We start from the raw sequence: 57,671 nt of genomic DNA, 5'->3' as shown, positions 1-57,671 counted from the left end.
CGGCGCCTCGAACAACCGCGCCCCGAGGCCCGGCGCCGCCGGCGCGAAGTTCAACGGCCGCAGGATGCGCGGCTCCGTATCGATGTGGCCCAGCATCTCCTTCTGGTCGAAGGCGTGATCGCCGAGCGTGACGCAATCGGCGCCAGCCTCGAAAAGATCGTTGGCGATCGCGGCGGTCATGCCGAAGCCGCCGGCGCTGTTCTCGCCGTTGATGACGACGAAATCCAGCTTCAGCCGCTCGCGGAGGCCGGGCAGGGCGCCGACCACCGCATCACGGCCGCACCGACCGACGATATCGCCAAGAAACAAGAGGTTCAAAGGTTTATCTCCACTATCTCATGTTCTGGCGATATCGCGTGGGCGGCTGAAAGTCCGGATTTCGGCGCTTCGATCAAACCAGCGCGCCGCAGAACCGCTGAATCCGCCGACAGGCTTCCTCCAGCGCCTCGTCCGACGTCGCGTAGGAGATGCGAAAGCAGGGCGAAACCCCGAAAGCGCCGCCGAACACCACCGCGACTCCCTCCGCCTCCAGAAGCTCGGTCGCGAAATCCTCGTCGGTGGCGATGACCTTGCCGCTCGGCGCGGTCTTGCCGATGCAGCCCTTGATCGACGGGTAGACGTAGAACGCGCCTTCCGGGGTCGGGCACTCGATCCCCCGCGTCTGGTTGAGCATCGAGACGACGAGATCGCGCCGCCGCTGGAAATGCTCGAGCGACCAGGGAATGTAATCCTGCGGTCCGTTCAGCGCCTCCACCGCCGCGCATTGGCTGACGGAGCAGGGGTTGGACGTGGATTGCGACTGCACCTTGCCCATGGCCTTGATCAGATGCTCCGGCCCACCGGCGTAACCGATCCGCCAGCCGGTCATCGCGTAGGCCTTGGAGACGCCGTTGACCGTCAGCGTCCGGTCGTAAAGCCGCGGCTCGACCTCGACGACGGTGGCGAACTTGAACGGCGGGTAGGCGAGGTGCTCATACATGTCGTCGGTCATCACCCAGACATGCTCATGGCGCATCAGAACGTCGGTCAGCCCCTTCAACTCCTTGGCCGAATAGCCGGCGCCGGTCGGGTTCGACGGCGAATTGAAGATCAACCACTTGGTTTTCGGGGTGATCGCGGCCTCGAGCTGTTCGGGCGTGATCTTGAAATTGGTTTCGATCCCGGCCTCGACCGCCACCGGCTCCCCGCCGGCGAGCAGGACCATATCCGGATAGCTGACCCAGTAGGGCGCCGGGATCACGACCTCGTCGCCGGGATTCAGCGTCGCGACCAGCGCGTTATACAGCACTTGTTTCCCGCCGGTGGAGACCGTGATCTGGGACGGCGTGTAGTCGAGCCCGTTCTCGCGCTTGAACTTCGCCGAAATCGCCGCCTTCAGCTCCGGCGTGCCGTCGGGCGCGGTGTAGCGGGTATGGCCTTCGTCGATGGCGCGCTTCGCGGCTTCGCGGATATTTTCCGGCGTGTCGAAATCCGGCTCGCCGGAGCCGAGGCCGATCACGTCTCGGCCGGCCGCCTTCAGTTCGCGCGCCTTTGTTGAAACGGCGATGGTGGGGGATGGTTTCACACGGGCGAGGCTATCGGCGAGAAATGCCATTCTGAGCTCCCTTTTGAATGTCGATACCGGTCTTACGCCGCGCGCAGCCGTGCGACAAGATCGAGCCGTCGCCGCAATCGCGCGCGCCGGATGCGACATTCTCTGAACAAATGGGGGACGGTGAGGGCGCGAGGTTTGATGGAGCCGGACGAGGATTGATCGCGCGGAGCGCAAAGGCCGCGCAGCCCGCTTCCGGTTCAGCCCCCTGCGGAGAATCCGTATTCTCCGCGGGGGGCGCGCGATCCTTCTCCGCGGCGCCGGTCGATAGCGGGCGCCGCGGGGTGGAGCGTCTTACATCATGCCGCCTGCGGCGGGTTTGTCTTCGCCAGCCTGCGCCGCGTAGATCGAGGTGTAGCCCTTCGCCCAATCCGGCGGGATCTGGCAGGGCCGGGGGTCGTGATGAGCCCATTTCACGGCCTCTCCCCGCACGATCTTGTAGGTGTTCGCGGTCGGCTGCGGGTGGGCGGTGTAGGGTTTGGCGTCGGCCGACGTGTAGCAGTTCAGCAGCAGCGGGCGCGGCACCGGATTCTTCGACGACGGCGAATAATGCAGGGTCCGCGCGTTATGGATCGTGATCGATCCGGCCTTGCCGGTCATGTACTCGATCCGGCTTTCGTCGACCCGGGCGGCGTCTTCGTCCGAGAGCATCCCGGTCCAGTTTCCGTCGGCGTCATACTGGTTGTAGAGCGGCTCGTCATGCGAGCCCTTGAGCGCGGCGAGCGGCCCGTTGCTCATGTCCGTGTCCGCGAGATAGCAGCCGATGGTCAGGACATTGTAGTTGGTGTGCGGGAAGAACTGGATGTCCTGATGCCATTTCACGGTGTCGGACGCGTCGAACCATTTGAAGTTCAGCTTGGAGTGATGGAACGTCACATTCGGCCCGACGAGATCGGCGGCGACGTCGGCCATCAGCCCGGTGGCGAACCGCCAATAGGCTTCGTGCCGAATGTCCGGAGACTTCAGGCGGCGGAGGATCGGCGCGTCCGCCGTATGGCCGGGGCCGATGTCGAACTTGTCGTCGGAGGCCGTGACCGACCGGCTCTCGTCCTGGAATTCGGCGGTGACGCGCTGCAATTCCGCGAGCACGTCCGCGGGGACGATCTCCGCGACCGAGACGAAGCCGTCGGTGAAGTATTTTTCCCGCTGCGCTTCGGTGAGCACGCGGGCGGGATGGCTGAGAATTTCTTCTGGAGTCATGGCGTCTTCCTTTCGTTGCGAGTGAAAAGCCTGGGCGCCGCTTTGGCGGGGGTCGGGTGTTTGCGCGCCGGCGCGAGCGCGCGGAGGCAGGGGCGCGGGAGGGAGGCGCCTTCGCTCATTCGGTCCTCCCTTCGGCGAGGGCGGCGGCGAGTTTTTCGGCTTCTTCGGACTTCATCTTGTAGCTGTGCTCTTCGTCGGGGAACGCGCCGGAGCGGACGTCTTCGGCGTAGGCCGCGAACGCCTTGGTCGCGACTTCGGCGATGTTGCCGTAGCGTTTCGCGAATTTCGGCTTGAAGCTGTCAAAGGCTCCGATGAGGTCGTATCCGTTCAGAAGCTGGCAGGTTCCGGCCGAGCCGGCGCCGATCGAGAAGGTGAAGATCGACACCGCCTCATCCACCGCCTTCCCGACCTCATAGGGCATCGCTTCGATCTCGATGCCGATGGCGCCGGCCTCCTCGATGGCCTTGGCGTTGTCGATGATCTTCAGCGCGTCTTCGGCGGTCTTGCCCTGCATCTTGAAGCCGCCGTGGATATGAACCCGGTGCGGCAGAAGGCCGACATGGCTCATCACCGGAACCCCGGCGTCCGCGACCGCCTTGATGATGGCGAACATCTCCCGGCCGCCCTGGAGCTTGACCGAATCGGCCCCGGATTCCTTCATCAGCCGCAGCGCGTTCGTAACCGCGATATCCGGCGTCGCGTAGGAGCCATAGGGCATCGCGACGGAGCACATCGTGTTCGGCGCCCCGCGCCTGACCGCCTTGCAGTGATCGATCATCTGATCGACGGTCATCGCCAGCGTGTTCTCATGCCCGTGGATGGTCATCCCGAGACTGTCGCCGACGCCGATGATGTCGACCCCCGCCCGCTCCGCCCATGCCGCGGTCAACGCCTCGCCGACGGCGACCATGACGAGCCGTTCGCCGGCGGCCTTCTTCTTGGCGAGATCGGGGTTCGTCAGCTTCGGGCGGGGGTGCGTCACCATGCGCTCCTGTGTGGGGTCAATACTCGTTCCATTTGGAACGACCCTGCCGAACTTGCTTCCGTTTGGCAAGAGGGAGAATCTGCACGCGCGCCACGAGGGGGAGAAGCCATGAGCGGATCGAAATCATCAGCGAGACCGCAGGACCTGACGCGGGTTTTCGAGACCGTGGAGTTTCGCGACGCCTACCGTATCTCCTATCTCGCCAACGCGATCGTCATCCCGACCTATGACGAGATCCGGCGCCGGTTCGGGATCATCCGCGGGGAGTATCTGCTGATTCTCTGCCTCGCCCATTTTCCGGTGCTGACGGCGCAGGACGTCGCGCGGATGTCTCGCCGCCCGCGGAGCTCGATCTCCCGCGCCGTGGCCCGGATGCTCGCCGAGAATTATATTGAACGGGTGCCGGACCCCGATGACGGGCGCCAGGCGCATCTCACGATCACCGCCGAGGGCCGCGCGCTGCATGAGAAGATCGTGTCCTTCTTCCTCGCGCGTCAGGAAGAGGTGCTCGCCGCGCTCGACCGGGACGAGCGCAGGACCCTCGATGCGCTTCTCGAGAAGCTGACGCGGCACGCCGCGACGCTGAAGACCTGAACGCGGCCGCGATGGACTCGGAAGGCGCCCGGGCTGCGGGCGCGTGGCCCGCCGGCCGGGGCGAGGGTCACGGCGCCGCGTCGACGTAGATCTGGGCGTAGGCGTTCCGCACCGCGATGGTGGTCTGTTCGCGCCGTCGCTCGATATGGGTGCGGAGCGCCGTCAGCGCCGCCGGCGCGTCCCGCGCGCGCAGCCCGTCGAGGATCCGCCGATGAGCCGTGAGCCGGACCGCCGCATCGGTTTCGGCGGCCGGCCTCTCGCGCATCGTCTTGAGGTCGATCATGCGGACATAGCGGATCCGCCCATTGACGTTGGCGAGCGTCCGGACGAACTCCGGATTGCCGGAAAGCGCCGCCAGGTCGAGATGGAACGTCTCGTCCATCTGCAAAAGAGCGAACGGATCCCGGCAGGTTTCATAAGCGGGCTCGATGGCGTCCAGATAGGCGGAAAGCGCCTCGATGCGGCTTTCGTCGGCGCGGAGCGCCGAATGACGGAGCGCCTCGCATTCGATCGCGACGCGCAGCTCATAGAGATGCAGGATGTCATCCGGCGCAAGCGTCCGGCAGGAAAAGCCCTTTCCCGGCTGAAACGTCAAGAACCCTTCCGCGACCAACCGGTTCAGGGCTTCGCGCAGAGGCGTCCTGCTGGAGCCGAGTCGCTGGGCGAGCTGGCTCTCATTCAGCTTTTCGCCGGGCTTGAACACGAAGTTCGCCGCCATCTTCCGCAACTCGGCATGGACCCGGTCGACGCTGCTTTTCTCCATGGTGCATCCCGATATGACAACGAGGCCGGCCGGCCGAGGACATCCGCATGGCGAACGCTATGTCGCCATTGACCCGCATACAATGTTGCATGATCGTCCGCATGCAATTGCGGGGCGGCCGTTCTTACCCTTACGGCGCGCATGTCCTCAAGCGAACACGAACATCGGAGCGCGCGCGAATGTCGAACAGCGAACTCAGGCGATTGACCGCCGTGCAGGCGGCGGATCTGGTCAAACGCCGGGAGGTCCGCCCGATGGAGCTTCTGGACGCGGCGCTGGAGCGCATCAGGAAGGTGGACGGCGAGGTGAACGCGCTGCCGACGCTTTGCGAGGAGCGGGCGAGGAAAAACGCGCGCGAGATCACTGCGCGTGTCGATCGCGCCGCGAAGACCGGCGACTGGCCTTCGGCGTTTCTTGGCGGCGTTCCGCTGGCGGTCAAGGATCTGACCGAGGTCTCCGGGGTGCGCACGACCTTCGGCTCCGAGATTTTCAAGGATCATATCCCGGCCGAATCCGCTCCCGTCGTGGAGCGGATCGAGGGCGCCGGCGGCGTTGTCCTCGCGAAGTCGAACACGCCGGAATTCGGATCGAGCGGCAACACCAACAACACCGTCTTCGGCCCGACGCGCAATCCGCACGATCTGACGAAATCCGCGGGCGGATCCTCCGGCGGATCCGCCGCCGCGCTCGCGTCCGGGTCGGTCTGGCTGGCGACCGGCACGGATTTGAGCGGCAGCCTCCGCCAGCCCGCGAGCTTTTGCGGAGTCGTCGGCATGCGGCCCAGCCTCGGGCGGACGCCGCGCGCCCGCAAGACGATCGGCTATATCGGGTTCGGGGTCGAGGGGCCGATGGCGCGGAATGTCGCCGATTGCGCGCTGCTGCTGGATGCGATGAGCGGCTTCGACCCTTTCGATCCGTTGTCGCGCCCGGCCGCGCCTGGCGCATGTCAGGCCGCCGCCGCGCGGCCGGAGGCGCCGCGGCGGGTCGGGTTCTCCGCGACGCTGAACCTGACGTCGATCGACCCGGAGGTGGAGGCTCTCTGCCGGGGCGCCATGGCGCGGCTCGAAGCGGCGGGCGTCGGGGTGGAGGAGGAGGGCGTGCCCGACTTCCGCTCGATAGACGCCTTTTATCCGGCCGTGCGCGGGTTGGACTTCGTCGCACGGTTCAGCGCGTTCGCCAAAGAGCATGAAGAGCGTCTCCGCGTCGAGGTGAACCAGAGCGTCGCCGCCGGGCGCCGGCTCACCGCGGATGACATCGGCGCCGCGGAGCGGCTTCGGATGAAGCTGCACCAGGCGCTGGCCGGGTTCTTCGAGGGGCGCGACCTTCTCGTGACGCCGACGGCGATCGTCGCCGCGCCCGATATCGGCGTCGACTATCTCGAGCGGTTGGGAGACCGGACATTCTCCAACCGCCTCGAATGGATGGCCCTGACCTATGCGGTGAGCGCGCTGCCGGCCTTTCCCGCGATCTCGCTGCCATGCGGGGTGACGGCGGGCGGTCTGCCGGTCGGCCTGCAACTGATCGGCAAGCCCTATGGAGACGCGGCGCTGCTGGCGGCGGCGAAATGGGTGGAGGACGCGCTGGGCGTCGCCAGCCCGGCGCGATTGTGATCGACGAAGGCGCGCGCCCGGCTCATCCTGCGATTCATGAATGGGCCGGGATGCGAGAGCGCCTGATCGCGGGCGCGGGCGTCTTTCGCGCTCCTTGCCGGATGGGCCGCTTGCTTGTATGCGGAGCTGTATACAGAGCCTCATGACCGCCCCCGGATGAAAACCCGCGCGGCGCCTGCGCCGCCATGAAGAAAGGGCCTCCCTTGGACAACAGGATGAACGGCGCCGAAGCGATGGTGCGCATGCTCGAAGCGCATGGCGTGAAGCATATCTTCGGCCTTTGCGGGGATACGACGCTTCCCTTCTACGACGCGATGCGCGGGCTCGACCACGATATCCGCCACGTGCTGACCCGGGATGAGCGCAGCGCCGGCTACATGGCGGACGGCTATTCCCGCGTGACCGGGCGCGTCGGCGTCTGCGAGGGGCCGTCCGGCGGCGGCGCGACCTATATCCTCCCCGGTCTGATAGAGGCGTCGGAAAGCTCCTACGCGGTGCTTGGGATCACGACGGACATCTCGGTCGCGTCCTATGGCAAATATCCGCTGACCGAGGTGGATCAGGACGCGCTGATGCGGCCTCTGACCAAGTGGAACACGGTGATCCGGCAGGCCTCGCACATCCCGCGGATGGTGCGGACCGCGTTTCGCGCGATGACGACGGGGCGCCCCGGCGCCGCGCATCTCGGCCTTCCCTACGACATCCAGTATGACGCGGTGGACCCCGCCGACATCTGGGCCGACCCGAAGCTCGCGACCTATCCCGCCTATCCCGGCGCGCCCGAGCCCGGCGCGGCCGAGGCGGCGGTCGACGCCATTCTCTCCGCGAAGGCGCCGCTTGTCGTCTGCGGCGGCGGGGTGGTCATCGCCGGCGCGATGGGTGAGCTTCAGCGCCTGGCGACACGGCTCGATCTTCCGGTTGCGACCTCGATCTCGGGGCAGGGGGCGCTCGCCGACACCCATCCGAACGCGCTCGGCGTCGTCGGCTCGAACGGCGGCACGGACCAGACCTGGGAGCTGATGCAGGCGGCCGATCTGGTGATCTTCATGGGCTGCCGCGCCGGCTCCACCACCACCGCGCGCTGGGAGGCGCCCAAGCCCGGCGCACGCATCGTCCATTTCGACAGCGACCCGATGGTGATCGGCGCGAACTACCCGACCGAGGTCGGCGTCGTCGGCGATCTCCGGCTCGCGCTCGCCGAGGTCAACGCGGTTCTGGACGAACGCGGGCAGGGGCTCGCCACCTTCGGCGGCGCCGCCGCCGTCGCCGACATCAAGCGGCGGAAGTTCGAGATTTTCGACAAGCTGGCCGCCAGCGACGAGACCCCGATCCGGCCGGAGCGGGTGATCGCGGCGCTGAACCGGACGCTGCCCAAGGACGCGACCGTGGTCTCGGACCCCGGCACGTCCTGCCCCTATTATTCGGCCTACTCGCAGAGCTCGATGATGGGGCGCCATTTCATCACCAACCGGGCCCATGGCGCGCTCGGCTATGCGCTTTCCGCCTCGCTCGGCGCCTGGTTCGGCCGAAGCTCCAGCAAGGTGGTCGCGCTGATGGGCGACGGCTCCTTCGGGTTCACCTGCGGCGAGCTCGAAACGGTGTGCCGCGCCGGCGCGCCGATCACCTTCATCGTCTTCTCCAACTCCAACTTCGGCTGGATCAAGGCCAGCCAGATGGCGGACAAGGGCGCGCGCTATTACAATGTGGACTTCAACCGCACCGATCAGGCCGCGGTGGCCGCGGCTTACGGCGTGAAGTCATGGCGGGTGGAGGATCCGGCGAAGCTCGATGGCGTGCTCCGCGAAGCGATCGCGCATGACGGGCCGACCCTCGTCGACATCATCTGCCAGCCGCTCGAGGAGGCCAACGCGCCGGTGCGCCGCTGGATGGGCTGAGCCCGCCGCCGGCGGCGGAGAACCGGCGCGGATGGGCGCCCGGGTTCATCCGCCGCCGGCCCGCGCCGCCCGCGCCTTTCGCGCGGGCCGCATCCTCAGGAAATAGATGAAGACGCCGGTCAGGATCAGCATGGAGAGGCTGAGCGGGCTGGTGACGAAGATCAGCGGATTCGAGTCATGGGTGATCAGCGCCCGCCGCAGATACTCCTCGAGATAGGGGCCGAGGATGATCCCCATGAGCACCGGCACCAGCGGATAGGACATGACCCGGAGCACATAGGCGAAAACGCCGATCGCCAGCGCCACCCACATCTGAAAGATCGAAAAGGTGGAGGCGTAGGTGCCCACCATCGCCACCATGGCGATGAAGGCGTAGAGAATCCCCCGGTTGAGCCGCGCGATCCAGATGAAATAGGGGCCGAAGAGAACGACCGAGACGAAGACGAAACCGGCCGCGACGAAAAGCGCGGCGAACATCGGCGAGACCAGGTCGATATTCTCCGCCAGCAACGCCGGTCCGGGCACGATTCCATGGATCAGCAGCACCCCGAAGACGATCGCGGTCACCGAGTCGCCGGGGATGCCGAGCGTGAGGAGGGGGATCACCGCGCCGCCGCACATGGCGTTGTTGGCGGCCTCCGAAGCGGAGAGCCCTTCGCGCGAGCCGTGGCCGTATTCCTCCGGCTTTTTCGAGACCCGCTTCGCCTCGGCGTAGGCGATGAAGGACGCCATCGCCGCGCCGCCCCCGGGCAGCATGCCGATGAGCACGCCGATGATCGAACTCTTGGCGTAGATGAAAAACCCGATATCGCGGATGTCGCGCCACGTCGGAATGAATTGCCGGTGAGTGACCTTGAACTCGATGGTGCGGGGCAGCCGGTCGCGCGGGACCCCTCCCTGGGCCAGAAGCTCGCAGACCGCGAAAAGCCCGATCACCGCGGGAAGAAGCCCGACCCCTTCGATCAGATTGGCGCTGCCGAAATCGAAACGCCCCTTCGCGACCATGTTGTCGAAGCCGACCGTCGAGATCATCAGACCGATGGTGACCGCGACCACGCTCTTCCAGATCGAGCCTTTCGCGACGATCACGACGGTGACGACGGCCATGAGCACGAGCGAGAACTTGTCCGGCGTCCGGAACAGGAGCGCGAACTGGCTCATTGGCGCGGCGATGAGCATCAGGATCGCCGCCCCCAGCATGCCGCCGAGGCTCGATGCGAGCGCGCTCAGCCCCAGCGCCCGCGCGCCTTCGCCCCGCTTCATCATCGCATAGCCTTCGAGGCTGGTGATGACGCCGGACGGCGCGCCCGGAATATTGACGATGATGCCGGTGATGCTGCCGGCGTAGATGCCCGACATGAAGATCGCCATCACCATCACCAGCGCGTTGGTGATCTCCATCGCGAAGGTGAAAGGCAGGAGCAGCGCGATCGCCAGCGTGGCCGTCAGCCCCGGAATCGCGCCGAACACCAGTCCCATCAGGTAACCGGCGATGAGGTAGAGGAGCGTCTCCGGATGGAGCAGCGCGGCGAAGCCCGAAAGCGCGTCGAAGGTCATGTCAGAAGCTCCCGGCCGGCAGCATGAGATCAAAGAGCGTGACGAAGAAGAGCCAGCCGCTGGCCGTGATCCCGAGCGCCATGACCGCGGAGAGCGCAAGCGCCCGGCCGGGCGCCGCCGTGCGCTCGCGCTCGAACAGGAAGGCGACGACGAATGTATAGGCGAGGGTGGCGATCCAGTATCCGGCCGGCTCGAACAGCAGAATGAATCCGCATGTGGCGATGACCAGCGCGGCCGCCCGCGGGCGAAACCCGTGCTCCGCCGCCTCGTCGACGTCGCCGTCGTCGGGGACGCCGCGCATCTCCTTGTAGAGAATCCGGCCGCAGGAGACGAACAGGATCAGCGAGAGGACAAGCGGAAGAAACGCCGGCCCCGGCTCGCCAAGATTGAACGGGCGGGGCAGCGTCAGCGCCTCGGCGAAATAGATCGCGTTGACGATGATGAGAAAGAGCGCGAAGGCCGCTTGCCGGTTCACGGCCGCCTCCGGCCCGACTCCCGCGCGCCAGCGGCGGCGCGCGCCGCGCCCCGAGCGCCACGGGTTGCAAGATGCGTCATCACTGTCCTTTCCGCGTTCCCTGGCGCGTCGGCCGCCTCACGACCATCCGCCGAACGCGCGAAGAGAGGGCCGGAGGCCGGCGCCCGACCCGCGCGTCGCGCGGGCCGGGCCGCCGCCTATTTCTCGATAACACCCTCTTCGACCAGTTTGTCGAGCAGCGCGGCGGCCCGCTTCTGCGTTTTCCTGACGTAGGCGTCGGCTTCCTCGCCCGCCATCCAGAACGCGCCCATGCCGGTCTCCTCGGCCTTCTTCTGGAATTCGGGGTCGTCAAAGGCGGCCCTGAAGCCCGCGATCAGGATATCCCGCCTCTCCTTCGGCGTGTCCGCCGGCACGGCGAGGACGCGCATTCCACCCCAGACCACGTCATAGCCGAGCTCCTTGAATGTGGGCGTGTCCGGCAACTCCGGGTCGCGCTCATCGGCCATGACGGCGAGAATTCGGACCTGCCCCGCGTCATGCGCCGTCGCGACGGTCGCGTAGCTCAGCGCGCCGGCCTCGTTCTCGCCGGAGATCAGCGCCTCGCGCTGCGCCGCCGAGCCGTTGGGGAACGGGATATGATTGAGTTCGATCCCGAGCTTGTCCGCCATATCCAGCCCGTGCAGATGCCAGATGCCCGCGGTCCCGGCGTTCGAGAGCCGGTATTTCCCGGGATTCGCCTTCGCATCGGCGACGAAATCCGCCAGCGTCTCCCACGGCGTGTCCGCGTTGACCGCAAGAACAGTCGGATAGAGCGTCACATTGGCCAGATAGGCGAGCTTCTCGGTGTCGTAGCCGGGGACGAGATTGAAATACGGCACGGTGATCATGCTGTCCCAGGTCAAGGAGCCGATGGTGTAGCCGTCCGGGCGGGCTTTCATCAGCCGAAGCACGCCCACCCCGCTTTGCGCGCCGGTTATGTTCTGGGTGCGGATCGCGACGCCGAGCGGCGCTTCCGCGTAATGAAGGAAGGTGCGCATGACGGTGTCGGTGCCGCCGCCGGCGCTCCAGGGCATGATGTGGACGATATCCTTGGTCGGAAAGTCCGCCGCTGTGGCTGGCTGCCCGCCGGTGGCGAGCAGCGCGAGCCCCGCGAGCGCGGCGAATGCGGATTTGTGAAACTTCATTTTCATGGTCCTTCCTGGCTTCCCGTCGTGTTGCGTGGAGATTGGCGGGCCGCCCGAAGCGCCCGTCTTTCTCTCTTCAGACCCCGGCGCCGGGCGCCGTGGCGACCGGAATGCTCATTCGCGCCGTTCGATGCGTTGAGCCCGGTGGAAATTGATGAAATCCTCCCATCGGGAAGCCTGCTGCGGGTCGGCGCGCCGTCATCTTATCAGGAGTGAGAAATGAATACATTCGAGACCCTGTTCGTTAACGCGAAAATGACGGATGGGCGGCTCGTCGACATCGCGGTCGAAAAGGGCGCCATCGCCGCGATCGTCGAGAGCGGCGACGCCCGCCCGAAGGCCGGCGCGACCGTCGATCTCTCCGGCGCGCTTGTCGTCCCGGGATTCGTCGAGGGCCATATCCACCTGGACACGAGCTTTTATGGCGACGACTGGCGCCCGCACAAGCCGTGCGAGAGCGGGTTCAACGTGCATGAGCGCGTCCGGTTTCAGGCGGAGAACCTCGCACTCGCCGCGCCGCTCCGGACGCGCGCGCGCGACCAGCTCGACCTTTGCCTCGCGCAAGGGAGTACGCGGATGCGCAGCCATGTGATGGTCGACGCCGAGCTGGGGCTTCGCCATGTCGAAGCGGTTCTCGAGTTGCGGGACGCCTGCCGCGACCTGATCGATCTTCAGCTCGTCGCCTTCCCGCAAAGCGGCGTCCTCGCCAGCGTGGGGACGGCGGCGCTGCTCGACGAGGCCGTCGCGATGGGCTGCGAGGTCGTCGGCGGCATCGACCCCGCGAGCTTTGATCGCGATGTGGAGGGGCACCTCGCCGCGATTTTCGACATCGCGGCGCGGCGCGGCGCGGCGGTGGATATCCACCTTCATGATCGCGGGGAGCTCGGCTGTTTCGAAATCGAGCGAATCGCCGCCTGGACGGAAAGGCTCGGGCTCGAAGGGCGGGTCGCCGTGAGCCATGCATACGCGCTCGGGGACGCGTCCGCCGAAAGGCTGGCGCCGCTGGCGGAGACGCTCGCGCGATCCGGCGTGGCGATCATGACCGCGGCGCCCGGGGTGTTCGCGGTTCCGCCGGTGGCGGCGCTTCGGGCCGCCGGCGTCACCGTCTTTTCCGGAAATGACAATATCCGGGACAGCTGGTCGCCCTACGGGGATGGCGACATGCTGCGCCGGGCGATGATTCTCGGCTATCGCTCCGGCTTCAAGACGGACGAAGAGCTTCTCATGGCGCTCGATGTGGTGACGGCTGGCGGGGCGGCCGCGCTCGGGCTGGAGGATTACGGAATCCGGGTCGGCGCCGCCGCCGATTTCACCACCCTGAACGCCCGCCATGGGCCGGAAGCGGTGGTTGCGGTCCCGCAGGGCCGCGACGTTTACCGCAAGGGGCGGCTGGTGGCGCGGAACGGCGCGTTGGCGGCGGCTCCGGCCGGGTGATCGCGTGCTGGCGTAATTGGGGCGCGGACACGACGCCTGGCGCTTGAGGCGCGCCTGCGCCAAGCTGCGCGGGTCCCCGGTTGAGGTCTTGCGGCGTCCGCAGGCGAAAAGGAGAGATGGCCCATGAACGAAGTCTCTGTCGAATGGCCCGAAGCGCATGACGGCCGCGTCGCGGTGGTGCGCTTCGATCGGGGGCGGGCGGCGAATCCGCTCGCGCTTTCGACGATGCGGGCGTTGACCGCCGCGGCGCGGCGTTTCGAGACCGACGCGCGGGTCTCGGCGGTGGTGCTGGCGGGGCGGGCGGATAACTTCTGCCTCGGGTTCGACCTGAAAGACGAAGAGACCGTCGCGCTCCCGACATTGTCGCTCGCCGAGCGGCGGCTCGCGCTTCAGACCGGGCGGCGCATGTGTCGGGCCTGGGCCGAGATCGAGGCGCTTACGATCTCGGCGGTGTCCGGCTGGTGCGTCGGCGGCGGCGTCGCGTTGGCGGCGGCGACCGATCTTCGGGTGGCGGCGCCGGACGCGCGCTTCTACGCCCCGGAGATCGAGCGTGGGATGAACATGAGCTGGGGCTCGGTCCCGCGGCTGGTCGATCTGGTCGGCCCGGCCCGGGCGAAGCGGTTGCTGATCCTCGCCGCGCGGATCGGCGCGCAGGAGGCGGAAGGCTGGGGCCTTGTCGATGAGGTGGCGGAGGAGCCGGTCCCGGCGGCGCTGGCGCTCGCGGCGCGCGCGGCGGCGATGCCTGCGGCGGCGCTCCGGATGATCAAGCGCGGCGTCGACGCCTATGCGTCGGCGCTGGCGGATACCGCGAGCCACGCCGATTCCGACCAGTTCGCGCTGACCCAGACCGGCGCCGATTACGAGGAGGGCGTCGCCGCCTTCATCGAAGGCCGGGCGCCGCGGTTCACGGGCTGACATCCGGCGCGGCGCCGCTCCCGCCGGTCAGCCCGAAATTTCGTCGAATTGGAACGGGGCGCCGTGGTCGGCGATGATCCGCCCGATCTCCGCCCGCGCGGCGCGGATGAGCGGCAGCGCCGCGCCGCGCTCATCGTCGCTGGTGATGACCACGATGTTCTCATCGTTCACGAGGTTGGCCGGGCCGGTGTAGTTGAAGGAGCCGACCACCAGCGTCGCCTCATCCACGACCAGCATCTTGTGGTGAAGCTTGTTCACCAACCCATGCACCTTGCCGACGCGGGCCAGGTTCGCGCCCCGTCGGATCAACTCGCGCGTCGGCGCCCAGGTCTGGTTGCCCTGCATCCCGTCGAGAGCGCCGGTGATCTCCACGCCAGCGCGCATGGCCATCTCCATCGCGTCGTCGATGGCGGAGGATTGCGAGAAGGTGAAGATGGCGAAATCGATGCGGCGCATCGCCTTGTTGATCCGCTTCGCGATCTCCATCTCGGGGTTGTGCTCGGGCGCGAAGCAGATCTTGAATCTGACGCCGTCGACGACGATTTCGGGCGGGTGCGGGCTCTGGGTCGATTCCCGGCCGAAATTCCCTTTCGCGATATCAGTGAACTCGCGGCTGTATATCCTTGCGATCTCTTTCGATTCCACGGTCAGGATATGATTGAGATTGCCGCCCTGCGCCGCGCGGCCAACCCCTGTCGGCGTGAAGTTGGTGGAGCCGGTCAGAACCGCCTCACCGTCGCGGATGATGAATTTCTGATGAAATATCCTGGGGTTGAAATCCGAGCGGAGCCAGATCGTGCTGCGGAGCGCGGCGGCGGCGAGGAGGCGGTTCTCCTCATGCGCGCCGGCGCTTTCGAACGCGTCGGCGACAGTCTCGGGCCGGCGATTGGCGACCAGATAATCGGCCTCCAGCACCATGCGGACCTGCACCTTGCGCTCGATCTCGGCGCGGAGGATCGCCTCCAGTATCGGCCGGCTCTCCAGTTCCTGCACCGCGATGTCGAGGCGCTTCGTGGCCTTGTCGATAAAGGCGATGATCGCCGCTTCGAGGTCGTCGAGCCCGGGGGCGACGCTGTCCGGCCCGAGATGGAACCTGATGCGCTCGCCGATTTCGATGGGCATGGCGCGCCTCTCCTCTTCAGCGATTGAGAGCCTGACGGAATCGCCCGGCGCATGGAGACGGTGATACGAAGAGCGAAGAAAAGCAAACGCCGGCGTCGAAGACGCCGGCGTTTTTCATGTCGGAGCCGACGCTGGAGCGCCGGCTCGATTGGGCGTCGGTCAGGCGGCGACGCGCCGACGGCGCGACATCGCGCCGAGACCGCCGAGCGCCCCAAGCATCAGGAAGAGCGTCGCCGGCAGCGGAACCGCCGCAACCTTCAGAACCGACGGATCGCCATTGGCGGCGGCGTAGATCAGGCGGAACGCGCCGCCGTTGAACGCGTAGTCGGTGTCCTTGACGGTGGTCGGCGGCGCCGAAGAGGCGACGGTCACGCCATCGTCGAGCACCGAGATGCCGTCGTCGTGAGTGACGGTGCCGTACAGCCCGTCCGTGATCTCAGCGGTGAAGTCGAAGAAGGTGGTGGTCCTGAACACCGGGCTGCTGCTTCCCGCGCCTTCGCTGAGGATCAGGTTGTTGAAGTTGGCGTTCGAGAAGCCGACATACGAGCCGCCGCTGGTGGCGAGGAACTCGGCGATCGTCGGCGCGCCGCCCGGCGTGTCGAGGAAGAAGTCGAGATTGCCGGTGTACGTGCCGTTGAAGACCAGTTTGCCCGCAGACGCCTGCGCGTCGACATTCGCGACGGTGGCCGCCGCGTTGGCGGCGCTTCCGCCGGCGTCGAAGTTATAGATCTTCAGGTTGAACTTGCCGGTGGTCGTCACCGAGCTGTTGAGCGTCGCCGCGCTGGCCGAACCCACCATGGCCGCAGCGGCCAGAACGGCCGCAGCCGCAAGAGACTTGATGTTCATGTCTTATTCCCCATAATACTATCCCGCTCGGCGGGATGTCGATCCACAATGTGGAAGCAAGAGCATCCAAGCAAAGAACCGAGCGATACACCCCACATTCGCATCCGGAAGTAACTACCGGAGGTTGAATGATTTACATTAGCGCCCGCATAAGCCGTACATTGCGCACGACGTCCTCTCCACATTGATTAAACTCTTATCTTGTCAAATTGAGCGGGTAAAGCTGAAAGCGTACTAAGCAATACAACCGGAGGTCGGGACGTGACGGAACGCACATCCAAGCCCGCGGGCGCCAAGTTCTCGTGACTGCAATAAATGCATGCGGCGATTGGCGCCCGCGCGCCTCTTTCAATCCGGAGCCCGCGGTGAAATAAGACGCCGCCATCCGCACCCTTTCAGGAGATTCTCCATGGAGATTCGCGAGGCGCTCACCTTTGATGACGTTCTTCTGGTTCCCGGCGCTTCCGACGTGTTGCCGGCTGAGGCCGATGTCTCGACACATGTGACGAAATCGATCCGGCTCAATATTCCGCTGCTTTCCTCTGCGATGGACACGGTGACGGAAAGCGCCATGGCGATCACGATGGCGCAGGCGGGGGGAATCGGCGTCATTCACCGCAACCTCGATCTCATGGTTCAGGCTGAAGAGGTCCGCCGGGTGAAGCGCTTCGAGAGCGGGGTGGTCTACAACCCCATCACGCTCCGCCCCGACCAGACGCTGGCGGATGCGAAGGCGCTGCAGGAGCGTTACAAGATCACCGGCTTTCCGGTGGTGGGCGCGGACGGACGGTTGATCGGCATTCTGACCAACCGCGACATGCGGTTCGCCGAGAACGACGCGGCGCCGGTCAGCGCGCTGATGACGCATGAGAATCTGGCCACGATCCGCGAAGGCGAAGATCGCGCGGTCGCATGGCGTCTGATGATGAAGCGGCGGATCGAAAAGCTGGTGGTGGTGGATGGCCAGGGCCGCTGCGTCGGGCTTCTGACGGTCAAGGACATGGAGAAGGCGGTTCTGAATCCGCACGCCTGCAAGGACGATCTCGGGCGGCTTCGGGTCGCGGCCGCCACGACGGTGGGGGACAAGGGATTCGCCCGGTCGGAGGCGCTGATCGACGCGGAGGTCGATCTTCTGGTGATCGACACCGCTCATGGCCATTCCGTATCGGTGGCGGAGGCTGTGGAGCGGGTCAAGCGGCTCTCGAGCACGGTTCAGGTCGTCGCCGGCAATGTCGCGACGGCGGAGGCGACGCGCGCGCTGATCGGCGCAGGCGCCGACGCGGTCAAGGTCGGGATCGGCCCGGGTTCGATCTGCACGACGCGGATGGTCGCCGGCGTCGGCGTGCCGCAACTCACCGCGGTGACCGATTGCGTGGCGGCGGCGGGAGGCGAGGCGACGATCATCGCCGATGGCGGGATCAAGTTCTCCGGCGATCTCGCGAAGGCGATCGCGGCGGGGGCGAATTGCGCCATGGTGGGCTCGATGCTCGCCGGGACCGACGAGGCGCCGGGCGAAGTCTTCCTCTTCAAGGGCCGGAGCTACAAATCCTACCGCGGGATGGGCAGCGTCGGCGCGATGGCGCGCGGCTCGGCCGACCGGTATTTTCAGGAGCAGATGGCGGAGACGCACAAACTGGTGCCTGAAGGGATCGAGGGGCAGGTGGCCTACAAGGGCCCGGCCAGCGCCGTTCTGCATCAGATGGTCGGCGGGCTTCGCGCGGCGATGGGCTACACCGGGTCGCGCACGATCGACGAGATGCGGACCGGGTGCGAGTTTGTCCGGATCACCAACGCCGGGTTGGCGGAGAGCCACGTCCATGACGTGCAGATCGTCCGGGAAAGCCCGAACTACAGGGTCGGATAGGCGGGGATGATATGACGTTTGGTGAAATCGCACCGAACGTCATCGCATCTGACGTATCGGAGTGTTTCAGGCGCAACCGCCTGCGCCGGGTGCGATGCGGATACACGCACAGGCTTGATCCATGCGGTAGGCGAGTAGATCCTCCATCGGCGGCTCCTCCCGGGGTCAGCCTTGCGGGCGTGGCCGAATGTCTCGAAGGCGCTCAATGGTCAGGGCCCGGCGGCGCGCCGCGCGCAACTGAACCGCATCGCCATTGGCTCTTCGGGGCCAATGCGCCCCGAGAGACGGACGCTATTTGAAGGAGAGCCGTCGCCAGGATAGCCGGGCGCTCGAGATCGCGTTGCCAAAGGGGGACTCGAATCTCTGGCGATGCGCGCGCGCCAGAGCGCCGTTTGCTCACCCGTCATCGCCCGCAGCGCGGCGCCCGAGCGACAGATATGGCGTGGATGGCGCCTTTTTCCGCCCGATCTCCGATCGGCGGCGCCCCGTCAAGCCGCTCGATCAGTAGGCGGGTCTCAATGCGCGGCGCTCCGAATTTGTAGAATGCGCATCCCGATCGCCATCGCGGGCCCGATGCCCAAGGCGAAGAACACCGTGCCCAGGCCAAGCGTGCCGCCCAAGGCCCAGCCGATCGCGACGACCGTCAACTCGATCGACATGCGCACCAGCGCGATAGGCTGACGTGTGACCGTCTGAAGCCCGATCATGAGGCCGTCTCTGGGGCCGGGACCCAGATTCGCGATCAGGTATATCGCCCCGCCGAATCCGGTCACGAACACCCCCGTCAGAGCCATCGCGCCATTTGCGACATAGGTCTCGAATCTTGGCAGGAACGGCAGCACGAACTCCAGCACCAGCGCGATGACGACTGCGTTGAGGATCGTTCCTATTCCGGGCGTCTGCCTGAGTGGAATCCACAAGACGAGGACGGATCCGCTGATGATAAAGGTCGCAAATCCGAGACTCCAATTTGTTATGTTGGTGACGCCTTGGGCGAACACCGTCCAGGGGCTCACGCCAACGCCTGCGGTGACCAGAAGCGCCTCTCCCAGGCCGAACATCACCAGGCCAAGTATGAGAAACACGACCGACGCCAAAGGCGGCTTCATGGTGAAAGCCCTTGGCGAACTCCATCTGAGTTTCGGAACTGACGTAACGGAAAGAAAACTCAAGGTGAAATCCACACGGAGGCGCTAAGAGACTGGAGTTTGTGGCAGTTTAGAGGGAGCGCGGCAAGCCCAATATTTGGTGAGAAAGCGTGAGCCGCCCCCCGAAATTCGGACGCTGAGACAAGCTGAGATGTTCAGTCTTCCGACCCTCGTCAAGACGGGCGATGACGGAAGGAGCGCGCGCCTGCGGTCGAAGCGAACCCGCCAGCTTTTCGACGCCTTCGCTCTTGCTCGCGCCTGCGCCGCCGACGTTGAAGACGTTGACCGTAAAGGCGGCGGCTCGATGAAGACGTCGCCTGCGGAGGGAAGAGCGCCCGTCACATCGACGGAATCCGCGAGGACGGTCCGAAAGCCGAGGATCGAGGCCGCCCCGCATCGTCAGCAAGATGTCGCCGGGACGGTCCCGCACAGGCCAAACCAGCGATGGTCTCTGGATTTCGGCTCCGGCGGTCCGTCCTGCGGGCGCCGGTTCCGCGCCCTGACTGTGATCGACGACTTGGGCCGCGAACGCCTGGCCACGGTCCTCGATACATCCCTCTCAGGATAGCGCCTCTCCCCCAGCCCGGGCCACGCCCGCCGCCCGATCGCGCGGCGCGGCGTGGCGGACCACACCCCGCACAGAGCTGGCTTCCGCGTGCGGACGATCAGGGGAGCAGGGCGCCCGACAGGTTGATCCGGTCGCCTGCCTTCGCTCCCCGCGGACTCACGCGAAGGTCGAGAAAACGCGCTCCACAGCCCAGAACGTCGCGACCATACCGATGGCGTATCCTGACGGGACGACCGCCTTTCGCGGCGCCTTTACAATTCTGCGCAACGCTGCGATCGCCGTCAGGACCACGATGACGAACATCAACTGTCCGATCTCGACGCCGAGGTTGAAGCAAAACAGCGCCAGGGGAATGTCGCCTTGCGGCAGGCCAAGCTCCGTCAGGGCGCCCGCAAACCCGAATCCGTGCAGCAACCCAAACGCAAATGCGACGACCCACGGCGCTTCGCTGGTCAGACTGGTCCGGCCCCTCTCCTTGGCGATGATCTCGGCGCCGATCAGGACGATGCTGAACGCGATCATGATCTCGACCGGGCCCGAGGGCAGCGCGATCCATTCCAGAGCGGCGAATGTCAGGGTTATCGAATGCGCGATCGTGAACGCGGTGATCGTCTTCACCAGAACACGCAGATTTCGGACGATCAGCATCAAGGCCGCGACGAAGAGAAGGTGATCGAACCCGAACAGAATGTGCTCGATTCCCTCGACGACAAACGATCTGGCGATCGTCGACCAGTTTTCCTGAGCCTGTATCTTGATCCATGGCTGCGAGGGGCGAACAAATCGCGTGTTGATCGCCCCGTCCTGAAACTTCACGCGGACCAGAACGTCGGTTATGGTCGCCTGAAGGCCGACAAAGGAGATCGTCCGCCCGGACAGCCCCCCATCGGATTCGATGATGCTGCGCTCGATCAGGGAGTCGGAAAGCTCGCGTTCAGACGGGCCGGTGATCACCTTTACGCCGTCTGAGAAGCGCGGCAGCACAGGCAATCTCTGACCTGACAGGACCGGCGTGCGCCAGAGCACGCTGAAGCGGTCCTTTCCGATCTGATCGATCTGCAGATACGCAGGCCTCACTTCATGCGCCGAGACCTGACCGGGCGCCATGAGAAACGAGATCGCCAGCGCGACCAACAGGCATGCGCCTGCGCGCCAAATTCGCGCCGCGCGGCTCATTGCGTGATCGGCTCCGCCGCGCCGCTCGCCTGCGCCGGGTCCCTCAGGTCTCTGAGGTCGATCGTCTCCAGGGGAACCACGTTCACGGTATAGCGCGAACGCATCTCTTCGAGCGCGGCGCGCTTGATTTCCTGATACCGGGCGTCGATCCATGCCGACCTGATGTCGGCCTCGACCTCCTCGAAGGCCGGAACGCGGCCCGCCGCGATCGACTCTATCCAGACCAGGTGCCACCCGTATCCTGATTGAACCGGGCCGCGCCAGCCGCCAGGCGCGAGCTTGAACACCTCCGCGGCGAAAACCGGGCCGAACTCCTTCAGAATTCGGTCTGGAGCGGCGTCGCTATAATAAGGGCGCAGGACGAATGAATCGGTCAGCGCCTCCACTTCAGGCGAAGCGATGGGCTTTCCCGCGATCGTGTCGAGCGCCGCCGCCGCGACGTCGCGCGCGGAGGCGCCGAGCTTGTCGGGCGAAAAATACAACTGCCGGAAACTTGCGCGAGGCGGAAGCGCGAAGCGGTCTTCGTTCTGAGAAAACCACTCCAGCAACTCCGCTCTGTCCGGCTCCTGCAAGGCGGCGATGTCGGCGGCGAGGAAATCCATCTTCTGCACGACCCTGCGTCTGATGATTTCATCATTGCGATCGAGGCCGAGGGCCAGCCCCTCGCGGAACAGGATCTCATCGGCGATCTTCTGGTCGATGACGCTTCGCAGCTGCGCCTCGGTCAGCGGCGGGCGCCCCTGAGCGAGCCAGGCGACGGCGATCTGGCGGACGTCATCCGCGCTGATCTCGATCTTCTCCCCATAGGCCGCGTCTTCCGGCTCTTCTTGAAGAAGCCAGTAGGCGCCGAACACGATCACGCCCACGGCGCAGAAGTGGAAAAGAGGCTCCGCCAGCAGCCTGCGGAGCCGCCCCGCCGCGTGATCGTCTGGCGCCGCAGGCCGCGGCGCGGCGGGGCGGCCGCCTTCAAGCTCCGTCATTCCGCGAGATGTCCACTCACCATGCTTCACTCACTTCGCCACCTTCACCAGTTCGTAGTTGGCGTGGCCGAACTCATTGCTGCGGGCCGCGATGTGCTTGTCCTTGGCGCGATAGATTGTGAGATCGAACGGCGTGCCCTCGATGGTCGTCACGATGCGCCCGTCCTTGATCTCGTAGCTCGCCGAGGAGCTGGATACGCCGCTGTGCATTATCTCCAGCAGATCGCCGCCATTCGGCAGCTCGCCGTCCAGTTCCGTGACGATGCGCTTCCCGTTCACGCCGAACAGCACGTTGGTCGTCCGGCCGGTCACGGTGTTGCGGACCGTAAGGTTCTTTCCGAAGACAAGCTTCTTGAGCTCATCGTCGTCGAGCGCCGTCGCCCCATCCTTGAGCAGGTCGGCGACCGTCAGGCCGGGCTTGGCTTTGGCCGCTTCAGCCGCCGTTGGCGTGTACCAGATCGGCGTGCCCCATGCCCGTTCCTGGATCGCCGCCGGCACGCCGCCGGGCGGTGTGATGCCGAGCGCGGCCGCATCATATGTGCTCCACCGGGGAGTCGGTATCTGAAGAACGCGCGCGTAATAGAACGCGTGCTTGCTCGCGTCGAAATCCGGGTCGGTCCAGAGCGCCTTTAGCTCCACCGCCCCGATGTCGTTCCTGTACGTCGACTTCGTGATATCGACGGTGTCGCCGACCGGAGGAAGTTTGCCCGTGGAGGGGTCGAGCGCCCGCGCGCCGGACCAGGCGACATCATAGATCTTCTCGAAGATCTGTCCGTCCCTGGTCCATCCCTTGATGATCTGGATCCGATCGAGATTTCCGTCCGCGGGATCCTTGACAGCCCATACGACGAACGACGGGGCCGCGACTTCAGCCGGGGGAAGGTCGCCGCCCATCGGAACCCCTCCGGCGTAGGCGGCCTTGGCCCAATCCTCTTGCGACAGGATGTTCTGATCGTAGCCCCATCCCCCGAACATGCGCAGCTTGATGTGCGTTCCGCTGGTTCCGTACACCTCCCGGCGCTGCATCGCGGAGAAGATCGAGTCGCGGGTGTTCTCTTCCGCCCAGACGGCGGTCAGGCCCGAGGTGCTCGTTTTCAGGATTTCCATGCCGGATGCGACGGCCCCGGACAGCCGGACCGCGGGCGTCGCGTCGGAGGCGCCATGGTCGCCGAAAAAGTTCGACTGGGCGTAAGCCGTGACCGTGTTGTGCGAGTCGCCCCCGCCCACGACGCCGGTTTTGTACGGATTGAATCCGCGCGCGTCCTGCATCGCCAATCCGCTCTGGTAGGCGTCGCGGACATAGCTCCCGTAGATCTTTGAAAAGCTGTTATCCACACCGATCAGATAATTCATGATCTCGAAGTTGGCGAACTCATCGTTCGGCGACAGGACCGGATGCGTTTCGGATGCGCCCTTGGCCTGCTTGATCTCGGTCAGCGGTTCGTTGAGCATCCGTTGCTGAGCCCATGCCGCGTCGATCGGCCTGTTCTTGCTGTCGACATCGATCGGGAACATGATGCCGTTGGAGAGATTGGCGTTGTGCGAGATCGCCAGCGCTTCGTTGCCGATTTTGCGCTGGTCGTCCATCCAGTTCCACAAATCCTCGGGATGGTCGGACTGAATCGCGCTGAACGGCGCCTCGGGAACTTTCGCGCAGTCCTTGAAGAACACGTTCCGATGCATGTTCTGGTTCTGCGGCATGGCTGTCCACTCATAGGCGCAGAACGTCGTGAACTTTCCGGGCGCGTTATACTTGTCCGCGATCGAATTGTTATGCGCCCAGACCGAATTCATGACCTTGGGATCGAGCAATTCCTTGATCGGCTCGCCATGGGCGATGCTGCCGGCCATCCATTGGAATATGTCCATGACGGTGTTGTCTTTCGACACTCGGAGCTTGGCGGCTACTGGCAGTTTGCTGAGCGCCGAGTTCGGGTCGTTCGCCAACCTTATGACGCCCACATATTCCGCATGGTCCGAGACCCCCTGAAAATCGAGCGGCGTCCGGATCTTCACATCATAGCCCGCGGGATGCTTGACCACCCGCCCCATCGAGTACTGATACGCCTCTTCGGGCCCGGTCACGGTATTGCCAAGAATGTAGGCGTCGAGCGACCAGCTCGTGTGCTGGTGAGTTTGCCCGAAATACACGTTTCGATCCTGCGCATAGGCGGAGCCAACGAGGAGGAGTGAAGCCATGGGAGCGAGAAAGGCGGAAGTTATACTCACGGCGCGCATGCGAATCTCCTGATTTCATAGTCGGTCGTCAACATTACGTTTCCTAAACTTAATCGCCCGCAAAACGCGGGAAACGACGTGAAACAAAGGCTAGATGTATACACAAACAGGGCTGAAATTAAAGTTGCGCACGCGTGAAAAGTTGCGCGCGCGTGAATCGTCGTGGCGCGAGCAGGCGCCCGACGCTCATGTCGCCTCGGCGTTCGCGAAAGATCATCGCCTCGCAGCCGCGACATTCCTCCCCGCCGCAACCGCACCGCGCGTCAGGGCGCTGTCCTCTGAGGGCCAACCCCTGCTCGTTTGACCAGGCGCGCTGAAAGAGAGGTCTCGCAAGAGCCGGCCCTCGTCTCTCGAAGATGTGCGGGCTGCGGTGGTGAAGAACGGGCGAGCGGGGACATGGCGAGGCCCGCGCCCCGGGCCGGGGATCTGCCGCCCAGGCCCCTCGGCGCGTCAGTGGAAATCCCGGCTCGGGAACAGCTTTTTCGCTTGTTCGCGCGGATGCCGCGCGGACGGCGCGGCGCCGGCCGGGCGCTTCGCTTCATCCGTGCGCGCATCGTCGATTTCGATCAGCGGCCGCCCGAGCGTGGCGAGCATCGCCGAGAGATCCTCGACCCGTTCGGCGATCAGGTGGGCGACCCGGCCCTCGCGCTCGACCCGGCCCGTGACGCGCAGCAGGCGCCCGGCGATCACCGCCTTGCGGAAGGCCGCATAGATCCGCGACCAGACCACCACATTCGCGACGCCGGTCTCATCCTCCAGCGTCAGGAAGACCACGCCCGAGGCCGTGCCGGGGCGCTGGCGGGTGATGACGAGGCCGGTGACCGTGATCCGCCCCTTCGCCTGCGGCAGCCGCTCATGCGGCAGGCTCTCCGGCAGGCGCGGGCGCAGCAGCTCCAGCGGATGCGCGCGCAGGCTGAGACGCAGGGACAGATAATCCTCGATCACCTCCCGCCCGAGGGTCATCGCCGGCAGCGAGACCTCGGGTTCGATCCCGCCTTCGCCATCGGCCCCGAAAAGCGGCAGGGGCTTCGGAGCCCGCAGCGCCCGCGCCGCCCAGAGCGCGTCGCGGCGGTTGAGGCCGAGCGCGGCGAAAGCGTCGGCTTCGGCCAGCCGCTCCAGCGCGTCCGGGCGAACCCCGGCCCGGCGCCAGAGGCTTTCGACATCCGGATAGCCGTTGCCGCGCGCGGCGACGATCCATGTCGCGTCCTCCTCGCGCATCCCCTTGATCTGGCGAAATCCCAGCCGCAGCGCCAATGCGCCGTCCGCGCGCCGCTCCAGCGTGCAGTCCCAGAAGGAATGATTTGCCGAGACGGGGCGGGTCTCCACCCCATGTTCGCGCGCGTCGCGCACGAGCTGGGCGGGGGCGTAGAACCCCATCGGCTGACTGTTCAGCAGCGCGCAGGTGAAGGCCGCCGGATGATGGCGCTTCAGCCAGGCGGAGATATAGACCAGCCGGGCGAAGCTCGCCGCGTGGCTTTCCGGAAAGCCATAGGAGCCGAAGCCTTCGATCTGGGCGAAGCAGCGCGCGGCGAAATCCGCCTCGTATCCCCGCGCCAGCATCCCCGAGATGAAACGGTCGCGAAAGGCGCCGATCGTGCCCATGCGCTTGAACGTGGCGAGGGAGCGGCGCAGCCGGTCGGCCTCCGCCGCGGAGAAGCCGGCGGCGACCACGGCGATCTGCATCGCCTGCTCCTGAAACAGCGGCACGCCATAGGTGCGCCCCAGCACCTCCATCATCGCGGGGCCGAGATCCTCGACCTTCTCCTTTCCTTGCCGGCGATTGATGAAGGGATGCACCATGCCGCCCTGGATCGGCCCCGGGCGGACGATGGCCACCTCGCAGACCAGATCGTAGAATGCGCGCGGCCGCATCCGGGGCAGGAAATTGAGCTGCGCCCGGCTTTCCACCTGGAACACCCCGATCGCATCGGCGCGGCAGAGCATGTCGTAGACGGCCGGATCTTCGGGCGGCACGCTGGCGAGGGTGAGAGCGAGGTTCGAATGGCGCTCCAGCAGTTTGAACGCCTTCCGAATGCAGGTCAGCATGCCGAGGCCCAGCACATCGACCTTCAGGAGGCCGAGCGCGTCGATATCGTCCTTGTCCCATTCGATGACGGTGCGGTCCTCCATCGCCGCGTTCTCGATCGGGCAGAGCTCGTCGAGCCGCCCATGGGTGATGACGAAGCCGCCGACATGCTGGCTGAGATGGCGCGGGAAACCGATGATCTCGCCGATCAGGCGCGCGGCGAGCATGACGCGGCCGTCCGCCGGGTCGATCCCGGCGGCGCGCATCCGGTCCTCGTCCGGCGCGGCGGAGGAACGCCCCCAGATCTGGCCCGAGAGCCGCGCGATCACGTCCTGGCTGAGTCCCATCACCTTGCCCACCTCGCGGATCGCGGCGCGTGAGCGGAAATGGATCACCGTCGCCGTCAGCCCCGCGCGGTGGCGCCCGTAACGCTCATAGATGTGCTGGATCACCTCTTCACGGCGTTCATGCTCGAAATCCACGTCGATATCGGGCGGTTCGCCGCGCTCCTTCGAGATGAAGCGCTCGAAGATGAGCGTGATGCTCTCGGGCGGAACCTCGGTCATGCCGAGCAGGTAGCAGACCACCGAATTCGCGGCCGAGCCGCGCCCCTGACAGAGGATGCCGCGCGACCGGGCGAAGGCCACGATGTCATGCACGGTCAGGAAATAGGGCGCGTATTCCATCTCCTCGATCAGCCGCAGCTCCTTCTCGACCCGCGCCGCGATCTTCGCGGGGGCGCCGTCCGGATAGCGCCAGCGCAGGCCTTCGCGGGAAAGCCGCGCAAGCCGCGCCTGCGCCGGCTCGCCGTCCTCGGCCTCGTCCGGGTATTGATAGCGAAGATCGTCGAGACGAAAGGCGCAGCGGTCCGCGATCTCCAGCGTGCGGCGGATCGCGGCGGGATAGCGGTGGAACATCCGCGCCATCTCGTCGCCCGACTTCAGGCGATGCTCGCCATTGGCCAGGCGGCGCTCACCGATATTGTCGATGGTGCAGCCGGCCCGCAGGCAGGTGAGCACATCGGCGAGCGGGCGGCGGGCCGAGCGATGCATCATCACCTCGCCCACCGCGACCATGGGCAGGCCGGTCGCCTGCGAAAGCTGCGCCAGACGCTCGAAGCGGATCTGGTCGCGCCCGTCGTAATGCGGGGCCGCGCCGAGGAAACACTGGCCGGGAAAGGCGCGCGGCATCTGGCGCAGATCGCCCGACATATCCGCCTCTCGCGGCGCGTCCAGCGGATCGGGGGGGAGGGCGATCAGAACCATGCCTGCGCCCCACTCCAGCAGATCCTCACGCGTCAGATGGCATTGGCCTTTCCCGGCCCGGCGCTTTCCGAGAGAGAGAAGCCGGGTCAGCCGCGACCAGGCGGCCGCATCGACGGGCAGGGCCAGCCAGTCGGCGGCGCTGTCGGCCAGAACGATGCGGGCGCCGGGGATCAACTTTGGCGGCGGCGCGTCGGCCGGGATCCGCGGCGCGGCTTCAAGCGGGGCGGGGGGCGGGCTTCGCCGGCTGGAATGGTCGGCCACCCGCCGGGAGCGGATCGCCGGGCCATTTTGCGCGCCGCCGGCGGCCGCCCGAGCTTCCTCGGAGAGCCGTTTCAACTCCTTCAACGCCGAGAAGGCCCGCACCACGCCCGCGACCGAATTGCGGTCGGTGATGGCGATGGCCTTGAGGCCCAGCTCGGCGGCGCGCGTCACCAGCTCTTCGGGGTGGGACGCCCCGGTCAGGAAGGTGAAATTCGTGGTCACGCAAAGCTCGGCGTAGGCGGTCATGGAAACTCCCCCTGGACCGACCAGTTCGGCGCCTGCGGCGTATGGAAAAGCCAGAGCCGCGGCCCCTCGCGCGTCTCGACCCGCCAGTAATCGCGCAGGCCGCTGCGCCATGCCGGATCATCGAGCCACCATTCCGGGGCGATCCGCTCCGGTCCGACGGCGCGCAGCAAGGTGAACCGCATGCGCCGCCAGCGGAAACTGGCGGGCGGATGGCCGGGGCGGCGGATCCCGGGCGCCGTCACCGGTTCGGGCGGAAAGATGATGATCGGCCGCTCCGGCCCGGCGCGGCCCGGCGGCGCTTCGGCTTCGCTATAGGCGGCGGGAGCGAGCAGAAAGCTGCGTTCGGGGATCTTGCTCTCCGCCGGCAGCAGGCGCAGCACCCGGTCGAACCCCAGCCGGTTGCCGAGGCGCGAGAACAGGTCGGCCAGCGCATCCTCGCGCCGCGAGGTCGGGCCGCCGCCCAACTGCTCGGGAGCGAGCGCCTCGGTCACATGGGCGGTGAGCCGCATCGCGTCGACGCCGAATCCCGTCTCGATTTCTTCGACGCCTCTGGCGAAAAGCGCCGCGATCCGGTCGGGGTCGCGCATCGCTCGGGCGAGGCCGATTTCGACATGCGCGGCCTCCCGGTCCACCCGGCGCAGCTCCAGCCGCAGCCGGCGCGCGCCCATATGGTGAAGAGAGAGTTTTTCGCAAAGCCGCTCCAGCAGCCGCGAAAGCCCCGCCATCAGATCCGTCCGTAGGCCGATCGGCTCGGGCAGGGTCATCCGCACCCCGAAATGCGGGGCGTCCGGCTCCGCCGCCACCGCTTCGGGCTGCGCCCCGAGCGCCTGATCGAGCCGCAGCATCAGGCCGGGGCCGAACCGCCGGGCCAGAGGCGCGCGGGGCTGCGCGATCAGGTCCCTGATGCGGGCGAGCCCCACTCGGGAGAGCGCCGCGGCGGTCTCGCCGTCGATCCGCAGGGCGGAGACGGGGAGATGCCCGATCCCCTCGGCGAGCCCGCCTTCCGGCGCGATCCCGCCGCCATTCCGGGCCAGCGCATGCGCCGCGCCGCGCGCGCCGGCGATCGCGCTGGCGGCCGTAAAGCCCATCCGGTCCAGTCTCGCGTGAAGATCGTCGCGGAGCGCCGCCTCGCCTCCGAACAGGTGCGGCACGCCGGTGATGTCGGCGATCAGCCCGTCCGATCCGTCCACCGCAAGCATCGGGGCGTAGCGGCTCGCCCATCGGCGGAGGCTCGTCAGCGCGGCGGCCTCGCGCGCCAGATCGGCGGGCCGGGTGGCGAGGTCGGGGCAGATGGCGCGCGCATCGGCCAGCCTCATGCCGCGATGCAGCCCGCGCGCCTCCGCGTCGCGGTTGAGGCAATGCACATGGTCAGAGTCGCCTGACCGATGGATCAGGGCGAAAGGCCCCGGAATGGGGCGTCTCCGCAGGCTGGCGTCGCTCGCCAGCCTCGGAAACCAGATGGAAAGCAGCCGTCGCGCCATTCCAATGCACGGTCCAATTCCCCAAAGTTCCCTGTTTGTTCTTTTTAAGAGACCAACGCTGCAGAGTCGAGTCTCTGCTGTCGCCCGCGACCGGCGCGCAGCGCCAGCGCGTCTCGGCCGCGTTGGCGCCCGCGCCGTCCTGGATCAGCATCAGCCCGGTGGTCTTCCCCGCCTCGCTCGCCAGCTGCAGCCGCCGCCCCGCCGTGAGCGAGAGCGGGCTTGACGGCTCCGCGATCACCAGCCCGACCGGCGCGCTCCGCAGCGCCTCCTCGACCGACCAGAGAAGATCCTTCTCCTTCGCCGGGCGGATCACATGCAGCCGCTCGCCCACGCCGTCGGGCAGGCCGCGCAGCATCGGCAGATGCGGCGCGTGGCCCGGCAGCACCCAGATCAGCGGGCCGGGATGGCGCGCGGCCTGAAACAGGGCGAAGGCGCGCCGGCCGCTCCCTTCGGCCTCATGCGTCCGCGCCGGCGCCAGCGTGAACGGATCCGATGGCGCGGGGTCAGGCCGCATCTTCGCGCTCCCCTTCGGCGACGATCTGGAGCATCCCGTCGGCGAGCGGGCGCTGGAGCGTCAACGCCTCATCCGCCGGGGCGGTCAGCCAGCGCCGCCAGTCTTCCGGCCGCGTCAGGATGACGGGCATGGCCCTGGGGTGAACCGGGCGCACCTCGGCGTTGGGCGGGCAGGTCAGAAATCCGAACAGATCCGCCGTCACCTCGCCCTCCTTCAACTTGCGCACCGAGGTCCATTCCGTGCGCAGCCCGGCGAAAAATGCAAGCGGCCGATCCTGCCCGAGCGCGAACCAGACCGGCGAATTTCGCGGCGCGCCGGGGCGCTGGTCAAGCTCGGAAAAGCTGGTGAAGGGAACGAGGCAACGATGCTCGACCCCAAGCCAGCGCCGCCAGTGCGGCGAAGCCACGTTGCGGATATTGGTCACGCCGGGATCGGTGCGTTTGCCGCGCAGGAATTTCTCAGGCGTCGGCATCCCCCACCGCGCCATCGACAAGCGCCAGTCTCCGCCGGACCCGCGCCTGACGATCGGGGCCGAATAATCCGGCCATATCCCGGTCAGCGGCGGCAGGTTGCCGACATCGTCCACAAAGCTTTCGTCGCCTTCGAGCACGCCATCGAAGAGGCGGCGCATCGCGTCCTGGCTCTTGGTCTGGGAATAGAGATTGCACATGTGCGGCGCTCACGAGAACGAAAACGGGTCAGGCTGGATCTGAACACTGTCAGACCATCCGCGCGATGGGAAGCGCGCCGCAGGGGCGCTTCGAGACGGATGGCCTTTCGCCGCGAATGATCGGGGCTCGCCCACAACGCAACCGCGCCTCTCGCCGCCTCCAGATCCGGTGGATCGGGGCGCTCGGCATCGCCGGGAGGGCGTCGTTTCTCCGTCAGTCCTTGCGAGCCGGCGGGAAGCGCGCCCCTCTGATATCGCTCAACCCGTTTCGGATCAGGCGCCTATGGTTGTCGCCAGAGGCGCCCGCCTTCCAGTTCGACGGCCAGGTAATCGATAAAGAGGCGCAGCTTTGGCGGCATCGGCGTGACCGCGGGCCAGACCGCCGTGATGGGCAAACGGCGCGTTTCGAGATCAGGCAGGATACGCTCCAGGCGTCCTGCGGCGATCGCCGGGGCGGCGATGAAGCCCGGCAGGATCGCAAGGCCCAGCCCGTTGACGGCCATGTCGCGCATCGCCTCGCCGTTGTTCAGGGTGATGCGGTTGGAAAGGGCTGGCGGCGCGGTCTTGCTGGTCCGCCAGAGCTGCGCGTTCGTCATGTGGTGATAGCCGATCACCTGATGGGCGCTCAGGTCCGCGAGCGTCGCCGGCCTTCCATGCCGAACAAGGTAGTCCGGGCTGGCGCAGGGGATCGTCTCATCCTCGCAAAGCTTGTGCTGCATCAGCGCGGCGTCACGCATCTGTCCGATGCGGATGGCGATATCGAAGCCCTCGCGCGCAAGGTCGCGGGCGCGGTCGTCGTAGTCCATGCGCAGGCGCAACTCGGGATACGCCGCGGCGAACCGGGCGACGATCGGCGTCAGGTGAAGCGTCCCGAAGCTCATCGGCGCCGCGATGGAGAGCGTGCCGCGCAGGGGATCGTCGCGCGCGCCGCCCCAGGCCGCGCTTTCCGTGGCGGCGGTCAGCTCCGCCAACGCCGGGCGCAGCCGGTCGTCGAGCCTGATCGCGGCTTCGGTCGCCGCGATGCGGCCGGCGTTGCGCCGGAAGAGGGCGGCGCCCAGGGATCGCTCCAGATCGGAAATGCGCTTGCTGACCACCGATTTCGACAGATTCAACCGCGCGGCGGCGGCGGTGATGGCGCCAAGCTCCATCACCGTGAGGAAGGTTTCGATCTCGTCGAGGGTGTAGCGCATGGAGTCATGATTAGCCGCCGTCTCATCGTTCGCAAGAGTCGAACGCCGCTTTCGCCTTGCGGTCGCTGGCGTGGAACCTGTGACCGCTCCATTTTCAGGGCAGCGAAAGGAGGCCGTCATGGAGCTGACAGGCATTCATCACCTGACCGCCATCACCGCCAATGCGCGGGCGAACAAGCGGTTCTATACCGAAACTCTGGGTCTGAGGCTGGTCAAGAAGACGGTGAACCAGGACGACACCTCGGCCTACCACCTGTTCTATGCGGATGGACGGGCGAACCCCGGCACGGATCTGACGTTCTTCGACTGGCCGGCGACGCCCGAAAAGCGCGGGACGCGCTCGATCAGCCGCACGGGATTGCGCGTGTCCGAAGCCAGCCTCGACTTCTGGGCCGAACGGCTGGCGGACGCCGGGCTGACGCGCGGCGGGATCGTCACGCTCGATGGGCGCGCGACGCTCGATTTCGAAGATCCCGAAGGCCAGCGCTTCCGCCTGACGGCGGACGACGCGGGCGAGGCGCATCCGTGGGAGCAAAGCCCGGTGCCGCCCGAGAACCAGATCAGGGGGCTGGGGCCGATCACGATTTCGGTTCCCGATCTCGGTCCGACGAAAGAGGTGCTGACCCGCGTGCTGAACATGCGCGAGGCGCGCGCCTACGCCAGCCCTGACGGGCGGGGGCGCGTGCATGTCTTCGAGATGGGGCGAGGCGGCGCCGCGGCTCAACTGCATGTCGCGGCGCAGCCCGATCTGCCCGTCGCGCGGCAAGGCGCAGGCGCCGTGCATCACGTCGCCTTCCGCACGCCCGATATCGAGGCCATCCGCGGCTGGCGGCGCCGTCTCGATGAACTCCGCGTTCCCAATTCGGGCGAGATCGAGCGGTATTATTTCCGCAGCCTCTATTTCCGCGAACCGGGGGGCGCCCTGTTCGAGATCGCGACCGACGGGCCGGGCTTCGCAGTGGACGAGCCGATGGAGGCCCTGGGCGAAAGCCTGTCGCTGCCGCCCTTCCTCGAAGACCGGCGCCGGCGGATCGAGGCGGGGTTGAAGCCGCTCGATTGACCGGATGGCCGCCGGTTTTCCCGGCGGCCATCTCGCGCATGCCGCAGAATGCGAAAAGGTGAACGATGGAGCCGTGACACTGAAAAGGATTTCGTCACTGCTCCCCCCGGGCTCAGACGAGACGGGTGCGCTATTCGGCGCCGCCATTCGAAAAGGCATGGCGGGCGCCGGCGGGTCAGGCGGCCAGCCAGCGCGCAGCGCTCTCCACGTCCGCTGCGCCCAGATCGTGGCCGCCAGGCAGCGTGTGGCTTTCAACATCCGCGCCGTCATCGCGCAGCGCCCGCTCCAGGGCTGGCGCCATGCGCCTGAAAGGATCGTCTGCGCCATTCAGCAGCAGCACCCTGGCGCCCGCCAGATCGGCGGCCGGCGGCTCCTCCAGCACATTGATCCCGCGCAGCAGAACCGCGCGGCGCACCGCGGCGGGATGAAGCTGCATCACCGCGCCCAGAAGATTGGCGCCGTTGGAATAGCCCAGAAAGGTCATCTGCGCCGCATCAAGCCCGTAGCCTGAAACCGCGCCCTGAACGAACGCGGCGAAGGCCTCGGCCTCGGCGCGGATATCGGCCTGATCGTAAGTCATCGCGTCGAAGCGGCGGAACCAGCGGTTGAGGCCTTCTTCGGTCGAGCGGCCGCGCACTCCCAGCAGCGTCGCGCGCGGCGCGATCCGGTTGGCGAGCGGCATCAGGTCGGCCTCGGACCCGCCGGAGCCATGCAGCAGAATGATCGCGCCGCCGTCCGGGTTGTCGGGGCGGTGAAAGCGGTGGATGAAAGGCAGATCGCGCATGGGGCCCCTTTCTTCGCCCGGCAGGGCGAATTGCGGCGACATCAGTTTCAGATCCTGCGCGCGGCCCGCGTCTTGCGGTGGGGCGAACAGCGTCTCTCCGAGACGATCCAATGGCTCGTCCACCGTGAATCCAGGGCCGTCGGTGGCGTATTCGATCAGCGTCCCGGCGGGTTCGCGCATGTAGAGCGACAGGAAATACTTGCGGTCGCGGATCTCCGGGGCGGCGGCGGCGCCGAGAGCGCTCCGCAATCGCCGCAGCTCCGCCGCGTCCTTCGCGCGAAAGGCGACATGGTCGACGATCCCGGCGCCCGGAATGCTGGGCACGAAGCCGGCCGCGTCGCGGACATCGACGAAGTCGCGCTCCGAGGCGAGCCGCCGGATCGCGCCCTGCGTCTCGCCGCCGTGAAAACCGAAACGGCCAAGGAATGCGGCCGTCTCATCGGGCCGCTCGGAGAGGATGGTGACGGAATGCAGGCGCGTCGGGGCGATCGAACCCGGCGGCTTCGCGGTGGCGGGCGCGGCCACGCCCACGAGTTTGACGACCAGCCCGTCAGGGTCCTTTAGCCGAAGCGCCGGCGCGCCGAGCTCGCGCGACGGCCCTTCGGTCGGCGCGCGCGCCTCCAGCGCCCGCGTCAACCAATCGCCGATGCTGGCGGGCGGCACGGCGAAACCGATCTCCGCCACCTGCCCGTGTCCGACGCGCCCGCGCCCGCCGGCCTCCCACACGAGGAAACTGACCAGCGAGCCGGGCGCGCCCGCCGCGTCTCCATAAAACAAATGCAACTGTTCGGCGTCCTCGAACCCGCCGGTCCGCTTGACCAGCCGCAGGCCCAGAAAGCCAGCGTAGAAATCCACGTTGGCCTGCACATTGGCTGTGATCCCGGTGACGTGATGGATGCCGCTTGTCATCTCAGTCTCCCGCTTCGCGGGCGAGCACGGCTTGCACCGCGGCGTCCGCCGCAATCCGGTCATGCAGCGCCTGCACGTTGTCATGGCCGTTCAGCCCGCCCGGCAGCATGTTGATCGCCCAGCGGATCATCGGAAAGGCGTAAGCGTCGATCACCGAGCGCGCGCCCAGCATCCAGTCGCGCCCCTCAAGGTGGGCGTCCAGATGGCCCAGCTGCTTGCGCGCCAAGGCGCGTCCGGCGCTCGTCACGGCCTGTTTCGCCGCCTCGCCGTCATCGACGGTATAGCGTTGCGGCAGGAAGATCGGCCAGAAGGCGGCATGCATGTCGCTGGTCAAGAAGGCCGACCAGCGCCGCGCCTCGGCCTGCTCGCGCAGGGTGTCGCCGCCGCCAAGCCCTGCTTCGGGGTGCTTCTGCGCGAGATAGCCGAGGATCGCGCCCGCCTGGCTCAAGAGCCAACCGTCATCCTCGCGCAACGTGGGCACGGCGCCCGCTGGGTTCACCGCCAGCAACTCCCTGGAGCCGAAACCGACCTTCACCGCGTCGTAAGGCGCGCCGATCCATTCCAGAACGATATGAGGGGCCAGCGAACAGGCGCCGGGTGCGTAGTAGAGCGTGGTCATGAGACTCTCTCCAGATTCCGATTTATCAGCGGCTTGCATCCACCCGCCGGCCGGCGATCCCTTGTTCTTAAGGGCCATCGGCCGGCCAGGCGGGCGGACCTGTCCGGAACGCGCGGGACAGATTTGGGAGGTCAGCCTTGCCTGAGGGCGGCGTGACTGGTCATCAGGTTGCGATAATCGGGGATGTGGTTTGCGAACAGCGCGCCAAGCCCCTCGACATCGTTGCGCCAGTCGCGATGCAACTCGCACGCCGCGCCGAACCACGTCATCATCTGCGCGCCCGCCGCCGACATGCGCTCCCAGGCGGCGTCGCGGGTCATCGGGTTGAATGTGCCGGATGCGTCGGCGATCACGAAAACCTCGTACCCTTCCGCAAGGGCGGAAAGAGCCGGGAATGCGACGCAGACCTCGGTCACGACGCCGGCGATGATCAGTTGTTTCTTGCCCGTGGCCTTGACCGCCCTGACGAAATCCTCGTTGTCCCAGGCGTTGATCTGGCCGGGCCGGGCGATGAAGGGCGCGTCCGGGAAGGCGTCCTTCAATTCGGGCGCGATGGGGCCGTTCGGGCCGTCTTCGAAGCTCGTGGTCAGGATGGTCGGCAGGTCGAAATACTTCGCCATATCGGCCAACGCCAGCACGTTGTTCCTGAACTTGTCGGGATCGACGTCACGGACCAGCGACAGCAGGCCGGCCTGGTGGTCCACCAGCAGGACGGCGGCGTCGTCCTTGTCGAGACGGGTGTAGGGGGTGCTCATGCGCTTGTCCTTTTCGGTCGCACGGGAGTCGCGGCTTGGCGCGGCGGGATCGCCTGGCGCTCCTCTGCGCCTGGCGATGCTCTGGAAGATAGGTTGTTCCGATTGCGCCGTCTGCCGCGCGAAATCCAAACGCCGCGTTCTGATTCGCCGAACGGCGTGGCCCTCAAGACTTGCGCCAGGGCGGGCGATCCATGGCGCTCTCTGCGCCCGAAAGGAAACCATCATGAGATGGAATCCGGCCCTCGCCCCCACCTGGTGAGACGGAGGCTTGCGCGTTCGTTTTGACAGCGCCTTTTCAGCGCTATTGACGGCGTATTCTTTTCTATTGATGTTCGGCTGGCCACAATATTCAGTTGGACATTCCAGCAAATGGAACAATAGAATGGACCGCCTCCGGTGTATCCAGGTGTTCGTGAAGGTTGCTGAGCGCGGCGGTTTCGCCGCCGCCGCGCGCGACCTGGCGATGTCGCCGCCGGCCGTGACGCGCGCCGTTTCGGCGCTGGAGGAGCGGATCGACACCCGGCTTCTGATTCGCACGACACGCTCGGTTCGACTGACCGAGAGCGGCGCGCGCTTCCTGCAGGACAGCCGCCGCATTCTGATGGACCTGGAAGAGGCGGAGGAAGCGGCGGCCGGCTCTCACGCCGCGCCGCGCGGAGAGTTGCGCATCACCGCTCCGGTGCTGTTCGGGCGGCTCTTCGTCACCCCGATCCTGGGCGATTTTCTGGACCGCTATCCCCTGGTGAACTGCCAGACCCTGTTTGTCGACCGGATCGTCAACCTGATGGACGAGGGGCTCGACGTGGCCATCCGCATCGGCGATCTGGCGGATTCTTCGTCAACCGCGGTTCGCGTGGGATCGGTGCGCCAGGTCATGATCGCGGCGCCGGCGTATCTGGAGGCGCATGGCTTTCCTCAGCACCCCACCGATCTCCCGCGCCACCGATTGATCAAGTCGCTGGCGATCAGCTCCGAACTCGAATGGTCGTTTCAGGAAAAAGGCGCGCCGTTTTCCATCCATTTCGAGCCCCGCCTTCGCATGAACACGAATGACGCGGTGATTGACCTGGTGGCGCGGGGATGGGGGATCTCGCGTCTGCTCTCCTACCAGATCGCGCCGCAGCTTGCGGAGGGGCTGGTCCAGACCATTCTCAGCGATTTCGAACCGCCCCCCATGCCGATCCATGTGGTTCATCAGGAGGGCCGGATGGTCTCGTCGAAAGTGCGGGCCTTCGTCGATTTCATGGTCGATCGTCTGCGCGCCGATCCCGCCATCAACTGATGCGCCGTCTGCGGCCGGTTCGATGATTTTCAGCATCGTTATTCCATGAGCGGGAATAATATCTTTCCAATTTTGCTCATTCTCACCCTGAATCAGACGCCTCATATGAGCGGGCGACAGCACGAACCCGACTCGCGCGGCGCCGAATGATCGTCGGCGTCGGAATGCTCTCTGATTGAGGAAATCTTCATGAACAGCCTGCCTTTGCCTCCCTTCACCGCGGAGACCGCCGCCGAAAAGGTGCGACTGGCCGAGGACGCCTGGAACAGCCGCGACGCGAAGCGCGTCGCGCAGGCCTATACGCTCGACAGCCGGTGGCGGAACCGGGCGGAGTTCGTCGAGGGCCGGGACCAGATCGAAGCCTTCCTCATCCGCAAATGGGCGCGCGAGCTGGACTATCGTCTGATCAAGGAGGTCTGGGCCTTCGGCGACAACCGCATCGCCGTCCGTTTCGCCTATGAGTGGCGCGACGACAGCGGACAGTGGTTCCGCTCCTATGGCAACGAGAACTGGGAGTTCGACGAGCACGGGCGGATGCGCCGCCGGCACGCCAGCATCAACGATCTGCCGATCCGGGCCGAAGATCGGAAATTTCACTGGCCGTCCGGGCGACGGCCCGACGACCATCCCGGACTGTCCGAACTCGGGCTTTAGCGCCGCGCCCGGCATCTCAGGGGACCGGAAGAACGACCGCAAGATCAAAGGAAAGAGAGAATGTCAGAAAACGCAGTCACCAGAGGCGCCCATCATGTCGGTTTGACCGTTCCGGATCTGGCCAGAACCCGGGCGTTCTTCATCGACACGCTGGGATTTTCGCAGGTCGGGGAGAAGCCGGACTACCCTGCGGTCTTTCTGACCGACGGCGTCACGATGATCACTCTCTGGCAGGCGGTCGATCCGGCCACGGCGGTTCCCTTCGACCGCAAGAACGTCATCGGGTTGCACCACGTCGCGCTGAAGGTCGAGAACGCGGATCGCCTTGAAGACCTGCACCGGGAGTTGACCCGGACGGCCGGCGTCGGGATCGAGTTCGCGCCTGAGTCCCTTGGCGGCGGCGCGACGAAGCACATGATGTGCTCCATTCCCGGCGGCGTCCGCATGGAGTTCATCGCGCCCGCTGGCTGAGGCCGCATTCCGGACGCGCCGGGGGCGCCCAGCGTCCGCCCGCGAGGAAGTCCGCGCCGGCGATCCGGGACGGGCGGGGCGGGCGTTTGCGCCGCTGCGCGCCCACGCCTCTCCGGCCGGCCGCGTCCGCCGCGTGCCCGACCTGGCCTTTACGTCTTCGAAGATACGACCGGCGACGTCGCGCGTAGCAGACGCAATCAGGAGCGAGGCCCATGTCCGATGATTCGCCGCAGGCCGACTCCCCCTTCCATGCGGGTGAACGGCAGGTTCAGGAACGCATGGGCGTGCGCGCTATCGAAGACTGGGCGCGCAAGGTGGTGCGCCCCTACATGCCGGAGCAGCATCGCGCCTTTCACACGGCGCTGCCTTTTCTGGTCGCGGCGGGGCGGGACGCCCGAGGCCGCCCGTGGGCGACGCTGCTCGTCGGCGCCGAAGGCTTCGTCACCTCTCCCGATCCGCGCACGCTGGTCATCGACGCGAGACCGGCGCCCGGCGACGCCCTCGACGGGGCGTTTGCGGCGGGCGCCGATATCGGGATCCTCGGCGTCGAGCTCGCCACGCGCCGACGCAATCGCATGAATGGCCGGATCGAAAGCGACGGCGCCGGCGTCCTCGTATGCGCGGTGGGTCAGACGTTCGGCAACTGCCCGCAATATATCCGCGAGCGGGCGTGGCGGCGCGTCGACGGCGCGCCTGCGGGGCCGCCGCGCCGGGGCCGCAGCCTGACCCCGGCTCAGCGCGCGTGGATCGCTTCGGCCGACACCTTCTTCATCGCGAGCGGCCACCGGGGGGCGAGCGAGGGGGCGGCGTTCGGCATGGACGCCTCGCACCGCGGCGGCGAGCCCGGCTTCGTCCGCGTCGTCAGCCCGACCCGCCTCGTCTTTCCGGATTACGCGGGCAACAACCACTTCAACACGCTCGGCAACCTCGTGGCCGCTCCCCGCGCCGGTCTGCTCTTCGTGGATTTCGAGACCGGCGGCCTGCTCCAGCTCACCGGGACGACGTCGATCGACTGGGACTCGGCGGCCGTTGCGCGCGTTCCCGGCGCCCGGCGTCTGGTGACGCTCGATATCGATGAGATCGTCGATCTGCCCGCCGCGACGCCCCTGCGCTGGGACGCGCATGCGGAGTCGGTGCGCGCGCTGCGCCTGGTCGAGAGAGTCCGGGAAAGCGACGATGTCACGTCATTCTTTTTCGAGGCGCGGGACGGCGGCCCGTTGCCGCCCTTCAAGGCCGGCCAGCATTTGCCGATAGAGCTTGAGGTTCCGGGCTTGGCGGCGCCCGTCCGGCGAACCTACACGCTCTCCGGCGCGCCGGGCGGCGCCCGGTACCGGATCAGCGTGAAGCGCGAGCCGTTTGGCGCCGCGTCACGCCAACTCCACGATGGCCTCGAGGTCGGCGCGCTCATCAACGCGCGCAGGCCCGGCGGCGCCTTTCTGTTGCCATCCGGGCGGCGCCCGGTCGTGCTCGCGAGCGCCGGCGTGGGCGTGACGCCGATGGTGAGCATGCTCCACGCCCTCGCGGACGAGGGCGGCGCGCGCCCGGTATGGTTCGTTCATGGCGCCCGCGACGGAGGCCACCATCCGTTCGCGCGCGAAGTCCGCGCGCTCGCCGCGACACGCCCGAACATACGCGTCCACGTCGCCTATAGCCGGCCGCGCCCCGAAGACAGAGCCAATTCCGCCTGCGACGCCGAGGGCCGGATCGACGGCGCGCTTCTGGCCGATCTCGCAGGCGACCCGGATGCGCACTATTTCCTTTGCGGCCCGACGCGTTTCATGATCGACGCCCAGAACGGCCTGGAGCGCCGCGGAGCGCCCGCAGAGCGTATTCATACCGAGTCGTTCGAGTCTGCGGGGTGATCGGCTCGGGCTTTGACGCCGCAACCCGAACGCGCCCACGCGGCGCCCCCCGCATTCGCCTGAAGGCGGGCATTGCCGACGATCTCCTCTCCACAACCTGCCGGAATTGAGATCGGGCGATCAGTTTTCGACGTGCTTGATCTCCGCAGTGCTCTCGCGAACGATCAACTGGACGGGCAGAACATCCGAGCCGCTCGCTTCGGCGCCGTCGATCATCTGCAGGAGCCGCGTGGCGGCGCGGTGCCCCATCTCCGCGGCGGGAACGCGAAGCGTCGTCAATTGCGGCGCGGAAAACTGGGTGATCGGCAGGTCGTCGAAACCGACGATCGAAATATCCTCCGGAACGCGGAGCCCAGCATTCCGGCAGGCGCTCAACGCGCCGACCGCCTGAATATCGTTTGCGGCGAAGACGGCCGTCGGCGGCTCGGGCGTGATGAGCATCCGGCTCATCGCCGTCTGCCCCTCGACGAATTCGAAATCCCGCTCGAAGATCAGGCCGGAATCGATATCCAGACCGGCTTCCGTCATCGCGTCCTCGTAGGAGCGCCGCCGCTCCCGGGCCCGATCGTTGACATCCGACCGGCCGCAGATCAGGCCGATCCGCCTGTGGCCAAGGCTCAGAAGATGATCCATCGCCAGCCGGCCAGCGGCGTAATTGTCGAAGGATACGCAAGGATAACTCGACGAGTCCGCGAGGCGCCAGGTCAGCACGCAGGGCACGCCGTTTCGCTCCAGCATCCGGTAGACGCCGGGGTCGTGCTCTCCCCCGGTCAGGATGATGCCGTCCACCCTGCGCTCGACAAGCCGTCGGATGAGGTTCTTCTCCGTCACGGCGTCGAAGTCGCTGACCACAAGGATGACCGCGTATCCGTTCTTCTGCGCGAGGCGCTGGATCGCATGCGTGGACGAGGCGTAGATCGAGTTCGTGATCGTCGGGATCACAAGGCCGATCGTCATCGTTCGCCCGCCCGAAAGCGCCCGCGCCATGCCGTCGTTGACGTAATCGTTCTGCTCGATGACGCGCAGCACCGCGTCACGCTTCGCGGAGCTGACGGACTCGGGATTGTTCAGAACGCGTGAAACAGTCGCGGTCGAGACCCCCACTTCGCGCGCGATCTCACGGATCGTCCTGAGCGGCCGGCGCCCTTTCTTTGAAACCGGGTTCACGATGACAGGTCCACTCATAGGTTCCGTTGAACGGCAATTACGCTGCAATATCGCCTTGTGTCTACCTATTCCATGATTTTCACCGCCGCCGAGAAGTAGGATTGACACGAATCAGATCGCATGGTGGGTTGGATTTGTAACCGGTTACAGAAAAGACCGGACGACGCCATGGGAGATTCAAATGCCGCAATTCGTGAAGCGCGCACCGCCGCGCAAGCCTCAGGACCTTGCGGCGATTCACGACACCGTCCGCGAGATGATCGACAGCATACGCGACCAGGGCGACGACGCCGTGCGCGCCTACGCCGCCAAGCTCGACAAATGGGATGAGCCGGACTTCCGCGTCTCCGAGGACAGGATCCGCGAGACGGCGAGCCGCCTTCCCGAGACGTTCAAGGAAGATTTCGCGATTTGCCTCGCGAATGTCAGAGATTTCGCCAAGCGGCAGCGCGATTCGATCTCCGAGTTCGAAGCCGAGATCGCGCCCGGCGTCCTCCTTGGGCAGAAGCTGGTCCCCATCAACCGGGCCGGATGCTACATTCCCGGCGGGAAATACCCGTTGATATCGGCGGCGGCGATGAGCGTCGCGACCGCCCGCGTCGCCGGCGTCGGCCACATCATCGGCTGCGCCCCGCCCCGGCCCGGCGAAAACGGCATGTATCCGCAGACGCTCTATGCGCTCCATGCGTCGGGCGCGGATGACATCTATTGCATCGGCGGCGTTCAGGCGATGGCGTCGATGGCCTTCGGCCGTGTCGGGATGGCGCCTGTGGACATCATCACCGGCCCCGGAAACCCCTATGTCGCCGAAGCGAAACGGCAGCTTTTCGGCATGGTCGGCATCGACCTTCCCGCCGGCCCGACGGAGGTCTGCGTGCTCTGCGACGGCACGGCGGACGCGGAGCTGGTCGCGACCGACATCCTCGGCCAGGCCGAACATGGGCCGGACAGCCCGGCCTGGGTCGTGACGACATCGGCCGAAATGGGCGCCGCCGTTCTCGCGGAGATCGAACGCCAGCTGAAGACCCTGCCGACCGGCGAAATGGCCGGGCGCGCCTGGAGGGATCTCGGCGAAATCGTCGTCGCCGCGGATCGCGATGAGGCCGTGCGGATCGTGGACGACTACGCGCCCGAGCATCTCGAGATCCAGACCGCCGAGGACGACTGGTACCTGCAGCGCATCCGCAATTACGGCAGCGCCTTCGTCGGCGCGGAGGCGACGGTCGCCTATGGCGACAAGGGCGTCGGCACCAATCACACCCTGCCGACCGGCCGCGCCGCGCGTTACACGGGCGGGCTCTGGGTCGGCAAGTTCATCAAGACCATGACCTGGCAGAGGTTGAGCCGCGCGGCGAGCCACGATCTCGCCGGCCCGCTCGGCCGCATCTGCCGCGAGGAGGGCATGTTGGCCCATGCGATCACATGCGACGTTCGAGGTGAGCGCTACCGGGGAGAAAATCGCGAGACGGAGACCACGACATGATCTTCTACTGGGCGGAGACTCCCGATGGATGGGGCGTGCCGGGGATTCACGGCCCTTTGGCCGGGGACGAGCTGGATGGATATGTGCAGTCCGGCGTCTATTTGATCCGCGGCCAGGGCGAGAACATCCTCATCGACACCGGCAACTGGACCACGCCCGAATATGACAACGGCATGGGCAAGTTCCTGATCGACAAGCTGGATCAGGAGACCAACGACCTCCGCTACATCCTGATCACGCATTTTCACTATGACCATACCGGCAACGCTTCGATCCTGAAGGAGCGCTACGGCGCTGAAATCGTCGCGCATCCGCTCGACAAGCCGATCATCGAAGATCCGATGCTCGTCACCAAGGCCGAGAATGTGGAGAGGTTCGGCGTCAGCCCCGAAGAGGTGCTCCGCGACTTCAATCTCGCGCCCAACGAAAGCCTTGGCCTCTCCGACCCCGAAATCGTCCGTCGTCACTGGAACCGGCCGGTCGAAGTCGACGTGACGGTCGAAGGCGGCGATATTCTCGATGTCGGCGGGCTGAAGCTGGAGATCCTGCACCTGCCGGGGCACTGCCCGGGGCAGGTCGGGGTCTACAACCCGCACACCGGCTCCCTCTACTCCGCCGACATCATGCATTTCCCGACGCCGCTCGGCCCCGCGCCGATTGGCGACGCGAAGGCGCACCGCGCATCGATCGAAAGCTGCATCAGGATCAAGCCGCAGCTTCTGCTGGAGGGACACGGTCTCTCCGCCTACTCGGAAGCGAGTTCGATGCGCCGCCTGGAGCATATGATCCGTCAGCAAGACGACATGGAGTTCCGCGTCATCCAGGTTCTTGCGCGCGCGGGCAAGCCGATGACGATTCTGGAGTTGGTGCCTGAAGTCATGCCGGTGAAATCCGAAATCGACTACGCCGTCTCGACCGGTGTCGGCATGCGCCGTTGCTACGCCGAGTGCTGCCTGCAGACCCATCTGATCCTGCAGATTGAAAAGGGTCGCGCCGAACGGGTGACGGAGGACGGGCTGGTCAAGTTCACGGCCACGAACAAGGGCCGCGAATGGGCCGCGGGCGAATTCGAGGCGAGACTCGAACGAAAATGGAGCTGAGCGCGGAATAACGGGCCAGCGATGAAAGGGAGAAAGACATGACCATGCGTTTCGGACCGATTCCGCCCGATTTCACCGACAAGCGCGTGATTGACCGGCACATGGACGCGGCGGGCCTGAGCGGCGTGTCGCGTCGCGATTTTCTGGCGTTCTCGACCGCGGCCGCCGGCGCGATGGTCACCGCCTCCGCCCTCGGCCTTCCCGGCATGGCCATCGCCGATCAGAGCGGCAAGATCGCGCATCTGATGATGACGCTCCGCCTGGAATATGTCGTGAACGCGGACGCCGGCGCGCAAGGCGCGGCGAAGGCGCTGGGGCTCGAGCATTCCGCCGTGGACGGCCAGCTCGACAGCGGCCGCCAACTCGACCAGTTCGAGCAGCAGACCACCGCCGGCGCGAACGCGGTCATGCTGCACGCGCCGGGCGGCGGCTCGATCAAGAGAATCGCGCAGCTCGCGAACGAGAACAAGGTCTGGCTCGCCAACACCTGGGGCACGCTGCCCTGGTTCACCCCCTATGAAGCCGGCGACTATTGGACCCTCTACGCCGTCCCGGAAGAATATTCGGCGCATCGCGACGTCACCCGCGAAGTCTGCAAGGCGGTGATGGCGGCGTTCGGCGGCGGCGAAGTGGTCGGCGTCACCGGCGTCGAGGGCAACACCGTCGACCTGATCCGTTCACGCGGCCGCGACGCCGCGATCGCGGAGTTTCCAGAAATCTCCCTCGCAGGAGAGCTGCCCGGAAAATGGAACCGGGAGGACAGCCAGAAAGCGATGGAGGATCTCATCTCGCGCCACCCCGACCTCAAGGGGGTCATCGCCCAGAACGACGACGTGGCCGACGGCTGCATCGCCGCGCTCCGCGCGGCCGGGTATCGGCCGGGCGAAGACGTCTTCATCTGCGGGGCCGACGGCACCTCGGGCGGGGCGGAGATGATCAAGCGCGGTCTTCTTCTCGCCACAAGCGCCAACGTTCCCCAATACATGGGAGCGCTTCTGACCACCCGTCTCTACGATGTGATGAACGGCTGGGAGCCGCGCGCCTCCGAGCGGATGATGAACTGGCGCTCGACCGCGATGACCGCGGAGAATGTCGACATCTACCTCTCCCGCTATGTCGAGAACGGCGATGTCGAGCCGTTCGACTACAAGAAGATGTCGAAGGTCGAGCACCCCGACGACTGGGATCCCCAGGCCGAGCTGTTTCCGATGGATCTCGATCTGGAGTGGAGCGGCATCGACAAGCCTGAGGGCTGGTCGGAACCCGAAGCCTACAGGAAGGCGCGCGAAGACGGAGAGGCGGAGGCGGTGGCCGCGGAATACGCGGAGCACTACAAGACGCCGATGTTCGGCCCCTCCCCGAACGCGTGACGCGGCAGAGCCATGAACAGCCCCGCGCTTCAGGCGAGAGGACTTGTCAAACGGTTCGGTGAAAGCCTTGCCGTGGACGGCGTCGATCTCGATCTGAAGCCGGGCAGGGTGCTCGGCCTGGTCGGCGAGAACGGCGCCGGAAAATCGACGCTGCTCAACATCCTGTCGTGCATCGCGCGGCAGGATGCGGGGTCGGTCGTCCTCGCCGGACAGACAACGCAGCCGGCGGATTACGCCGCAGCTCAGCGGCTCGGACTTGCGCGCGTGTTTCAGGAACAGGCGCTGATCGGCAACGTGCCGGTTTACGAGAATCTGCTGATGGGATCGGAGGGGCGTTTCACGCGCTTCGGTCAATTCATCGACCGCAAGGCGATGATCGCGCTCGCCGAAGAGATGATCGACGAGGCCGGCGCGCGGCTCGACGTCCGCAAGACGACCTCCGATCTCTCTTTCTCCCAGCGTCAGGTGGTGGAGATCATCCGCGCCTGCCTCGCCCCGCGCCGTCTTTTCGGCGTGGAGCGGCCGATCGTGCTTCTGGACGAGCCGACGGCGTCGCTGGAGCGGGGCGATGAGCGGATATTCCTCCGCCTCGTCGAACAGACCCGCGTGACCGGCGCGCTGCTTTTCGTCTCGCACCGGCTCGGCGAGGTGCTCTCGCTCTCGGATGAGATCATGGTGCTGAAAGATGGGCGCGCGGTCGGGACCGTCGAACCGCGCGACGTGGATGAGCGGGACCTGCATCGCCTGATGGTCGGGCGCGAACGCGACCGCGACTATTACCATGAGGACCGCCAGCGGGGCGGCGCCGGCGCGGCGCCGGCCTTCGCTGCGCGCGCGATGACGCGCTCCGGCGCCTATCACGGCGTCTCCCTCGAAATACGCGCCGGCGAAATCCTGGGCGTGGGCGGACTGCTCGAGAGCGGAAAGAGCGATCTCGGCAAGGGCCTCGCGGGCGTGGCGGCGTCCGACTCCGGAGAGGTCTCCATGGGAGCCGGCGCCTGGCGCCGCCCCGGCGCGCGCGCCCTGATCGGCGCCGGGCTCGGCTATGTTCCCGCCGAGCGGCTCGCGGAGGGCATGATCGCCTCTCAACCGATTTCATGGAACATTTCGCTCCCCAGCGGAGACCTTTTTTCAACCGCGCTCGGCCTCTGGCGTCCGCGGCGCGAGCGGCGGGTGAGCATGGAGATGATCGAACGCGTCGGGGTGAAGGCGGACGGGCCGGAGGCGCCCTGCGACCGCCTCTCGGGCGGCAATCAGCAGAAGGTCGTCCTCGGCCGCTGGCTCGCGCGGGATCTCGGCGTTCTGATCCTCGACAACCCGACAAGAGGCGTGGACGCCGGCGCGAAGGAGGAGATCTACCGCCTGATCCGCGACCTGACCGACACGGGCGTGGCGATCCTCCTGATCACCGACGAGCTCATGGAGCTGATCGGCCTCTCGGACCGGATCGCGATCATGCGGAAGGGGCGCATCACCCGGGTCATACCGGCGCCGGCGCATGAAAAACCGAGCGAACAGGCTCTGGTCGAAGCCATGTTGACCGCGGCGCCCGAGTTGGAGGCGGCGGCGTGAGCGCGCCCGGCGCAGCGCGCATCGACCTGCGCTCCGGCCTCTGGTTGCCGCTCGGCGTCGTCGTCGCGCTGATCGTCTTCTTCTCGCTGGCCTCCGACGCCTTTCTCTCGCTTCGCAACATGACCGGCATCCTCGGGCAGGCCAGCACCCTGCTTCTCGCCTGCCTCGGCGCGTCATTCGTCGTGCTGATGGGCTGCATCGATCTTTCGGTCGGCGCGATCGTGCTGCTGGTCGGGGCGATCACGGTGAAGGCGCTCAACCTGATGGACGCGGGCGTCGCCGCGCTTCTGATCGGGATGGGCGCGGGGGCGGCGCTCGGCGCGATCAACGGGCTTATCTACGCGCTCGGGCGCATTCCCTCCTTCGTCGTGACGCTCGGCACCCTCTCGATCTTCACCGGCGCGGCGTGGGAGATTCTCGAGGGGCGCGCGCTCCGCTTTTCGTCGGTGGCGTTCGAGGAGCTCGCCATCGGCCAGCTGATCCCCAGCGCGCCAAACATCGCGCTTTTCGCGCTTGGCGCCTGGGCGATCATGAGCCTCGCCGGGCGGCGCACCCGCTTCGGGCGCTACATGTATTTCATCGGCGGCGGCGAAGCCGTCGCGCGCACCGCGGGAATTCCGGTCCTGCGCTACAAGATCTACGCTTTCGCGCTTTCGGGCATGACCGCGGGGCTCGCCGGATCGCTGGCCGTGGCGCGGCTTGGCGCGGCCGGGCCGACACTCGGCCAGGATCTGCTTCTCAACACCCTCGCCGCGATCGTGGTCGGCGGGACGTCGCTTTCAGGGGGGATCGGCGGCGTGCACCGGACCCTGATCGGCGTCGCCATCATCGCGCTGCTCGACAACGGCCTCAATCTGATGGGCGTCAATCAATACACCCAGATGATGATCAAGGGCGCCGTCGTCATCGGCGCCGTGCTGATCGGACAGGATCGCGCCAAGAGCGCGGTGATCAAATAGGGCCGCAAACGGCCGATAACGGGAGGATGAACACATGACCGAACTTTTCAGACGGCCAAGCCGACGCACGCTCCTGAAGGGCGCCGCCGGCATGGCGGGCTTCGCGATGTCCCCCGCTCTTTTCGCGGGCGCGCGCGCCGCGACCGGCGATCTCGCGACCATCCATGAGCGCGCCGCGGCGGCGGCGAAGGAGCTTCTTGGCGACCGGAGCCTGACGCTGAAGATCCTTCAGCCGTCCGGCTCGCTCGGAAACGTTCAGCCGGTGGCGGAGCGGTTCACCGAGGCGACCGGCATCAAGTTCGAATATATCGAAGTGCCGTTGAGCGAGATCACCCAGAAGGTGCTGCTCGAGGCGGTGTCGAAATCCGGCTCCTTCGACCTCGCGCTGCCGGCGACGTTCGGGCTTCCGGATCTGGCCGAGTCGGGCATCCTCGTCAATCTCGACGATTACGCGCGCAAATACGAACCCGAGGATTTTCAGGCGGACGCGCTCTACACCATCGGCGACTATTACAAGGGCTCGCTCTACGGCTATCAGACCGATGGCGACATCTACCTGATGTTCTACAACAAGCCCTGGCTGGAAAACGCAGAGGAGAGCGCCGGGTTCGAGGCCAAGAACGGCTACGCGCTGAAAATACCCGAAACCTGGGAGGAGCTGGACGCCATGATGGCGTGGTTCCATCGCCCGGACCAGGGCATGTATGGCGGCGCGCTGTTTCGCACGCAATATTTCGCCGCGTGGGAATGGTGGGGCCGGTTCCACGCCAAGGGCTTCTATCCATTCTCGGACGATCTCGAGCCGCAGATCAACAACGAGGCCGGCGTCGCCGCGCTGGAGGAATTGATCGCGGCCTCCGCGCACCAGTATCCCGGCGCCCGGACGAATGGCCTGTTCGAGAATTTCGAAGCCTTCGGCGAAGGCGACAAATTCGCCGATATCGGCTGGGGCGGCACGCAGAAATACCTCCATTCCGGCAAATCCAAGCTCAAGGACAAACTCGCCTTTGGCGACATGCCCGGCGGGATCGTCGACGGCGAGCTGCTCCGCACCTCCTATTTCAACTGGGGCTGGAACTACGTCGTGAACACGATGAGCGCGGATCCGGAGATCGCCTATCTCTACTCGCTCTTCGCCTGCTCGCCGGCGATGTCGACCATCGCGACCCGGGACCCCGCAGGATATTTCGACCCGACCCGCAACGCCCATTACAAGGACGCGTCGATCATCGAGACCTATTCCGCGCCGTTCCTCGCGGCGCATGAACGGGCGATGACCGAGGCGATCCCCGACCTCTATCTGAAAGGCCAGGGCGAGTATTTCGACGAGCTGCGCGTTGCGGTCGCCGGCGCCGACGCCGGGTCGAAGACCGCGAAAAAGGCGCTCGACGATTGCGCGAACGCCTGGTCGCGCATCACGCGGCGGATGGGCAGGCGGAGCCAGGAAGTTCAGTGGCGGTTCCTGAAATCCAGCTACCCGGCTTCGATCCGCGATCGGCTGAAATGAAACCCTCTGCTGAAGCGACGATGAGCGCCGCTCAGCCCGCGCCGGGGCGATCCCCCCGGCGCGGATGGCCGCCGTTCAACATCGCGCTCGTGCTGCCGGCCCAGATCACCATCATGGCGGTGGTGGTCGTGCCGACCGTCATCGTGATCTGGCTGGCGCTGACCGACTGGCAGCCGACGCAGGCCGTGTCCTGGTGGCGGGCGGAGCCGGTCTGGTGGTGGAATTTCGTCGATCTCTGGTACGACGACCGCTTCGTGAACGCGGTCTTGCGCACCTTCTTTCTGGTGGCGGTCTGCATCGCGGTGGAGCTCGCGCTCGCGCTCGGGCTGGCGCTGCTCTTCGTCGAGGAGTGGTGGTGGAAACGGCTCGCCGTTTCCGTCGTCATCCTGCCGATGATGATCATTCCGGTGGACGCGGCGAACGCGTTCTTCATGCTTTTCAACGACCGCGGACCAATCAATCACCTCATCAGCCTGGCGATCGGAGAGCCCTACACGTTTTCATGGCTGTCGCACCCGACCTGGGCGCTGGCGCCGATCATGCTCTGCGAAATCTGGCAATGGACGCCGCTGATGTTCCTGATGGTGCTGACCGGCCTGATGAGCTTGCCGCAAAATCAGGTGCGCGCGGCGATCGCGCTCGGCGCCAGCCCGGCGCGGATCTTCCGGCGGATCATGCTGCCGCTGCTCGCGCCGGTGATCGGAATCGCGGTTCTGATCCGCTCCATCGAGACCTTCAAGATCTTCGATCCGGTCTACATCCTGACCCGGGGTCAGCCCGGCGGCGCGACCGAGACCATCTCCATGTACATGTATAACGGCGCCTTCGTTTATTTCCGGATGGGCTATATCGCGGCCGCCGCGCTCATCGTGCTGGTTCTGGTCGTGTCGATCTGTCTCGCGCTGTCGCGCCCGTTGAAGAGGCACGCGTGATGCGCTCAGGATTTTTCTCGACCCTGCTCAAGCGCTTCGCCGTCATCGCCGCGATGGTGTTCGCGTTCTTCCCGATCTACTGGCTGTTCGCCACCTCGCTGAAGCCGTTCGAAGAATGGGCGGCCTGGCCGCCGGTCTGGCTGACCGACCAGCCGACCTTGCAGAACTACCGCATCGTCTTCTTCCCCGAAGCCGCGCGCGACTTCGCGGCCGGGCAGAGCGGCTCGCTCGACTACAAGGTCTCGGGCAGCGCCTGGAAGGCGTTTCAGGACAGCGCCATCATCTCCGTTTTCGCCACGTTCTTCTCGGTCCTGTTCGGCACGCTGGCCGCCTACTCCATCGTGCGCTTCCGCACCGGGGGCGAGAATTACCCGTTTCAGTTCCTCACCGTCCGGATGATGCCGCCGATCGCGGTGGTGGTGCCGATGGTGGCGCTGTTCTCGATCCTGAGGCTCGCGGACACCTATTTCGGCATGATCCTCGCCTATACCGCGTTCACTCTGCCGTTCTCGATCTGGATGATCCGCTCCTTCATCGAAGAGACGCCGGCCGAGCTTGAAGGCGCCGCGATGGTTCACGGCATGAGCCAGATGAAAGCCTTCGTCACCATCACGCTCCCGCTGGCGCGGGGCGGGATTCTCGCGACCGCGCTCTTCATCTTCATCCTCAACTGGTCGGAGTTCCTGTTCGCGCTTGTGCTCACCTCCGGCGATATCGTGACCGTCACGCTCCAGGTCGCGAATTACGTCTCGGCGTCGTCGGGCAAGCTCTATGGGGTGCAGGCGGCGATGGGGGCGATCTCGACCTTGCCGGTGATCTTCTTCGGCTACATCATCCAGAAGCACCTCGTGCGCGGGCTGACCTTCGGCGCGGTGAAGCGATGACCCACCGGCTGGAGCTCAGGGATCTCGGCAAGCGGTTCGGTGAGACCGATGCGGTCAGGAGCATGAACCTCGCGCTTGAACCGGGGGAGTTTCTGTCGCTGCTCGGGCCGTCAGGGTGCGGCAAGTCCACGACGCTGACGATGATCGCCGGGTTCGAGACGCCCAGCACGGGCGAGATCCGCGTCGATGGCGCGTTGATCAACGCTACGCCGCCCGGCCGGCGGCGCATCGGGCTGGTGTTTCAGGATTACGCCGTTTTCTCGCGCCTCACCGTGCGCGACAATCTCTCCTTCGGGCTTGAGGCGCAGGGCGTGCGGCGCGCGGAGCGCCGCCGCCGCGTCGCCGCGATGGCGGAGACGCTCGGCCTCGGCCCGATCATGGCGCGGCGCGGCGCGAGCCTGAACATGAGCGAGATGCAGCGCGTCGCCCTCGCGCGCGTGCTGGTGACCGAGCCGCGCCTGCTGCTTCTGGATGAGCCGATGTCCAATCTGGACGCCGCGCTGCGGGCCCAACTGCGCGGAGAGCTGAAGCAACTGCAAAAGCGGCTGCGACAGACGGTTCTCTATGTGACCCATGATCAGGTGGAAGCCATGGCGATGTCGGACCGGATCGCCGTCATGCATGATGGCGTGATCGAGCAGGTGGGCGCCCCGGAGGACATCTATCACCGCCCTGCGACCCGGTTCGTGGCCGAATTCATCGGCGATCCGCCGATCAATCTTCTGCCCTGCCGGGTGACGCGCGACGGCGGGAGGCTCAGCGCCGCGACCGCGCTGCATGGCGCGCTGGAGCTGGCGCCCCGGGACATCGACGGCGGCGATTTCCTGATCGGGGTTCGCCCGCATGATGTTCTGCTCTCGAAGACGGGCGGCGACGGCCACGCGCGGACCACCGTGCGTTTTGTCGAGAATCTCGGGGTAGAGCATGTGCTTCATTGCGATTACGGCGACGACCTGATCGCGCTGACCGCGCCGCCGGGCTTCGCCTCCGCCGGCGAGACGATCTGGCTCGGGCTCGACGAGCGGCGCCTCCACCTGATCGGGCGCGAAGACGGGCTCGTCCATCAGCGGAAGGACGCGGCGTGAGCATGCTTTCCGTAACCGGACTGACCATGCGCTACCAGCCCGGTCCTCCGGCGCTGGATCAGGTCTCCTTCGACATGGAGCCCGGCGAATTCTTCACCGTGGTCGGCCCGAGCAACGCCGGCAAGTCGACGCTTCTGAAAACCATCGCGGGGCTGGAGCGTCCCGAAGCGGGCCGGATCGCGATCGCCGGGCGGGACATGACCCGCGCGGAGCCGCGCCATCGGGGCGTCAGCCTTCTCTTTCAGAATATCGCGCTCTTCCCGGCGTCGACCGGGTTCGAGAATATCGCCTTTCCCCTCCGCACGGCGGGGTGGGGTGAGCCTGAAATCGAGGCGCGGGTGGTCGAGATCGCGTCGCTGCTGCGCGTCAGCCATGTGCTGGAGCGGCTGCCGCGCACGTTTTCCGGCGGCGAGCAGCAGCGCGTCGCCATCGGCCGCGCGCTGGCCGCGCCCTCGGACCTTCTGATGCTGGACGAGCCGCTGACCAATCTTGACGCGCGGATACGCGTCTCGCTGCGGATCGCGTTCAAGACGCTCCACCGCGAAACCGGGCAGTCCATCCTCTACGTCACCCATGACCAGACCGAAGCGATGTCGCTTTCGGATCGGATCGGCGTCCTCAACAACGGCGTTTTCGAGCAGGTCGGATCGCCGGACGAACTCTACCAGACCCCGAGAACGGCCTTCGTCGCCGGATTTCTGGGCGCGCCGCCGATGAACCTGTTGCCCGCCGAGTTCACCGAGCGGGACGGCGTCCTGATCGCCCATGGCGACGGGTTTCAGGCGCCTCTGGTCGGCCGCGCCGAGGGGCCGCGCCCGACCGAAGGGGCGATCGGCGTCCGGCCCGAAGCGATCAGCGTCTCGCCGCATCAGAGCGCGGAGACGCCGCTCGCGGCCGAGGCGTTGCAGATCGAGCGCCTCGGCGGCCATCATGTGATCGACATTCGCCTTGGCGGTCAGGTGATCAGGGCGCGCAGCCGGCCTGACCACCCGGTGACGACGAGCGGCCCGGTATGGATCGGCTTCCGCCCGGCCGCCGAGCATATTCTCGACCGTCGGAGCGGACTGTTCGCCCGGCGAAGTGGCTGACAAGGGAAAAGGGAGAGAAATCATGTGCGTTTGTGGCGCCTGCGGCAAGGACGGCCCGCTTCCGGGCAAGTTCGCCTATGCGAAATTTTCGGAGCATCTCGATCTGGCCGAGCCGAAGACGTTCGCTGAAATCGAATCGATGTCGCCCGAGGCGATGGCGCGCGCGTCGCGCCTCGTCATGGGCACGTACAACGAACTCCTGCAAACCGCCTCCTCGATCGAGGATGAAGGATATCGCCGGTTGATGACCGAATGCATCACCGGCCCCAAAGTCACCTTCCTCGAGATGTATCCGACTGAAGCGGACCGCCGGAAGATGTTCGACGAGATGGTCAGGCTTGGGTTCTTCAATGCGGAGGACGACCCCGATCATGTCTGGCCCTCCGGCCACATGAGCCCGCAGACCTACCTGACCGCGCCCTCCAGCCACAATGATTTCTACAACGCGCATCCGGGCGGGCTCGCGGTCACGGTCGCCTACAACATCCGCATGGCGGAAGCCTACACATCCAACTACCGGCAGATGTACGGCGTGCCGATCAATCGCGATGTTTCCGTCGCCGGCCTCCTGATCCACGAATATCCCAAGGTCTGGCTGTATCAGTGGCGAGAGGACGGCAGTTGGCTCGAAGAGCCGCGCACGGTCTATGACGACACGTGGCACGCCCATTGCATCTACGTCACCGCGGAGCTGATGCATCGCCGGTTCGACAGCCGGATCGTCATGGCGATGGCGGCGGCGCACCAGCTTGGCATGCTCGACGCCGCGATGGACGGCAGGCGCGTCGTCGCCAACTGGATCGGCCTCGAACGCGTGGCCCATTTCATCAAGGCGGCGGCGGTCATGGCGCAGGTCGACCCGGTCGAGTACGGCCTTCTCGAACGAAAGGGCGGCGATGTCGTCCTCGCGCCGCAGCCTGCGGAGCATTGGGTGACGCATCTTGCGGATATGAACTGGCCCTACACGATGGGCGGCGCCCAGCTCAGCACCGAACCCGCGCTGCGCCAGATCGCGGAGAGCGACTACGGAATCAAGGGCGACGACCTGCATGGCCGGCCATTCAATCAGATGAAGAATTACGTCTGGTCGCAGCTCAGCCAGATCACCCTCTATGAGATTCTTGTCCGTGAAGGCGATGACGCGATGCGAAAGACGGTCAATCGCCTGATCGCAGCGTAAGCGACGCTGCTTTCGCCGCATGGTCCGGGTCCGCCGGCTGAACGGCGGACTTTCGGGCGGGGGCCAGATCACCCGGGAAACCGCATTCCCCGACTGAGGCCCTCGGCAAGGCATGGCCTTTCTGTAGCCAAGCTGGCCCGCCGCCGCGTAGTTCTCATGTAACGCAGCGGCGGCGGGCCGGCGGGGGCGCCGTTTACACTATGCTCGGTTCTTGAAGCGCCAGCTTTCGTCGCCAGTTTTGATGATGTCGCAATGATGGATCGGCGACGGTCTGGGTGACGATATCTCCGACCTGCTGTGAGGACGTGATGAGCGAAGGCCGCTCGAACACTTCAGTTGGAGACTGGATCAAAACCCACTCTATATAACAGGATCATGTGATCTCGTGCGTGGTGAAACGGATGCTGGCGCTGTAAGCTCAGGCGGTTGAGCTTGGCGCCATGCGATGCGATCTTCTTGTTCGGTTGCGAAGAGGAGATCGGTTCATCGCAAGGTGGGCGGAAACGATTGGGAACGAAATGTTCAGAGGCCTTCCCCAATCCGCCGGGGCTTCTCCGCCTGAGTCAGACTTGCGGCCATGATTCGGATCGCCGCTATCCGGCGGTGTCGCTGGGTCGAGCACATGCGGACAGGGACGGGCTCCCACCATGTCGCGCCCAAAACCTCGTGCTTCGCCGCCAACTCTCAAACCGGAAATTTCACTCGGGTTTCGCCGCGAAACCGAAAGACGCGCACATCGTCGTGAAATGCGAGAGCGCCGATCCCCATGAGGTCGCGGAGCTGAAGTGAAGAGGCGAAGGCCCGTTCCGCACGCCGACAGAGCGGAACCTTGAACTTATCGCCAGCACCACCTCTTGCTACGGTTCGGGGGCTGCGCCCGCGCCGGGTCGCAGTTCTCGTGGAAAACAAGCGAGGAGCAGGATCCGAGGCTCGAAGCAAATATTTGAAACATCAGGGAAATTTGGTAGCGGAGGAGGGACTTGAACCCCCGACACGCGGATTATGATTCCGCTCCTACGGCTTTTCCGGATTTTTCAGGCGAGACGAACTGAACCGTCATGAGACGGCGTGAGGCCAAAAACATGGGATAACTCAGAGGCTTGTCGCCTTTGTAGGTTCACTGAACCATTGGTCACCCGTCTCACGCCATCTCATCGCGTATCGCTGAAGCGCAGCGGTTTTGCAGTCCCGTGCAGTCCCCTTTTTATGCTGCGGAAGAACGAACCCAGCTCCTCCTTGCGACACATTGAACGCAAGGAGAATACGGTGAAGAAAGAGATCACGGAACTGCTCGCGAAGCATGCGAAGACTGACGCCAAGCGGCTCAATATCAAAGATACGGTGGTGCAAGGCTTCACCTTGCGCATCGGTCGCAGCGGGGCGAAGTCCTTCGCGATGATGATGCGCGACAAGTCCGGCCGGAACCGGACTTACACCGTCGGCGGCTACCCAGAGTTCAGCGTGAAGGAGGCCCGCGCGATGGCCGAGAGGATCCGGCATGGCGTCCGCTACGGCGGCGTCAGCGCGCCGACCCGGACCGGAGATGAACAGCGGTCGAGCGTAACCCTGGGCGATCTGCTGGACGAGGCGCAGCCGATTTTCGCGGCGTCGCGCAAAGGATGGCGCCCTCGTGGCAACCCTGGCTCCAAGAGCAATATGCGCAGCACCATCGAGACGGTGTTCGCGCCGCTTCTATCAGATCCCGTCGAGGCGCTAACGGAGGAGGACATCGCACGCGCCATTCGAACCTACACGCCATCGCGTCCGATCAAGGGCAAGACGACGGCCAACGGGCAGATCTCGCGGGCGATGTCCTATCTCGCCCCGGTGCTTGATTGGGCGGCGCATCGAGGCAAGTTCGCCAAGATCGGAGCAGGGCGCCTCCGGAGGATCGATACCCCCGTCCTCCGGCTGGTGTACGACCCGTCATCGAATGATCCGACGATTAAGGGCTTCCGGACACGCGTTCTCTCCGTCGGGGAACTGACCGCAGTTCTGCCGTTACTGCTCTATCCTGCGCCCGAGCAACTGCGCCGCCCCAGACTGCTGCTGCCGAATGATTTCGGTCCTGTGGCAATGAAGTTTCTGTTCCTGACGCTCGCGCGACGCGAAGAGGCAGCGACCGCTCGCTGGCGTGATTTCGACTTTCGCAACGGCGTCTGGACCAAGCCGACGGTCAAGGCCATGGGCGGCCGGGATCGTGCGCAGTCGCTTCCCTTGTCGCAGGCGGCGCTCGCGCTGCTGAGGGCGCTGCCTGGCTACGCCCACGGATTGCCAGACGATTACGTGTTTCCGAATGGTCGCGGAGGCCCGCTCGACAACTGGGACCGCATCAGCGCGGCCATCTACGAGGCGAGCGGCACCGCAGGGTGGACCCGGCACGATGTACGCCGTACCGGCGCGACACTGCTCGAGGAGCTTGGCGTCGCCGTTCAAACCGTCGATGAAATCCTCGCCCACACCAACCGGTTCCGGAGCGCTTCGGTCAGCGGCTCGGCGGGCCATTACATGGTCGCGACCCGCATCCTCAACACGACCGAAGATCCAAAGGAGGCCGCGCTGAACAAGCTCGCGAGTGCATACGATCTGATCGTTCTGGAAGCCTCGAAAGCGATCGCGGCGTGAATGTGGAGGCCTCCGCCAGAAAGCCACTGCGCGGGGCGTGCGCCGTTCCCCGGTTCATGAGCGCCTGGAGGTCGCGGGCGCGGCATTCGGAGAGATGGCGGGCCGGGAGCGCGCGAACTGGTTCGCCCGCGACGGTCTCGAGCGCGGCTACCGTTATTCCCGGAGTCGCCAGAATTAGGGAGCGGGCGCGTCAAGCCTCGTAGTCCGTCCACCAGTCAGCCTTCAGCCGCGTGACAGTCTTCGCGGATAAGCCCTTGGCGTTCGGACCCAACAAGGCCTCCAGCGCCTCGGTGAAATCGCCCGTGGACACGCCCTTCAGGTAAAGCCATGGCAGCAACTCCTCGACCGATCTCGCCTTGCGCAGATACCGCGGCAGAATGCTGGGCGTGAAGCTGATCTTGTCTTCGCCCGCACCCCGATCCCGCACGCGTGGCACTTTCACCGGCACTGGACCGATGCCGGTCATCACCTCGCGTTCCGGGAGATGACCATGGCGCACCAAGCGTGCCCGCCCGTCCTCGAGTC

General features: G+C 66.1%; 46 protein-coding genes and 2 pseudogenes (1 of these 48 running past the window's edge). 24 read left to right on the top strand and 24 right to left on the bottom strand.

Translation table 11 applies throughout. The features are described from left to right. From WG921_RS14660 to panB, 4 genes are all read right to left on the bottom strand, one after another. Positions 1 to 318 carry the 5' portion of a TIGR00282 family metallophosphoesterase gene (locus WG921_RS14660; protein ID WP_340109998.1) on the bottom strand. Its footprint begins 504 nt before the window's first position, so 318 of the gene's 822 nt are visible here — the first part of the coding sequence; it begins with the start codon at positions 316 to 318; the stop codon falls past the left edge of the window. A 73-nt stretch (positions 319 to 391) separates the two neighbouring features. Next, the gene (locus WG921_RS14655) at positions 392 to 1,594 is read right to left on the bottom strand and encodes a pyridoxal phosphate-dependent aminotransferase (RefSeq protein ID WP_340109997.1); all 1,203 of its coding nucleotides are present in this window, start codon (positions 1,592 to 1,594) and stop codon (positions 392 to 394) included. Between the two features lie 291 nt (positions 1,595 to 1,885). Beyond that, the gene (locus WG921_RS14650; protein WP_340109996.1) at positions 1,886 to 2,791 is read right to left on the bottom strand and encodes a phytanoyl-CoA dioxygenase family protein; all 906 of its coding nucleotides are present in this window, start codon (positions 2,789 to 2,791) and stop codon (positions 1,886 to 1,888) included. A gap of 115 nt (positions 2,792 to 2,906) precedes the next feature. Then, positions 2,907 to 3,776, bottom strand: coding sequence for a 3-methyl-2-oxobutanoate hydroxymethyltransferase (gene panB / locus WG921_RS14645; RefSeq protein WP_340109995.1), 870 nt, complete (start codon positions 3,774 to 3,776; stop codon positions 2,907 to 2,909). A 108-nt stretch (positions 3,777 to 3,884) separates the two neighbouring features. Here panB and WG921_RS14640 point away from each other — a divergent pair, with 108 nt between their 5' ends. Beyond that, complete coding sequence (locus WG921_RS14640; protein ID WP_340109994.1) at positions 3,885 to 4,370, top strand: MarR family winged helix-turn-helix transcriptional regulator; 486 nt, start codon at positions 3,885 to 3,887, stop codon at positions 4,368 to 4,370. Positions 4,371 to 4,437: 67 nt separating this feature from the next. Here the strand turns inward: WG921_RS14640 and WG921_RS14635 are convergent, their stop codons facing one another. Further along, entirely contained in the window at positions 4,438 to 5,133 is a 696-nt protein-coding gene (locus WG921_RS14635) for a GntR family transcriptional regulator (RefSeq protein WP_340109993.1), read from the bottom strand. Positions 5,134 to 5,312: 179 nt separating this feature from the next. Between WG921_RS14635 and WG921_RS14630 the strand changes: the two genes are divergently transcribed. Together WG921_RS14630 and WG921_RS14625 are read left to right on the top strand one after the other, a co-directional pair. After that, the gene (locus WG921_RS14630) at positions 5,313 to 6,743 is read left to right on the top strand and encodes an amidase (protein WP_340109992.1); all 1,431 of its coding nucleotides are present in this window, start codon (positions 5,313 to 5,315) and stop codon (positions 6,741 to 6,743) included. A 203-nt stretch (positions 6,744 to 6,946) separates the two neighbouring features. Beyond that, on the top strand, positions 6,947 to 8,638 hold the full coding sequence (locus WG921_RS14625; protein ID WP_340109991.1) for a thiamine pyrophosphate-binding protein: 1,692 nt from the start codon (positions 6,947 to 6,949) through the stop codon (positions 8,636 to 8,638). Positions 8,639 to 8,683: 45 nt separating this feature from the next. Here WG921_RS14625 and WG921_RS14620 read toward each other — a convergent pair whose 3' ends face one another. From WG921_RS14620 to WG921_RS14610, 3 genes are all read right to left on the bottom strand, one after another. Continuing rightward, positions 8,684 to 10,195 (bottom strand): tripartite tricarboxylate transporter permease, encoded by a 1,512-nt coding sequence (locus tag WG921_RS14620; RefSeq protein ID WP_340109990.1) that lies wholly within the window; start codon positions 10,193 to 10,195, stop codon positions 8,684 to 8,686. A gap of 1 nt (position 10,196) precedes the next feature. Next, the gene (locus WG921_RS14615; RefSeq protein WP_340109989.1) at positions 10,197 to 10,670 is read right to left on the bottom strand and encodes a tripartite tricarboxylate transporter TctB family protein; all 474 of its coding nucleotides are present in this window, start codon (positions 10,668 to 10,670) and stop codon (positions 10,197 to 10,199) included. A 197-nt stretch (positions 10,671 to 10,867) separates the two neighbouring features. After that, complete coding sequence (locus WG921_RS14610; protein ID WP_340109988.1) at positions 10,868 to 11,860, bottom strand: tripartite tricarboxylate transporter substrate binding protein; 993 nt, start codon at positions 11,858 to 11,860, stop codon at positions 10,868 to 10,870. A 213-nt stretch (positions 11,861 to 12,073) separates the two neighbouring features. On the opposite strand from WG921_RS14610, the gene WG921_RS14605 reads away from it, so the two are divergent. Beyond that, on the top strand, positions 12,074 to 13,288 hold the full coding sequence (locus WG921_RS14605) for an amidohydrolase family protein (protein WP_340109987.1): 1,215 nt from the start codon (positions 12,074 to 12,076) through the stop codon (positions 13,286 to 13,288). A gap of 123 nt (positions 13,289 to 13,411) precedes the next feature. Beyond that, on the top strand, positions 13,412 to 14,203 hold the full coding sequence (locus tag WG921_RS14600; RefSeq protein ID WP_340109986.1) for an enoyl-CoA hydratase/isomerase family protein: 792 nt from the start codon (positions 13,412 to 13,414) through the stop codon (positions 14,201 to 14,203). Positions 14,204 to 14,230: 27 nt separating this feature from the next. Here WG921_RS14600 and WG921_RS14595 read toward each other — a convergent pair whose 3' ends face one another. Together WG921_RS14595 and WG921_RS14590 are read right to left on the bottom strand one after the other, a co-directional pair. Then, positions 14,231 to 15,325 (bottom strand): phospholipase D-like domain-containing protein, encoded by a 1,095-nt coding sequence (locus WG921_RS14595; protein ID WP_340109985.1) that lies wholly within the window; start codon positions 15,323 to 15,325, stop codon positions 14,231 to 14,233. Positions 15,326 to 15,484: 159 nt separating this feature from the next. Beyond that, positions 15,485 to 16,171: a VPLPA-CTERM sorting domain-containing protein gene (locus tag WG921_RS14590; protein ID WP_340109984.1), complete on the bottom strand. Its 687-nt coding sequence runs from the start codon at positions 16,169 to 16,171 to the stop codon at positions 15,485 to 15,487. A 409-nt stretch (positions 16,172 to 16,580) separates the two neighbouring features. Between WG921_RS14590 and guaB the strand changes: the two genes are divergently transcribed. Further along, positions 16,581 to 18,035, top strand: a complete 1,455-nt coding sequence (gene guaB / locus WG921_RS14585; RefSeq protein WP_340109983.1) for an IMP dehydrogenase — start codon at positions 16,581 to 16,583, stop codon at positions 18,033 to 18,035. A 515-nt stretch (positions 18,036 to 18,550) separates the two neighbouring features. On the opposite strand, the gene yczE is transcribed toward guaB, so the two are convergent. Beyond that, complete coding sequence (gene yczE / locus WG921_RS14580; RefSeq protein ID WP_340109982.1) at positions 18,551 to 19,144, bottom strand: membrane protein YczE; 594 nt, start codon at positions 19,142 to 19,144, stop codon at positions 18,551 to 18,553. A 460-nt stretch (positions 19,145 to 19,604) separates the two neighbouring features. On the opposite strand from yczE, the pseudogene WG921_RS14575 reads away from it, so the two are divergent. Next, positions 19,605 to 19,748, top strand: a pseudogene (locus WG921_RS14575) (IS3 family transposase); the annotation flags it as partial. 159 nt (positions 19,749 to 19,907) lie between these two features. On the opposite strand, the gene WG921_RS14570 reads toward WG921_RS14575, so the two are convergent. The 8 genes from WG921_RS14570 to WG921_RS14535 form a co-directional block, all read right to left on the bottom strand. Continuing rightward, complete coding sequence (locus tag WG921_RS14570; protein WP_340109981.1) at positions 19,908 to 20,885, bottom strand: HupE/UreJ family protein; 978 nt, start codon at positions 20,883 to 20,885, stop codon at positions 19,908 to 19,910. A 38-nt stretch (positions 20,886 to 20,923) separates the two neighbouring features. Next, the gene (locus WG921_RS14565) at positions 20,924 to 21,907 is read right to left on the bottom strand and encodes a peptidylprolyl isomerase (RefSeq protein WP_340109980.1); all 984 of its coding nucleotides are present in this window, start codon (positions 21,905 to 21,907) and stop codon (positions 20,924 to 20,926) included. Positions 21,908 to 21,937: 30 nt separating this feature from the next. After that, positions 21,938 to 24,058 carry a DUF3604 domain-containing protein gene (locus WG921_RS14560; protein WP_340109979.1) on the bottom strand — a complete coding sequence of 707 codons (2,121 nt, stop codon included), beginning with the start codon at positions 24,056 to 24,058 and terminating at the stop codon, positions 21,938 to 21,940. A 537-nt stretch (positions 24,059 to 24,595) separates the two neighbouring features. Next, positions 24,596 to 27,943, bottom strand: a complete 3,348-nt coding sequence (locus tag WG921_RS14555; RefSeq protein WP_340109978.1) for an error-prone DNA polymerase — start codon at positions 27,941 to 27,943, stop codon at positions 24,596 to 24,598. Continuing rightward, positions 27,940 to 29,307, bottom strand: coding sequence for a Y-family DNA polymerase (locus tag WG921_RS14550; protein ID WP_340109977.1), 1,368 nt, complete (start codon positions 29,305 to 29,307; stop codon positions 27,940 to 27,942). The genes WG921_RS14555 and WG921_RS14550 overlap by 4 nt, the downstream gene beginning before the upstream one ends. Before the next feature lie 4 nt (positions 29,308 to 29,311). Next, on the bottom strand, positions 29,312 to 29,938 hold the full coding sequence (locus WG921_RS14545) for an ImuA family protein (RefSeq protein ID WP_340109976.1): 627 nt from the start codon (positions 29,936 to 29,938) through the stop codon (positions 29,312 to 29,314). Next, positions 29,928 to 30,608 carry an SOS response-associated peptidase gene (locus WG921_RS14540; RefSeq protein ID WP_340109975.1) on the bottom strand — a complete coding sequence of 227 codons (681 nt, stop codon included), beginning with the start codon at positions 30,606 to 30,608 and terminating at the stop codon, positions 29,928 to 29,930. Before WG921_RS14540 ends, WG921_RS14545 begins: the two co-directional genes overlap by 11 nt. A gap of 281 nt (positions 30,609 to 30,889) precedes the next feature. Then, positions 30,890 to 31,798, bottom strand: a complete 909-nt coding sequence (locus tag WG921_RS14535; RefSeq protein WP_340109974.1) for a LysR family transcriptional regulator — start codon at positions 31,796 to 31,798, stop codon at positions 30,890 to 30,892. 118 nt (positions 31,799 to 31,916) lie between these two features. On the opposite strand from WG921_RS14535, the gene WG921_RS14530 reads away from it, so the two are divergent. Continuing rightward, positions 31,917 to 32,858 carry a ring-cleaving dioxygenase gene (locus WG921_RS14530; RefSeq protein WP_340109973.1) on the top strand — a complete coding sequence of 314 codons (942 nt, stop codon included), beginning with the start codon at positions 31,917 to 31,919 and terminating at the stop codon, positions 32,856 to 32,858. Positions 32,859 to 33,033: 175 nt separating this feature from the next. Here the strand turns inward: WG921_RS14530 and WG921_RS14525 are convergent, their stop codons facing one another. From WG921_RS14525 to ycaC, 3 genes are all read right to left on the bottom strand, one after another. Continuing rightward, positions 33,034 to 34,551: a VOC family protein gene (locus WG921_RS14525; protein ID WP_340109972.1), complete on the bottom strand. Its 1,518-nt coding sequence runs from the start codon at positions 34,549 to 34,551 to the stop codon at positions 33,034 to 33,036. 1 nt (position 34,552) lies between these two features. Next, positions 34,553 to 35,170: a glutathione S-transferase family protein gene (locus WG921_RS14520; RefSeq protein WP_340109971.1), complete on the bottom strand. Its 618-nt coding sequence runs from the start codon at positions 35,168 to 35,170 to the stop codon at positions 34,553 to 34,555. A gap of 131 nt (positions 35,171 to 35,301) precedes the next feature. After that, positions 35,302 to 35,925 (bottom strand): isochorismate family cysteine hydrolase YcaC, encoded by a 624-nt coding sequence (gene ycaC, locus WG921_RS14515; RefSeq protein ID WP_340109970.1) that lies wholly within the window; start codon positions 35,923 to 35,925, stop codon positions 35,302 to 35,304. 382 nt (positions 35,926 to 36,307) lie between these two features. Here ycaC and WG921_RS14510 point away from each other — a divergent pair, with 382 nt between their 5' ends. From WG921_RS14510 to WG921_RS14495, 4 genes are all read left to right on the top strand, one after another. Continuing rightward, on the top strand, positions 36,308 to 37,207 hold the full coding sequence (locus WG921_RS14510; protein ID WP_340109969.1) for a LysR family transcriptional regulator: 900 nt from the start codon (positions 36,308 to 36,310) through the stop codon (positions 37,205 to 37,207). A gap of 189 nt (positions 37,208 to 37,396) precedes the next feature. Next, positions 37,397 to 37,861 (top strand): nuclear transport factor 2 family protein, encoded by a 465-nt coding sequence (locus tag WG921_RS14505; RefSeq protein ID WP_340109968.1) that lies wholly within the window; start codon positions 37,397 to 37,399, stop codon positions 37,859 to 37,861. Positions 37,862 to 37,921: 60 nt separating this feature from the next. Then, positions 37,922 to 38,332, top strand: coding sequence for a VOC family protein (locus WG921_RS14500; RefSeq protein WP_340109967.1), 411 nt, complete (start codon positions 37,922 to 37,924; stop codon positions 38,330 to 38,332). 212 nt (positions 38,333 to 38,544) lie between these two features. Continuing rightward, entirely contained in the window at positions 38,545 to 40,194 is a 1,650-nt protein-coding gene (locus WG921_RS14495) for an FAD-binding oxidoreductase (protein WP_340109966.1), read from the top strand. 120 nt (positions 40,195 to 40,314) lie between these two features. Here WG921_RS14495 and WG921_RS14490 read toward each other — a convergent pair whose 3' ends face one another. Beyond that, the gene (locus WG921_RS14490; RefSeq protein WP_340109965.1) at positions 40,315 to 41,361 is read right to left on the bottom strand and encodes a LacI family DNA-binding transcriptional regulator; all 1,047 of its coding nucleotides are present in this window, start codon (positions 41,359 to 41,361) and stop codon (positions 40,315 to 40,317) included. Between the two features lie 181 nt (positions 41,362 to 41,542). On the opposite strand from WG921_RS14490, the gene hisD reads away from it, so the two are divergent. The 12 genes from hisD to WG921_RS14430 all read left to right on the top strand — a co-directional run bounded on the left by hisD (position 41,543) and on the right by WG921_RS14430 (position 57,146). Beyond that, a complete protein-coding gene (gene hisD, locus WG921_RS14485) occupies positions 41,543 to 42,844 on the top strand; it encodes a histidinol dehydrogenase (RefSeq protein ID WP_340109964.1) in 1,302 nt (433 codons plus the stop codon). Further along, entirely contained in the window at positions 42,841 to 43,944 is a 1,104-nt protein-coding gene (locus tag WG921_RS14480) for an MBL fold metallo-hydrolase (protein ID WP_340109963.1), read from the top strand. Before hisD ends, WG921_RS14480 begins: the two co-directional genes overlap by 4 nt. 38 nt (positions 43,945 to 43,982) lie before the next feature. Continuing rightward, a complete protein-coding gene (locus WG921_RS14475) occupies positions 43,983 to 45,314 on the top strand; it encodes a substrate-binding domain-containing protein (protein ID WP_340109962.1) in 1,332 nt (443 codons plus the stop codon). A 12-nt stretch (positions 45,315 to 45,326) separates the two neighbouring features. Then, a complete protein-coding gene (locus WG921_RS14470) occupies positions 45,327 to 46,886 on the top strand; it encodes a sugar ABC transporter ATP-binding protein (RefSeq protein WP_340109961.1) in 1,560 nt (519 codons plus the stop codon). Beyond that, positions 46,883 to 47,845, top strand: coding sequence for an ABC transporter permease (locus WG921_RS14465; RefSeq protein WP_340109960.1), 963 nt, complete (start codon positions 46,883 to 46,885; stop codon positions 47,843 to 47,845). Before WG921_RS14470 ends, WG921_RS14465 begins: the two co-directional genes overlap by 4 nt. A gap of 34 nt (positions 47,846 to 47,879) precedes the next feature. After that, the gene (locus tag WG921_RS14460; RefSeq protein WP_340109959.1) at positions 47,880 to 49,352 is read left to right on the top strand and encodes an extracellular solute-binding protein; all 1,473 of its coding nucleotides are present in this window, start codon (positions 47,880 to 47,882) and stop codon (positions 49,350 to 49,352) included. A gap of 20 nt (positions 49,353 to 49,372) precedes the next feature. Then, on the top strand, positions 49,373 to 50,284 hold the full coding sequence (locus WG921_RS14455) for a carbohydrate ABC transporter permease (RefSeq protein ID WP_340109958.1): 912 nt from the start codon (positions 49,373 to 49,375) through the stop codon (positions 50,282 to 50,284). Beyond that, the gene (locus tag WG921_RS14450) at positions 50,284 to 51,168 is read left to right on the top strand and encodes a carbohydrate ABC transporter permease (RefSeq protein WP_340109957.1); all 885 of its coding nucleotides are present in this window, start codon (positions 50,284 to 50,286) and stop codon (positions 51,166 to 51,168) included. Before WG921_RS14455 ends, WG921_RS14450 begins: the two co-directional genes overlap by 1 nt. Beyond that, the gene (locus WG921_RS14445) at positions 51,165 to 52,253 is read left to right on the top strand and encodes an ABC transporter ATP-binding protein (RefSeq protein ID WP_340109956.1); all 1,089 of its coding nucleotides are present in this window, start codon (positions 51,165 to 51,167) and stop codon (positions 52,251 to 52,253) included. The genes WG921_RS14450 and WG921_RS14445 overlap by 4 nt, the downstream gene beginning before the upstream one ends. A 2-nt stretch (positions 52,254 to 52,255) precedes the next feature. After that, positions 52,256 to 53,341 carry an ABC transporter ATP-binding protein gene (locus WG921_RS14440; protein ID WP_340110135.1) on the top strand — a complete coding sequence of 362 codons (1,086 nt, stop codon included), beginning with the start codon at positions 52,256 to 52,258 and terminating at the stop codon, positions 53,339 to 53,341. Between the two features lie 22 nt (positions 53,342 to 53,363). Further along, the gene (locus WG921_RS14435) at positions 53,364 to 54,521 is read left to right on the top strand and encodes a hypothetical protein (protein WP_340109955.1); all 1,158 of its coding nucleotides are present in this window, start codon (positions 53,364 to 53,366) and stop codon (positions 54,519 to 54,521) included. A gap of 1,266 nt (positions 54,522 to 55,787) precedes the next feature. Beyond that, positions 55,788 to 57,146, top strand: coding sequence for a tyrosine-type recombinase/integrase (locus WG921_RS14430; protein ID WP_340109954.1), 1,359 nt, complete (start codon positions 55,788 to 55,790; stop codon positions 57,144 to 57,146). A 196-nt stretch (positions 57,147 to 57,342) separates the two neighbouring features. Here WG921_RS14430 and WG921_RS14425 read toward each other — a convergent pair. Continuing rightward, positions 57,343 to 57,671, bottom strand: a pseudogene (locus tag WG921_RS14425) (transposase); the annotation flags it as partial.

The sequence above is a fragment of the Paludibacillus litoralis genome (assembly GCF_037646705.1).
GTDB lineage: Bacteria > Pseudomonadota > Alphaproteobacteria > Rhodobacterales > Rhodobacteraceae > Pikeienuella > Pikeienuella litoralis.
This window is presented reverse-complemented; position numbering and strand designations above follow the sequence as displayed.

Coding starts and splice junctions, on each gene's coding strand:
- ycaC (WP_340109970.1), bottom strand. CDS start 35,925: ATGAGCACCCCCTACACCCGTCTCGACAAGGACGACGCCGCCGTCCTG.
- guaB (WP_340109983.1), top strand. CDS start 16,581: ATGGAGATTCGCGAGGCGCTCACCTTTGATGACGTTCTTCTGGTTCCC.
- WG921_RS14655 (WP_340109997.1), bottom strand. CDS start 1,594: ATGGCATTTCTCGCCGATAGCCTCGCCCGTGTGAAACCATCCCCCACC.
- WG921_RS14505 (WP_340109968.1), top strand. CDS start 37,397: ATGAACAGCCTGCCTTTGCCTCCCTTCACCGCGGAGACCGCCGCCGAA.
- yczE (WP_340109982.1), bottom strand. CDS start 19,144: ATGAAGCCGCCTTTGGCGTCGGTCGTGTTTCTCATACTTGGCCTGGTG.
- WG921_RS14525 (WP_340109972.1), bottom strand. CDS start 34,551: ATGACAAGCGGCATCCATCACGTCACCGGGATCACAGCCAATGTGCAG.
- WG921_RS14635 (WP_340109993.1), bottom strand. CDS start 5,133: ATGGAGAAAAGCAGCGTCGACCGGGTCCATGCCGAGTTGCGGAAGATG.
- WG921_RS14510 (WP_340109969.1), top strand. CDS start 36,308: ATGGACCGCCTCCGGTGTATCCAGGTGTTCGTGAAGGTTGCTGAGCGC.
- WG921_RS14445 (WP_340109956.1), top strand. CDS start 51,165: ATGACCCACCGGCTGGAGCTCAGGGATCTCGGCAAGCGGTTCGGTGAG.
- WG921_RS14595 (WP_340109985.1), bottom strand. CDS start 15,325: ATGCCCATCGAAATCGGCGAGCGCATCAGGTTCCATCTCGGGCCGGAC.
- WG921_RS14590 (WP_340109984.1), bottom strand. CDS start 16,171: ATGAACATCAAGTCTCTTGCGGCTGCGGCCGTTCTGGCCGCTGCGGCC.
- WG921_RS14650 (WP_340109996.1), bottom strand. CDS start 2,791: ATGACTCCAGAAGAAATTCTCAGCCATCCCGCCCGCGTGCTCACCGAA.
- WG921_RS14640 (WP_340109994.1), top strand. CDS start 3,885: ATGAGCGGATCGAAATCATCAGCGAGACCGCAGGACCTGACGCGGGTT.
- WG921_RS14455 (WP_340109958.1), top strand. CDS start 49,373: ATGAGCGCCGCTCAGCCCGCGCCGGGGCGATCCCCCCGGCGCGGATGG.
- WG921_RS14545 (WP_340109976.1), bottom strand. CDS start 29,938: ATGCGGCCTGACCCCGCGCCATCGGATCCGTTCACGCTGGCGCCGGCG.
- WG921_RS14555 (WP_340109978.1), bottom strand. CDS start 27,943: ATGACCGCCTACGCCGAGCTTTGCGTGACCACGAATTTCACCTTCCTG.
- panB (WP_340109995.1), bottom strand. CDS start 3,776: ATGGTGACGCACCCCCGCCCGAAGCTGACGAACCCCGATCTCGCCAAG.
- WG921_RS14565 (WP_340109980.1), bottom strand. CDS start 21,907: ATGACGGAGCTTGAAGGCGGCCGCCCCGCCGCGCCGCGGCCTGCGGCG.
- WG921_RS14535 (WP_340109974.1), bottom strand. CDS start 31,798: ATGCGCTACACCCTCGACGAGATCGAAACCTTCCTCACGGTGATGGAG.
- WG921_RS14600 (WP_340109986.1), top strand. CDS start 13,412: ATGAACGAAGTCTCTGTCGAATGGCCCGAAGCGCATGACGGCCGCGTC.
- WG921_RS14630 (WP_340109992.1), top strand. CDS start 5,313: ATGTCGAACAGCGAACTCAGGCGATTGACCGCCGTGCAGGCGGCGGAT.
- WG921_RS14620 (WP_340109990.1), bottom strand. CDS start 10,195: ATGACCTTCGACGCGCTTTCGGGCTTCGCCGCGCTGCTCCATCCGGAG.
- WG921_RS14440 (WP_340110135.1), top strand. CDS start 52,256: ATGCTTTCCGTAACCGGACTGACCATGCGCTACCAGCCCGGTCCTCCG.
- WG921_RS14540 (WP_340109975.1), bottom strand. CDS start 30,608: ATGTGCAATCTCTATTCCCAGACCAAGAGCCAGGACGCGATGCGCCGC.
- WG921_RS14460 (WP_340109959.1), top strand. CDS start 47,880: ATGACCGAACTTTTCAGACGGCCAAGCCGACGCACGCTCCTGAAGGGC.
- WG921_RS14605 (WP_340109987.1), top strand. CDS start 12,074: ATGAATACATTCGAGACCCTGTTCGTTAACGCGAAAATGACGGATGGG.
- WG921_RS14435 (WP_340109955.1), top strand. CDS start 53,364: ATGTGCGTTTGTGGCGCCTGCGGCAAGGACGGCCCGCTTCCGGGCAAG.
- WG921_RS14520 (WP_340109971.1), bottom strand. CDS start 35,170: ATGACCACGCTCTACTACGCACCCGGCGCCTGTTCGCTGGCCCCTCAT.
- WG921_RS14480 (WP_340109963.1), top strand. CDS start 42,841: ATGATCTTCTACTGGGCGGAGACTCCCGATGGATGGGGCGTGCCGGGG.
- WG921_RS14530 (WP_340109973.1), top strand. CDS start 31,917: ATGGAGCTGACAGGCATTCATCACCTGACCGCCATCACCGCCAATGCG.
- WG921_RS14495 (WP_340109966.1), top strand. CDS start 38,545: ATGTCCGATGATTCGCCGCAGGCCGACTCCCCCTTCCATGCGGGTGAA.
- WG921_RS14610 (WP_340109988.1), bottom strand. CDS start 11,860: ATGAAAATGAAGTTTCACAAATCCGCATTCGCCGCGCTCGCGGGGCTC.
- WG921_RS14475 (WP_340109962.1), top strand. CDS start 43,983: ATGACCATGCGTTTCGGACCGATTCCGCCCGATTTCACCGACAAGCGC.
- hisD (WP_340109964.1), top strand. CDS start 41,543: ATGCCGCAATTCGTGAAGCGCGCACCGCCGCGCAAGCCTCAGGACCTT.
- WG921_RS14500 (WP_340109967.1), top strand. CDS start 37,922: ATGTCAGAAAACGCAGTCACCAGAGGCGCCCATCATGTCGGTTTGACC.
- WG921_RS14470 (WP_340109961.1), top strand. CDS start 45,327: ATGAACAGCCCCGCGCTTCAGGCGAGAGGACTTGTCAAACGGTTCGGT.
- WG921_RS14450 (WP_340109957.1), top strand. CDS start 50,284: ATGCGCTCAGGATTTTTCTCGACCCTGCTCAAGCGCTTCGCCGTCATC.